Consider the following 42,096-nt stretch of genomic DNA (forward strand, 5'->3'; position numbering starts at 1 on the left):
ATGCATAACTAAAAAAAAAAAAATAAGCCGCATGTTGCATTCGACAAAAAACATAAGCCCGCGCATGAGACAAAAGGTAAATAATCGAGACCTAAAGGACGGCTGAATAAGACGCCAAAGATTATGGCTAATGGCAGTCGCGCGTTTGTCTGGTATCTACTGTAACTGGTCGTGGTTATCCTTGATCAATGGACAAAATGGCTGGCTGAAACCAAGCTGACCTTTCATGAGCCAGTGCCTGTCATCGAACCTTTCCTTAATTGGACATTGGCATATAACTACGGCGCTGCCTTTAGCTTTTTGGCAGATGCTGGCGGTTGGCAGAAGTGGTTTTTTTCTGGTCTCGCATTGGTGATGTCATTATTCTTAATCGGTTATCTCATCAAAGCGCCACGCCAAGCTAAGCTGTTATCTATCGGTTTGGCATTAGTACTTGGCGGTGCAATAGGTAACTTGATTGACCGCTTGCTACATGGTCACGTCATCGACTTTATCCATGTACATTACGCGGACGTTTGGCATTATCCTATTTTTAATATTGCTGATATTGGCATTTCTATTGGTGTCGCACTGATTGTGATTGATATGCTATTTTTGGAAAAGAAACGTGAAATGCCACGGTCATAATTTAAAGCAGTATTATTGATACTTCGGTTTATCAATAAAAAAGGTGGGTTACGCATTCGTAACCCACCTTTTTTTGGCTTTTATTTTTACTATCTAAAGCCTTTAGGTTATAAAAACCCTTCCAAAACCTCCAAGCCACCACCCGCCAATATAAACAACAACCCCGCCATATTAATCACTACGGTTAAATAATACGCCACTCGAAACTCAGCCTTTTGTGACTTGTGCCGAAGATACGTCTGCGCAACCATTGCCCCAACCCAACCACCTAGCGCACTTAACAGATGCAAAGTTGACTCAGGCGTGCGCCAATCACCACTTTGAGCAGCGGCTTTATCTTTGGCATACATCGTATAGGTTATGATTCCTAAAGCTATATACCAACCAATAACTAGCCAGCTCAGCTTATTCATGACTGCCAATAATATTAATACCCCATAAAACCCAACACCGAGAAATAAGCGTTTCTTTTGTCCTGCTTCAAACTCTGCTTGTGCACTACGTTTATGATTACGTTGGCGGATTTGCTTATTTTTTTGTGCCATTTTTTGTTGTACAAAGCTCAGTTCTTGTACGTCTTTTGCCTGCATGCGCCCTTGATTGTCTTGCCCAGACGTAAAGACGACCTGCTCACCGACATTAGGTCGACGGCGGGCTTTAAACTCATTGATATGAAAAAACACTGAGTCACCATTCTCAGTTTCAATAAAGCCAAAGCCCTTATCGTCTTGCCATTTTTTAATCTGACCTTGTTGTTTATTTGCCATCGATATGCTCGCCCTCTTTTAGATTCGCCAAACATATTACACTATTTGCGTTACACTATTTACGCTTACATGCTTTCGCAGATGGCTTATCATTTCTTACAGTACTCTCAACCCGACTCCCTATTCTAACAAGAGGTAGCTTTTACTATGTCCGACTCACAATTTATCACTCCCAATGAAGACACACGTATCACGTTTGGCAGCCTCGTTAAGCTACATTTTGAAGTATCATTAGAAAATGGTACGGTGATTGACTCAACCTTTAGCCGTGACACGCCTGTCACCTTGACCATAGGCGATGAAAGCTTGTTACCCGGTTTTGAGCAAGTTCTAATGAACCTGCGTGCTGGTGATACGCGCTCCGCTCACCTTGAGCCAGAGCAAGCGTTTGGTGAGTGGAATTCTAACAATATCCAACGCTTTAGCCCTACCCAGTTTGCGCTCATCGCTGAAAATCCTGAGATTGGCATGCTGATAGAGTTTGAAGACAAAGGTAAAAATACCCTGCCCGGTACGATTAGCGCTATCAATGATGACGAAATCGAAGTGGATTTTAACCACCCTCTTGCTGGACAATCCGTGCTATTTAAAATCAAAATCTTTCAAGTAACGCCACCGGGTGTTACTGGTATCAAGCTAATTTAGAATGAAAAATCGATTTATATTAGAATGAAAAAGGATAAACAGATGCAATATCAAACACTGCCACAAATCGATGAAAAAGTTTCCAAAATCTGCTTAGGGACGATGACTTGGGGCCAGCAAAATAGCGAAGATGACGCACATGCGCAAATGGATGTGGCGCTCAGCGAAGGCGTGAACTTTTGGGACACCGCCGAGATGTATCCGTCACCGCCGGATAAAGACAAGCAAGGTGATACCGAACGCTTTATGGGTACTTGGTTTCATAAAACCAAACAGCGCGACAAAGTCATTCTCGCCAGCAAGATGTCACCGATGGATTTCTTACGTGATGGGCAGACGCGTTTTAATGCTGAACACATTAGTAGCGCCATCGATGGCAATCTTGAGCGTTTGCAAACTGATTATATCGACATCTATCAACTGCATTGGCCTGAACGTCAAGCAAACTTTTTTAGCCAACGCGGTTATACTGAAGCAATGGCAGCGCAATCATTAGATGATTTAACGCCCTTTTTAGAGACCATTCAAGCGTTAAATGATGAGATTAAAAAAGGTCGTATCCGTGCTTACGGGCTGTCGAACGATACTGCTTGGGGACTGATGCGTTATTTATGGGAAGCGGATAAAAATGGCTTAATTGCGCCTATTACCGTACAAAATCCTTATAGTTTATTAAATCGCTTATATGAAGTTGCTATGGCAGAGATTGCGCATCGTGAGAATGTTGGTTTACTCGCTTACTCACCGCTTGGCTTTGGCGTATTGTCTGGCAAATATCTTGATGGCAAACGCCCAACTGGCGCGCGGCTCACTATGTATGATCGCTTTGCGCGTTATACCAATGAGCAAGCACTGTCAGCCACTGCTCAATATGCCAAAATCGCGGCGGATGCCGGTTTAGATATGGCACAGATGGCATTAGCTTTTGTTAATTCGCGCTCGTTTGTCACCAGCAACATCATTGGTGCCACTACTATTGAGCAGCTAAAATCTAATATTGATAGTATCCATGTAACGTTAAGCTTAGATGTATTAGAGGCTATCGAAGCGGTACATACGCAGCAACCCAATCCATCACCTTAGTTTAATACAGCTTAGTTTAATACAACTTAAACGCTCATAAACTGAGGATTAAATCAGTCATAATGCAAAGAAAAAGGCGCAAATCGCTAGGTTTATCACTGCGATTTGGGCCTTTCTCTTGCTCTTTTACCAGTCTTAAAAAAATCTTATGCTTTTACTACTTTCGTTAATACTCGCGAATGTAGTTCGGCTAGGCCTTCTTGCATACGTGACTGTAATAAATTCGTCAGCTGGCTTTTATTCAACCCTTTGGGATCTATTGGCTCAAGTGGCAATACATAAGCGGTAACATCCTTAGTATCGAGCACCTTTTTTATGCTCTCTTTCATCGTAAGCTTACCGAAATAAGGTAATGCTTCACTCAAGGTACCATCTTTATTGACATAAGCAATCACCAGCGGGCGCACAGGTACGTCAGCATCTATCGCCGCTTGTAGCAAGGTGCCATGAATACGCTTAATTTTTTTGCCGTCTGTCGTGGTTGCCTCAGGAAAAAACATTACTGAGAAGCCCTTGGTTAAAAAACTGGCAATTTGCGCTGCAACCGAGCCTGCATCACCAGAACCACGCTCAATAAAAACCGTGCCTGCCGCCTGCGCCAACTTACCGAATATAGGCCAATCACCAATTTCAGCTTTGGATAAAAAGAAGGCAGGGCTTACCGTACCGACCACAGGGATGTCCATCCATGACACGTGATTAGACACCCATAGCCCATGATGTTGCTCTACCCGCTCAACGGCAATGACCTTTACGCCAAAAGAGCCTGCCATTTTGCGGCAAAAAGTTTGGATATAGCGTGGCAGTGTTTCGCGTGGTGGCTGTTTAAAAGCCCCGATACGTTGGGCGGCGCGCAGTCCGCCAGCGATAGTCGTGGTCATGCCAGCAATTTGTTTGCCGCGACCCAATTGCTGTTTGAGTGAAAAGCCTGACTTAGATTGGCTCATCTGTGTCCCTCGTGGTTGAAAACTTATGATTATATATCGTAAACAAGCGCAATGAGTATAACAAAGTTTATTCAGTCAGTGACGATTTGTTCACTGAGTTATGAATGGTTTTTGTTAGCGCTTTGATTCAGTTTCCTATCGCTCAATTTGTATTTTATCATCATTAAAAAAGCTAATAATGGTAGTAGCAACTATGACGACAGAACATTTAATAATTAACCTTGTAACATAAAACCATCGCTAATTGTGCTAGTACGCTTTAATATTAAGTGATGAGACCACATATATATGGTCATATGAACGCTATATCGACGTTTACTGAATTGATAATAGCGATATATCTACTTTATTGAATAGGTGATACTCTTTGGATTATTTTGAAAGACACGAAGGTGGCGAACGCGCCATTATAGTACATTTAGACATCCGCCAAATCCAAGATCCTGATGATCTAGGTGAATTTGAGCTATTAGCAGACTCAGCAGGGGCTGATCGTTTGGCGCTGGTCACAGGCTCACGCCAAAGACCAGATGCTAGATACTTCGTTGGTAGCGGTAAAGCAGAAGAAATAGCAGAATTGGTACGCGAACATGATGCCGACATTGTCCTTTTTAACCACAGCTTATCGCCATCACAAGAGCGTAATATTGAAGCGCTGGTAAAATGTCGCGTACTTGATCGTACTGGGTTGATTTTGGATATTTTCGCTCAGCGTGCACGTACTTATGAAGGTAAGCTACAAGTAGAGCTGGCACAGCTTAACCATTTGTCGACGCGTTTGGTGCGTGGTTGGACACATTTGGAACGTCAAAAAGGTGGTATTGGTCTGCGTGGACCCGGTGAAACCCAACTTGAGACCGATCGTCGCTTACTACAAGTGCGAGTAACCCAGCTTAAATCTAGAATTGAGAAGGTCAGACAAACACGTGCACAAGGTCGAGCCAGACGGCAAAAGTCAGACGTGCCAACCATTTCGCTCGTTGGTTATACTAACGCTGGCAAGTCTACTTTATTCAATCGCTTAGTCGATGAAAATATCTATGCTGCCGATAAACTTTTTGCAACGCTCGACCCCACTTTACGCCGCTTAGATTGGCAAGGTGTTGGTCGTGTGGTATTGGTCGATACCGTTGGTTTCGTTCGTCATTTACCACATGAGTTAGTCGAATCTTTCCATGCAACATTAGAAGAGACGCTAGAAGCAGACTTATTGCTACATGTGATCGATTCCTCCAGTGAAGATATGCATGAGCAAATTCAAGCGGTCAAAGACGTGTTGTCTAAAATCGATAACGATGTACCCGTGCTCAACGTTTATAATAAAATCGACTTAACCGATGAGCCTGCACATATCGGTTATGCTAGCGAAGGTCAACCTAACCGTGTGTATGTTTCTTCTAGAGAAAATCTAGGTATGGAAGAGTTGTCATTAGCCGTCCAGCAGCTACTTACTGGCACATTGACCACGTTTGATTTGACGCTACCTTATAATGCGGGTCAGTTAAAAAACGCCTTGTATGAGCTGGGCGTTATTCAAGAAGAGAGCTACGATGACAGCGGTCATGAGTGCTTAACGATTCGCTTGCCAAGCGATAGGCTCAGACAGCTACTTGGTCAAGCAAATTTAGAGCCTTCGGATGTATTGCCATTAGCACAAGCGACGTTACTGATGCCGATACTTGAAGAGTTTGAAAAGCCTGACGAGGATGAAGAGCAGACGATGACCGAAGCAGAAGAAAAAGCGTTTGATGAATTTGATGCCTTAAATTCTGAAGCATTATCGTCAGAAGTTCTAACTGAAAATAATCTAGGGTCTGAAGTGGAAACAACGCAAACTCTTGATTCACAGCGCTAAATGACCAGTGTTCTAAAATAGCTGGCTGCTTAAAATGGTGTGGTTAACTATAGATGGACGGTATCAATTGATATCGTCCATTTTTTATAGGGTATATATAGTCAGCTCTAAATAAAAAAAGATACAAGTCAAACAGTGCGTTGCTGGTATAAACTTTCCTCGCTTGCTGTGCGCTTTGCACTCCAGAGGCTTCGAAAAACTCATTCCAGCAACGCTATATTCTTTTTAAAGTGTATTAACTATAGTACTAAATTTCACAGTCCGTCCAAAGTGATAGAAAGCGCTATTATCCTATAAACTTTATTAGTTGAGTCACTCTCTATATAATCGCTTTTTATACCTTTAAAATAAGAAACAATACGCTTAGTATAAATAACTCGATTTTTTATACCCTATTTATAAGACCATGCTCACCTTTCAACTCTCTCTCATCTATCTATGACTTGGCCGAAATTGCTTATGAAGTCTACCCATTCTTCAAAAATGCCCTTATGGATGGCATTGCTGTTGACACTAACGATGATCATCATTGTTCGTGAGTCAGCAGTGATTGTCTGTCAGTGGGCAGGAATCGAAAAAGCTGCCAATATCGTCGGTATGCTAACGATGTTTTCTATCCTGATCGTTTGGCGGTTTATTAAAGGTCTACCTAGCTGGCTCACCCGAGCTAGTAATACTTTATTGGTTGATAGTGGCTTTGCTTTTTTACCGGTATCTGCGGGTGCAGGTTTGCTGTTATTCGCCTTAGGTGATGAGCTATGGGGCGTAATGCTAACGATGATTATTAGTACGCTTATACCACTTTGGGGACTGGCGATACTTGCCAACCGCTGGCTAAATCGCGATGCTAATAGCAATAGCACCACTACCAATGAGCAGAAGGAACAGCTTTAAGCTGTATGAACAAAGGAATCTTATGAATTTTGATAGTGTGTTTTTGGCGACCTTTGCTGCGATATTATTAACTTTGACAGCACATGTAATCGCTCGCGTACTGGCACGCAAACTATCATGGTTGCCAATGGTGATTACAGCACTGGCATTGGTGGTGTTGTTTTTGTTCATTCTACAATGGGATTATAATCATTATTATAGCGCGGCCAAACCTGTATTTGATCATCTGTTAGGCTACGTCACAGTATTATTAGCCGTGCCACTGGCAGCCATGAACTTTAAAGGCTTGCCAGTCAAAAAACTTACCATGATTGTCGCGATGGCTAGTCTGTTTGGGGCGTTGTTACCGATGTCATTGGCCTATCTATTTTCACTCAGCAACGATACGATATTGGCTTTTGCCACCCGTTCAGTGACCACACCGATTGGTTTGAGTATCGCAGATTTGATCAAAGCGCCTCTAGCGATGGCGAATCTGATTATTATAGTCTCAGGGATCATTGGCGGTACGTTAGCGCGCTTCTTGTTTCTTGGCATCGATGACGACCGCGCCAAAGGCTTAGCGCTTGGCCTGGCCGCTCATGCGTTTGGTACGGTAGAAGCCTGGCAGATCAGTCATACAGCTGGACGTTATGCGGCATTTGGCTTGGCAGTCAATGGTTTGGTCACCGCTGTTTGGGTACCTATTTTTATTACTGCCCTATCTGCTTAAGCTCACTTTATGACTGCACTATGCGCTTACGTTCGTTAATCTGCTTTTAATACTCTTTACCTATTTAAATAGAATAACTGTAAAGTCCAAAATATCTATGATTGTTTAGATAATTAGTATTTTTATAGAATCGATTTACTTGAAAAACAAAAAAAGTATTGCTGAAATTACTTTTTTCTATTAAACCAAGATTATAAACAGTAAGCCAGAAGATTTTTTTCAGTAGCACATAGCTAGCAAGGTATTTATTTTATCTTATACTGACAACAGCAATGATATAGCTATACATCGATCCTTAATCAAGTACCTTGTAATAGCATATTGATTTCATTAAAAATTTTTACAATTTAAATATCTGTTTCGGCAGTTTATAGCGGCAATCAGATATAGTCATAAGTTATTTTATGTTATAGTAAGCAACTATTATTTTTTGTATCTATTGCAATTGGTTTTGTTAGCCGTGGTTTTGCGTTGTAGCACTTAAGGTTGGTGACTACAAATCTTGCAGACAGGATAACCGCTTTGTTGCGCAAACCGATGCGTCCATGAGCAAGGCAATTTGCTACTACTCGATAAAAAGTGATAACCTTATGATAAATATTGCACCTCTAGTCACCCGCTGCTTGTCACCTATTTTACTCACCACCGTCGTCCTATCTAGCCTACCGATTGCCGCTCAAGCAGGCAATATGTATATCTACAAAGATAAGGGTGGACAAGTACTTCTCACCAACGTCAATCCCAGTGGTAATTTTGATAAATTCACCAAAAAAGTAAAAGTCACTTATTATAAAGACTCTAATCTATATGATAGTGGAAGCAGCAGCGCTAGCAGCAATAACTATGGCAGTAGCTCTGCAAGCAGCAGCGGTACTCGCAACTCTTATGATAGCTATATTCTTGCCTCAGCCCAGCGCCACGGTGTCGATCCAGCACTTATGAAAGCCATGATGCATACTGAATCTGCCTTTAATCCTAACGCTCGCTCACCAGTCGGTGCACAAGGTTTGATGCAGCTGATGCCAGCAACAGCACGTCGATTCAAGGTGAGTAATCCTTGGAGCCCTGCTGATAATATTGAAGGCTCAGCCAAATATATCGCTTGGCTAATGAAGCGTTTTAATAACAATGTAGAATTTGCGGTTGCCGGCTATAATGCGGGTGAAGGTAACGTTGATAAATATAACGGCATTCCACCTTTTAAAGAAACGCGTAATTATGTCAAAAGTGTGATGAGCCGTTATCATAGTTTATATAAAAACGACTCAGGGCTATCTGGCAATACGATGAACGCTAATAACAGCAATTCTACTAATAGCAATAACGCTAGTGGCATGCAAAACGTCAGTTACGGTACCAGTAGTAATAGTAATAGCGCCAGTTATGCCAATTCTGCTTATTTGGCATTACGTTAGTATTGATACTTGGCATGATATTAAGTAGCTTAAAAATGAAGCATAAAAAAAAGCCCGTTAAATAAATAACGGGCTTTTTTGTGCGTGGCTGTTTCATAGTTATTAAATTAATATACGTGAAACAACTATAAAACAAACCTATAAGTACTGAGCAAAAATACCATCAGTACTCACAGCAAAATGTATAAATTACTTGTTAGCTAATGCTTGAGTAGCAGCAACTTCAGCCGCGAAGTCTTCTTGTTTTTTCTCGATGCCTTCGCCGACTTCTAAGCGTTTAAAGCCAAGTACTTTTACGCCTTCAGCTTTTAGTACGTCACCAACTTTTTTCTCATTGTCCATGACGTATGGCTGACGTAGTAAAGTTACTTCGTCTAGGTACTTACGTAAGCCACCTTCGATCATTTTTTCAACGATATTGTCAGGCTTGCCAGATTCACGAGCTTTTGCGTCGATGATGTCTTTTTCGCGTGCTAATACATCAGCATCTACGCTTTCATCATCTACTGCAACAGGATTGAATGCAGCGATATGCATGGCAAGATTTTTACCAGTATCTGCATTGCCACCTTCATAAGAAACGACTACACCGATACGTAAGCCGTGACGGTATGATGCAATGTTAGCGCCTTCTAGGGTTTCAACACGGCGAATCTGAATGTTCTCACCGATTTTTTGTACTAAAGATACGCGAGCTTCTTCAACGGTTAAACCATCGCCATAAGGCAGCTCAGCAATAGCAGCAACGTCAGTGACGTTGTTTTCTAACGCAAGGTTAGCTACTTTTTCTGCAAATTTAGTGAAGTTTTCGTCTTTAGCTACGAAGTCAGTTTGGCAATTCACTTCTAACAAGAATGCTTTATTGTCGCCTTGAGCGATGATGATAGCACCGTCAGCTGCAATGTTACCGGCTTTTTTAGCGGCTTTCGCTTGACCAGATTTACGTAGGTTATCAATGGCAGTTTCAACATCGCCGTTTGATTCTTCTAACGCTTTTTTACATTCCATCATGCCAAGACCAGTACGGTCACGCAATTCTTTTACCATTTTGGCAGATACTTTTACTTCTGACATAAGAGTTACCTTTTATTATGTATGTGAGTATTGTTATGTATGGGAGTGCACGATATCTAAATACATTACACATTTAAATTCTGTTTGGCGGGTTAATAATAAGGCATGACGAGTAAAACTACATCATGCCTATTATAAACTTCCATGCTGTTAGTAACGTTATATGGCTGCCAATAGATAAACTATCAAGGCATCCTTACAAAGTTAAACCATATCGGTCAGCGATTTATTCTGCTGGAGTAGCCGCTTCTTCAGTTTTAGCTTCAGCTGGTGCTTCTTCAGTAGCAGGCGCTTCTTGCTCAGCTTTACCACCGGCTTGAGTTTGTGCGTATTCTTTACCAGCGATGATTGCATCAGCCATAGAAGTTACATACAAAGTCACGGCGCGGATAGCATCATCGTTTGCTGGGATGATGTAATCAACGTTATCTGGGTTAGAGTTGGTATCAACGATACCGATAACTGGGATACCTAGATTTTTAGCTTCTTTGATAGCAATCGCTTCGTGATCTACGTCTACAACGAAGATAGCGTCAGGTAGGCCTCCCATGTCTTTAATACCGCCTAGTGAACGCTCAAGTTTTTCCATATCACGAGTACGCTCTAGCGCTTCACGTTTGGTTAGCTTTGCGAAAGTACCGTCTTCTGCTTGTTTCTCAAGCTCTTTTAGACGATTGATTGACTGGCGTAGTGTTTTCCAGTTAGTCAACATACCACCTAACCAGCGATGGTCAACGTAAGGCATGCCAGCGCGTGCTGCTTGCTCACGGATAACACCGCTTGCAGCGCGTTTAGTACCAACAAACAATACTTTGTTTTTCTTAGCAGCTAAGCCGTTTACGTAAGTCAATGCTTCGTTAAACGCTTTTACAGTGTGCTCTAGGTTGATGATGTGAATCTTGTTACGGGCACCAAAGATGTATGGACCCATTTTTGGATTCCAAAAACGTGTTTGGTGACCAAAGTGAGCGCCGGCTTGTAATAGGTCGCGCATTTCGATTTTGGTTGGATTCTTTGTAGCCATGTTAAATGTCCTATTGGTTGGGTTATGCCTCCACATCACAAAAACTGCCTATCTAGCGACACGCATCTGCTAATGATCAAGTGTATAAATAAAACACTTGCCCTTTATGCAAATTAATCAAGTCGCCAAACACCCAGCAATTTTTTGCCATGATGTGTGTGTCATTGGTTGATGGGTTGGTTTAAAAAATTGAGCTATGATTTGAACGTACAGAATACTGTAGGATAAAAATAGCTGGGCTGTATTTTATCATATAACGCTTAGCGACTGCTAGCGCTATTATAAGGTTTAAGGTGATGATAATGCATAAAAAAACGACGTCTCAACGTCGTTTTTATTCAGAAAAAAAAGAAGCAGCTCGCAGCTTTAGATTAAGCGATGCAGATACCTATGACGGCCTTGTAGCCACGCCATGTAAATGGCGTCACATAGCTTTGACGATCTTTTGGTAAATAAGGAATACTGGGTATCCCCTCAATAATCTTGGGCGGTGAGATAATAAAATCTGCGCCAAACTCAGCACGGGCGTTACCTGAAATGGTATTTGCCATTTCACCCAATAAGTCTTTCATCATCGTAATTGATGAATCAGGCTCGCCCATGACTTTGATCACTTCGCGCAACAAGTTGCTAGGGGCGCTGACATAAACACAGCCTTCAAGCGGGCCGGATATCTTAATCATGCCGCTATAATCGTAACCCACGGCATTTTTATTGCTATGCAAATAAGGCGTATCAATCACCACTGGCTCATCGTCAATCTGCGCAAAGAATGCGCTGATTGAGCTTAAAAAGACGCCTAACTTTTCTACATTAACCATAATAGTTCATCGTCCATATTTACATATTTATCGTCACGAGGTATTGTATTTAGTCCTGCAAACAAACCACAATCTCCCCGATTTGACCGCGCCAACTCACTGGAATGATAAAAGAGCGTCCACTTTTAGGCAAAATAATACTTTGCGGTGAGCCTTTGCATACGAAGGGTACAGAAATATGGAATTCTGAGCCAAACTCATTACGAGCATTACCCGAAATGGTATTAGCAACCTCGCCTACTAGGTCTACTAAATTATCCTCACTTTTATCTGTCTCGCCCATGCTATCTAGGATGTTATCCAATAGCGCGCTGGTGGCAGAAAAATAAACTACCCCTTTTTGAACCCCTGATATGCCGATGACGCCGGTATAATCGTGAACTTTAGGTTGTTGATTTTCTAGCAAATACGGCGTATCTACAATAAGCTCTTCATTACCAAACTGATTAAAATAGTTGGTGATAATACTCACAAAAATCTGTAACTTTTGCTCTTTCATAATGTGTATTCTTTAATAAGGTATTTACTTAAATTATTGGACAATATCAGTCTTGTACCAACTCATACAAAGACTCTACCAGCTCTTCTTCTGAAAAAGGCTTGCATAAAAATCCGCTAGCACCCAATGATAAGGCTTCAATCCCAGTGGATTTGTCAGACAATGCTGATACCACTAAAATGCGGACATTAGGGTCAATCGCAATGATTTTTTCAATACACTCAAGCCCATCCATTTGCGGCATGGTTAAGTCCATCGTAACCACATCAGGACGATGTATATTGAATTTCTCAATGGCTTGGACACCGCTGGTTGCCGTAGCAACCAACATAAACTGACCAGAATCATAAGCGCGCTGAATACGGTTGCGAATAATATTGGAATCATCAACAATCATTAATTTGTACATAGCTTATCTATTTTCCTTAATTAAGCAGCAGGTAGCGTAATGACAAAGCGTGTCATCTGACCAAGCTCACTATTAACATTGAGCTTACCGTTATATTCTTTAACTAACGCCTTGATGACATCTAAGCCCACACCGCGTCCACCATCTTCATCGGCATGCTCTTTAGTAGAGAAGCCAGAAGCAAATAATGTTTTGAGTAATTCACCCTGAGTCAACTGACTGGCAGCATCTTGCTCAAAGCGACCATCTGCAACTAGCTTATGACGGATACCTTCATAGTCGATACCTTGACCATCATCTTGTAGCGCAATAATCAAGTTTTGACTGTCACGTTGCATCTCTAAATCAATACTACCAATCGCAGATTTACCTGCTGACTGACGCGCTTCAGGTGACTCGATACCATGTACCACTGCATTACGTAATAACTGAATGCTAATCTCTTTAATCGGCTGCTTAAGGTGTGCAGGTATGTTTACGTGCGCCAAATTATGACCGTTAAGCTGTATTTGCTTACCTTGTCTTACTGCGATGTCTTGGGCAAAATCTTGATAATAAGCCAAATGCTTACCATCTGACTCATCACTCAAATCAATCTCATTACCGCCTTCAACATTTATACTATTAGGAGAGAAATCAGCTACTTTATTGTTGCCAACGCTTGATTGAGGCGTGGTAGTTTTTAACGGCTCAGTTATCGGTGCAGCTTTCACAGCTGCTGCAGTTGATACAACAGGTTTTGCATTAGCTTTTGGCGCGGCTTGATTGATACGCTCACCCAACGTTTCAATGGTGTTCGAAAGGCTGAGCAAGTCATCTAAATGTACCGCCAATTGTAAGAAGTTATTGCCTGATAATTTGCCTTGATTCTGTAGCGCATCAAGTTTGTCTTCAGCGTCTGACGCGATTTTAGTAAAGCTATGCAGTTTAAGCGCAGAAGCCTCACCTTTTAAGCTGTGCATTTCACGATAGATAGCCTTTAGCTTACCTTCGAGCTCAAATTGCGAGCTACCAGGGTTTTTCAAAATATTGTTCATCTTTTCAATATGAGCTTTGGTATTGCTAATAAACTCGTTAATAATTTTTGGATTAACGTTTAAGATAGTGGTCAACATCTCAATCTGCATGTCGTTTTGCGAGCGCTCTTTTTCTAGGCGCTGCTCTAAATAAACAGCATCTGAGACGTCATTGACGTTGACCAAAATACGCGCAATGTCTTTATTTTCATAGACTCGTGAAAACTTAAAGTCTAAGAAGCGGCTGGTCGCACTGTCTTCGCCAGACGTATTGTGTAGCATCACTTTATGCAATGGATTTAAAGAATCAACCAATTTTTCTTTCACACGTGGGTTATATAATTGCTCGATAAACTGACGGGTAGTTTTCAAATCTTTATCTGAAATACGACCGCGCAGTACATCGGCAAAGTTTTCTCCTGACAATCTGTCCGCACCAATAATGCCATTTAGTGCGCGAGAATGTTGTTGACCAATATTCAAATCTTTATCTAGCAGAAATAGACCCGTATTTACCGTTTCCATGATTTCTTGTGTTTCGCGGCGCGCAGTTATCAGTTCTTCATCAGAGGATTTCAAGCGACGGACAAAATATAATACGAAGATGATAAAATATAAAATTGCGAAAGAAATACCAAAAATCTGTAGGTTTCGTAGAAACGCTGCACGTTGACCATTTTCAGCACTCAAACTGTTACTAAGACCAGTAGCATTATCATAAATACCTTGCGTGCTCTCTCCAAACTTACTCTCTAAAGCGCTAGCCGCTAAAGCAGACTGTGCACCAACAAAGCTAGTTGCTTCTCGTTGATAAGATTTCCACAGCTCTGAAGTGCTTTCAACATATTTAATCTGATCAGGTTGTGTTGAAGGCTTATAAATGTCTTCATCGTCACGAATAGCGACACTACCGCCTTCATTAAGCGTAATAACTTCTCTATCAATCTCTGCCATTAATTTAGTTATTTCTGCTGCTTGTGACTGCAGTGCCGATGCAGGTTGTTGCTGCTGACGCATGATATTAAGTAGATATATCTCTTGGGTTAGCTTTGGAATATCACTACGGAGATTCGAACTTAACGCAGAGCCGGCTCGCAAATCACGAATCTTCAGTGAGTTATAAATACTAGTAACCAAAACACCTGAAGTTAGTAATAAGAAAATAACGACAGAAACGACAATTGATGTATAACGGTTTTTTGGGATTTCTAAATTTGGACGTGAAGATGATGCATCCACAATTAACTTCCTTGTTTAAATAGAGCATAAAATGAGATTAAAAACTTGAATTATTGATAACTTAAATAACGCCATAATCTTCTTAGAATAAGACAGGTGGCATTTAGCTCACTCTTTTAGCAATCCTAGTCCTTGGTGCCGTATAAGTTCGCTGACTGTATAACTTATTAAGAGCCTATACATTGAAGAAAAACAGAGTTCTTAAAAATTATGGCATAACAATAGCTTTGCTATTTTGCTGCAGGCACACAAATATAGGCACATAAAGGCATACATTGAAATGCTCAGATAAAGTCAGATAAGATTTTTATAGAGTCATAGATAAGCAGACTCTTGAATAAAATGATTAAGAACGAATAACTTATTCGCTGATTGTAATGGGGTTACAATCTGGTAAGGTTTCACGATATATTTGTAGGTCTTTTATTACACAAAATTACATTTTTTATCATACTTAAATGAACTTGTGAATGCAATGTTTTTGTTTGACTTTTATTAAAGCTTAATATCTACTTTTATATATAGTAATAAATATGAATACATTTTTGTAAAATTATTTTTTTTATAATACTAAATTTCTTACAAGCACAAAAAAGCATTCAGACGTTTGATACGTGCTGAATGCTTTTTTAATAATAAATGTCAATCAATAGAATCTACCAGCTAATTAATCCGCATTATCAAGGTTCAGGTTACGGTCTATCTGCCAAATCAAATAGCAACCAAGACTCATGAGCGCAAACATCGCAATACCGATTTTCAGTACCGGATTCACTGGGAATAAGTTTAATATTAAACCACCGAAAATACCCACTGAAAACATTAAGGAGCCTTGCAAGGCACTGGCCATACCAGCACGGCGCTTCTGAAAGGCCAGCGCAATTGCTGACGAGTTGGGCTGAGTCAAACCTAAACCGGCAATACAGAAGAAAATACAGGCCAATACCAGTGGCAACCAAGCATCTGTACCAAACATAATACCGAGCGTAAATAGTGCTCCTGCTGAAATGACCTGCATCATCGCACCAAAGCGCAGAATACTCAAAATACGAAAACGGTTGGTCAGCCATTGGTTCAGCTGCGTCAATCCCACAAACCCTGCCGCATTCATACCAAAAAGCCAGCCAAAATGCGTGGCTGATATGCCATAAGTATCCATGATTAATTCAGAAGCAGAGCTGATATAGACAAACATCGCCCCCATCAATAACCCGCCGCCAATCGCTGGGTAGTTAAAGGTAGGATCCTTTAATAAGTCCCAGTATTGACTGAGTATTTCTTTGGCTGGACGCACGTTACGGTTTTCTTCACTGAGCGTCTCAAAAAAGAAGAACTTAGTCAGCAATAAATTGAGCGTACCAAAAGCGGCTAGGAACCAAAAGATAGAGTGCCAACTAAAAAACTGTAAAAACACAGCGCCGAGTGACGGTGCTAATATCGGTGCCAAACCCATCACCAATATCATGATAGAAAAAGCTTTGGCAGTTTGCTTGGCAGTCAGGCGATCACGAATCGCCGCACGGGTGACAACCGCGCCTACACAAGCACCGAGCGCCTGTAAGGTACGCCCCGCAAACAGCACATATTCGTTGCTAGTCGTCGCGCAAACAATAGAGGCAATGACATACAGGGTCATACCAAAATATAACGGTTTAACACGGCCAATACGATCACTCAATGGACCATAAAATAGCTGCCCAAATACCAAACCTATGAAATAGGCGGGTACCGAGTTGGCCATAAATGCGGTCGATACGCCAAAGTCATCTGCCATTGACGGTAACGCTGGCAGATACATATCAATCGATAATGGCCCTACCGCGACGATAAGACCAAGCATCATAATCCATGCGACAGGCAAATCAGCAGAGCGCACTCGGTCAGCAGCAATAGGTTTATTGGGAAGTGGAGATTTTGGAGCAGACATATTTAAACCATTTGATATAGTGATTATTATTTTATAATGAATGCTTTGATCGTTTTGTATAGTCAGCTCAAAACAAAAAAACCACGCTTATATTAGCGTGCTACTGCTATCAGTTTTTCAAAACAATCAGGCATATCGATGTACCGCTACGCAAGCAGACAGTCTTATATCGCACTGTCTGCTTATAATTCAATAGAGGTATAACGTTAATAAAAAAAACTTTCACAACTAAAATCATTAGTCAATATATGTCGAATTTTTCCTAACGGAATTGGCGCTTGCCAAATACGGTGCTGGCTTGCTTTGCTTTTCTAAGCGCAAGCTTACGGTTACGACCAAACATCATTTTTAATTGCCATACTTTTTCTTTATACAAGGTCGTCGCTGACTGCTGGAACATGGCATTGACGACACGCTTACTTGCCAGCACCGCATCAGGTGAGCGCTCAGCAAACTCAGCAGCGAGCTGTTGTGCCTGCTCTAACGGCGTCTCGCTACAATGACTGACTAGCCCCAACGCTTTACCCTGCTCTGCATCGATAGTACGCGCACTCATTGCCAGCTCTTTTAAGATATCAGCTCGTACCACGCCAAAACCAGATTGCGTCAAGCCCATATCAGGCACTAAACCCCATTTAGCCTCCATAATAGACAATTTACACTCAGGATGGCTGATACGTACATCACAAGCCAGCGCCAGTTGTAAGCCTGCACCAATGCAATATCCTTCCAACACGGCAATGACTGGCACTGGAACATCACGCCAAACCAAGCAAACGCGCTGGAATAGACTCTGCCAAGGTTTGACAAGCTCCCATAGAGCAAATGCTTGATTTTTTGGGTGGTTTAAATCGCCTAAATCAATACCGGCACAAAACGTCCCCTCTGCACCATTAAGAATAACCGCACGTATCGTTTTATCTTTACTGATGCGACCTGCTACCGCAATCAACTCATCGACCACCTTAAAGCTCATGGCATTTTTTTTCTCTGGTCGATTGATGGTCACGGTTAATATATTGTCGGTCGCGCTGACTTGTAATGTTTCATACTGGTAGGTGGCGATAGTATGCATAATCATCCTTAATAATAAAATAAATATAATAGTTCGTGAACAGACTGATATTAACAGCCTTGCACCTACGCTACCTTATCAATAACTGACTGCTACGATACGGTTAATCATTAATATCATAAAAACGCCTGCTTTAAATCATTTTCCAAGTCATGTCATTTTCGCTCAGACGATGATAGTTCAGCTGCGGATAAGAGGACAAATCAAGCGTTTGCAAATTATTTAACGCTAATAACAAGGCCTCATAATAAGGCTCAAGCATCGCAAACTGCGCAGGCGTGATATGTTGGATGTTTAGTAAGCACTTATCCTCTAGATCTTGGCTGGCTTGGCGTAACTGCGGCACTCCAGTATAACGACTGCCGCCCAATATACGGTGAGCAATTTGCCCAAGCATACTACGATTGCGCGTTTCCCATGCTTGCGTCAATGCCTGCTTTTCATCATTAATGGTATCGAGCATCATAATAATCAGCTTGGCAGCAAGATCCGGTTTATTGGCTGAGCGAGTCAGTGCATCTTGCCAGTTTAGAATATCTAAGCTATCAAACACGCGGGCGTTTAAGTCTGTATTTTCTAGTATTTCATCTTTAATACTGTCGACCGTTTGGAAAGCGTGCGTCTTCAATGGTGCTTGCCCCTGCTCTTGATAGCGCAGATTTTCATAGCGTGGCTGATTTTCACGCAAGGTTTCACGCCTATAATCTTCACGCGGCTGACTGTCACGCAAATAGTCATCACGAATTTTCTTCAGTGATAAAGGGCGAGTAATCTTTTGCCGACTGCGTATCTTGGCAGCATTATCACTATTTGCCTCATTCCTTTTAATCATTTGATAAATAGGCGTTGTAGCGCCTGAATATACAGCTGAAGAAGGTTGCGTCATCGCATTTTGCAAATCAGTACCTTTGGAATCAGTACTCTGCAAACCAGCATTTTGAGAATGGTTGGTTTTCGATTCCAAAGCTTGTAAATTACTGCTTTGTTGGCCATGATTTTTTGAAGGGTCTTCGTTTACTGCCGTCAATGGTGCAGGTGATGCAGTGCGCCCAAGCCATTTTTGCAGCACTTGTAGCAACTGTGGCTGGCTAATAGGCTTACCCACATAGTCATTAATGCCACTGGCGATTAATTTATCACGCTCATCAGCTAGTCCATGTGCGGTCAATGCAATAATAGGAATATGGCTGTCAGCCGCTTCAATATTGCGAATTTGCCGCGCCGCTTCGTGTCCTGACATACGCGGCATTTGAATATCCATAAAGATAAGATCAATACTGTCTTTATGCTGCACAGCGCCTTTCTCTTCTGTAGTGGCGTCTTCAAGATGTAGCGAGCCAGCCGCTGTTTTATTAACATCATCGCGCGTTTCAGCTTTAGATATCTGGGTCTTTTTTGACAGACTTTGTTTTTCAGTTTTGGCGGTTTTAATATTCTTGGTTTGCTGCTTGCTAATAAGTTCTATCGCGTCAAAACCACTGCTTACTGTAATCACATGAATGCCAAGCTCACTCAGCAGGGCATCTAGCACCAGTAGGTTTGGCAAATGATCATCGACTGCCAATACGGTAACGCCTTTCCAACGTGGTTCTGGGATACCTGTCGGTGCGCTACGCTTTTGCGTATCAAGCATGGCATATAGCTGTCTTTTATCTAACGGTTCATACAATATATTGGCATGGTAGCGATTGAGCAGTGCTTGGTCAGCGGCAACTTGATAACCAAATACCGCCAGCTTACCTTGATAATGCAGGCGAATTTGTTTAAGCAGCGCCATCATATCGTCTTGCGTGTCATCATCAACGATAACCCAATCCCAATAATTGCCCTGCTCTTTTAGCGACTCAAGCACGCCCGGCAATGAGTTTGCTTGGGTCAGTTTAATCGGCAAGTGCTGCAAGCTGGCTTTGAGCACTTGTATAGAGGCAGTATGATTGATCCAGATTAAGACATTAAACTCATCGGTCGCGCTCGCCAGTGGTGCTAGAACCGGCAGCTCAATGGTTTGACCAGTAGCAGCCTCTAACACATCGACATGCGCTGGCATGCGAAACCAAAACGTCGCCCCTTGATTAGAGATATTTTCTTGCACATTATCATAAAAACCAATATCGCCGCCCATCAGTCGTGTCAATTGCTTGGAGATGACCAGACCCAATCCTGTCCCACCATATTGACGCGTGATTGAAGGATCTCCTTGGCTAAAGCTTTGAAAGAGCATTTTTTGATCAGACAGTGAAATACCTTTGCCACTATCTTGCACGCTAATCATCAAATAATTGTCTTGATGGTCATCTAAGCTGACGCGCACCACCACATCACCACTGTCAGTGAATTTAATCGCATTACCGACGATATTGGTCAGTACTTGCTTGAGTCGTAAGGCATCACCATTGATACGCATCGGTACATCGTTATAAAACAGTACCGCCATGCGCAGACCTTTTTCTGCAGATACCGGTGACAGCATATCGACCACATCATAGATGGTTTCATAAAGATCAAATTCATGGCGATCAAGTACTAATTTACCTGCTTCAATCTTGGAAAAATCCAACACATCATTCACTAACGCCAGTAAGTGTGCGGACGATTTGCGTATGGTTTGCACATACAAGTCTTGTTCAGGATTGAGCTCGCCGTGACGCGCAAGCAAATTAATAAAACCATCAATACTATTCAATGGCGTACGCAGCTCATGGCTGATATTGGCTAAAAATGCTGATTTGGCTTGGCTGGTTGAGATTGCCGCATCACGCGCATTGCGAATAGAGATGTTTTGCATTTCCATTTCATCAAAAGCCAAACGTAAATCATCTTCCGTTTGCTCCGCATGGTCTTTAAGCTCTTGAAAGCTCCCATGTAAACGGCGTAATGTTCTAACCAAATCTTGTTGTAACAAATTCAGCTCACCATTCGATTCAACCGGAATGGGTTGGTATAGATTGTCGACATGGGTACGTTGCAGCTGCAAACGTAGCTCATAGATTGGCGCTATCCAACGTTTTGAATAGATATTCAAGCTCAGCAGCAAGATTAAAATAGTGAATAAGCCAGTAATTACCAATGCCATCGCGATACGATAGCGGGCGATATAAAGCGGCTCATTATCCATATCAATCAATAGCCACAACTGCTGACCGTCAAACTCGCCCAATACGCTGCCGTAAGCGGTACCGATGGGCGTTGGTTTTTGTGATAAAAAACGCTCTGATGGGTCTATTTCTGGCCACGCCTCATCAGTACCATAGCCTACCGTTGCCAGTACTTGATTGTTCTGATTAATAATGGCGATACGCTGCACATGCTGCTCCGACTGCAGGCGCCCTAATCTATCTTGAATACTTTTTAGCGCCGCCATCGCGGCTGGCGAAGTACTATCTGTATTACCATTGCCTCTTTCCGATTCTGCCTTTTCACGCTCTTGCTCCAATAGTTCCGGAATAAGCTCCACAATCGTTGGTGTATAACGGATGAGTACCGCCTCGGCCAATACTTCTTGCTCTGAATCACTGGCCCGCATGGTTTCATGAAACACCAAAATACCACCTACTGCCGCCAGTAAACAAATTGGCAAAAACACCAATATAATCAGCTGACCATAGGCACTACTGGTATCAAAACGTTTTTTGTAAGCCATGCTAGATTCAATCTCCACTGATATTTTTGCGACAGATATTTTATGAGGCGCTTATTAACGAGCTATTCATGATTTATTAATCAATTATTTAGATAAGTGCTTAATAAGCAAAAACCATTAAATATCGTTTGAGATTATCTTAACAGGATTCTATAAGCGGCTGTTAAACAATCATTGATAAAGCTTTATGCGCTAAGCGCAGCTGAAAACAAAATGATATAATGGCGCAAATTTTCATTTGCCACAATAAACACCTGACAGTCGTAATCTATTCACTTATTATTGTTGGCACATTATTAATAAATGGTGATTGACCATGGTGGTATGACCCTATTGTCAAATAATAAAAACGCATTTTGATCATAAAACCGCCGTTTAAAAGGCGAATGAATGCCCTACTATCATTTAAGAGATTGTTCTTTTAACAGACAGTTCTTTTAAGAGAACATTCTTTAAAAAATTAATAAGGATACCTTATGTCCGCTACGGCCAAGTCAAACGCCAACTTTATTACTCAAATCACTAAGCTTGCTGATTGTGTCGGTCAAACGCCATTGGTCAAATTGCAGCGTTTGCCTGAGCAAGAGCAGATTGCCAATGGTGCGGTATTGCTAGCCAAGCTCGAAGGTAACAATCCTGCTGGTTCTGTAAAAGACCGTCCTGCATTTAACATGATCTATCAAGCTGAGCAGCGTGGCGATATCAAGCCTGGTGATATGTTGATTGAAGCGACCAGCGGCAATACCGGCATTGCTTTAGCCATGGTCGCGGCGATGCGTGGCTATCCGATCACTTTATTTATGCCGACCAACTCAACCCAAGAACGTAAAGACGCTATGATTGCTTATGGCGCCACGTTAATTGAAGTGGATGATGGTATAGAGGCAGCGCGCGATTTGGCATTACAGATGCAGACCGAGGGTAAAGGCATTGTGCTCGATCAATTTAATAACCCTGATAATAAACAGGCGCATTATCTGACCACAGGTCCCGAGCTATGGGCGCAAACTGACGGTAAAATCACTCACTTTATCAGCTCTATGGGTACCACTGGCACCATCACCGGTGTCGCACAATATCTAAAAGAGCAAAATCCTGCGGTGAAAATTATCGGTTTACAGCCTGATGAAGAAGCATCTATCGCTGGTATTCGCCGTTGGCCTGCCGCTTATATGCCGGGTATTTTTGAAGCGGACTTGGTTGATGACATCATGGATATTGATCAACGCGTCGCTGAAGTTTATATGCGTAAGCTTGCCAAAACCGAAGGGATTTTTGCTGGGGTATCTTCAGGTGCGGCAGCATGGGCAGCTATACAAGTGGCTAAAGAGAACCCTGACGCTGTCATAGCCTTTATCGTCTGTGATCGCGGTGATCGTTATTTGTCCACTGGACTATATAATATCGATGACAGCATAGAAAATGCTGACAACGCAGCTCTATAAGTCAACCACTAGGTAGAATTATCTATGTCACAAGCCTTCTCGTCCAATCCTATACTGGTCTTTGATATTGAGACCGTCGCGGATACCGATGCTGCCCGCCGTATTTATCCGCAATTGGCTGAGCTAAACGATGCGGACGCATTGAGCGCATTAACGGCTATTCGAATACAAGAAGCGGGACACGACTTTATGCGTTTGCCGTTGCAGCGCATTGTTTGTATTTCTGCGCTCTATATTAAAGACGGTACGTTTTCTTTATTTTCTTTAACCGCAGATAAGTTTAGTGAAAAGGAAATTCTTGCCAAGTTTTTTCGGGCGTTTAGTGATCTTGAAAAACTGCCTAAACTGATTAGCTGGAATGGCTCGGGCTTTGATATTCCGGTGCTGATATATCGTGCCATGCAATATGATTTGTCAGCGCCATGGTTATTTGAAGAAGGCGAGCGCATCAAAAACATGCGTTTTGATAATTATGTGAATCGCTTTCACACGCGCCACCTTGATTTGATGGACAGATTTAGCCAATACGGTGCCAGTCGCCGCGAGGCCATGGATGTTGTCGCAAGCTTATACGGCTTGCCTGGTAAGACGGATGTCGATGGTAGCATGGTTGGCGACCTCGTCAGCAATAATGACTGGCAGACGCTATCGATATATTGTGAGTCTGATGTGATGAATACTTGGTTGATATATTTGCGCTGGCTGCGTCTAACTGGACAACTCTCCTTACCCGATTTCGATGCTTGGCAAAAGCAAAGCCATGACTATTTAGCCAAATTTACCCAAGCGGACGGCAGTCTACGTCACCAAGAATTTATTGCTGATTGGTCATCTGCGCCCAGATCATAGAAAATACGGTTATAAGCAATTTATTCTATCCTCATTTTTTTAGCTATTTTTATTTATCATTTATTATTAAGGCAGGTTTATGCAACCCACCGATTCAAACACTCCTACAGCACCTAATACCACACAGCAAACTAACGAGACTCAGACCATTACTATCCCGCCTAATAAGAAAAAATCTAAGCCATCATCGAAGACACGCCGTCGTCTAAAAGATGCTGAGCCACTACCCTTTACTATTGATGGCTTATCGCATGATGGGCGCGGCGTTGCCGTATACGGTAATGGCTTTGGAGAAGCCGAAGGACACATCACAGATAAGCATGGCAAAAAAATCTTTGTCAGCTTTGCATTACCGGGTGAAAGCGCCTTGGTCAAAATTACTAATAGTCGTACCAGCTTTGAAGAAGGCGATGCCATTAGCATCACTGCCAATCCAAATCCTGAACGCGCTGTACCGCCCTGCCCACACTTTGGGGTTTGTGGTGGTTGTAACTTGCAGCATTGGCAACCGGATGCGCAGATTAATTTTAAGCAGTCTGTCCTTGCTGAAATGTTACAACACCAAGCCCACGTTCAGCCTGATCATTGGCTAACACCCATAGTCGGAGATCAACTCGGCTATCGTACCAAGGCGCGACTTGGCGTACGTTATGTTGCCAAAAAAGAAACCGCGCTGGTAGGCTTTCGTGAGCGTTCAAGTAACTTCTTGGCTGAGTTAAATGAGTGTCATATCTTAGATCCGCGTATCGGCTTTGAGATTGAAAACTTAAAAACCCTTATCAGCACGTTAGAAAGCCGTGACAAGATTGCCCAGCTTGAATTGGCTATGGGTGAGTATTTGCCAGAGCTACCTGACGGTGATCAACCAGTGGCACTGATTGTGCGCAACCTAGCGCCATTATCAGAAGCTGATATAGATAAACTAAAAGGCTTCTTTGCTGCTCGCAATTGGCAGTTATATTTGCAATCAAAAGGTGTCGATAGCATTCAACGTATTGCCTTGACGGATGCTGATGATTTAAGTGAACAATTTGGACGCTTATATTATCAATTACCCGAATATGACCTTACTTTTGAATTTATCCCGACAGATTTTACCCAAGTCAATCTGTCAGTAAATCGTCAGATGACCAAACTTGCTTGTGATTTGTTGGATTTAAAAGCAGGTGAGCGGGTGCTGGATTTATTTAGCGGCTTGGGTAATTTTAGCTTACCACTTGCGCGTTTGGTTGGTGAAACTGGCTCAGTTGTTGGTGTTGAAGGTAGTGAAGCTATGACTGCTCGCGCCGCTGATAATGCGCGTCGCAATGGCATTAATAATACTGAATTTTATAGCCAAGACTTAACTCAGGACTGTACGGATAAACCTTGGGCCAATCAAGGGTTTGATGCGCTGCTTATTGATCCACCACGTTCTGGCGCATGGGAAATCATGCAGTATCTGCCAAAGTTTAATGCAGAGCGTATCGTCTATGTTTCATGTAATCCTGCTACCCTCGCTCGTGATACCAAAGCGTTGCTAGAACAAGGCTATCGTTTGACTCATGCTGGCGTGATGGATATGTTTTGCCATACCGGTCATGTTGAGTCAATCGCTCGCTTTGAGAAAGTGTCAGCTTAGCGTCCGTTTTTTCGCGTTTATTTTTTGATACATAAAAGCGTTAAGGTGTTTTTTTAAAATAAATTAGCCATATTGTGCTTAAAGAAAATCGACGATATGCGCGTAAATAAGCCGCTATGTTATTGAGCCTGAAATTATCATTACAGAGGCTCGCTTGATTTGTCATCGCAACATGCGATAATAATAGTCAGTGCTTTCATTTTTTAATAAAAATGTAGCAAGTATACGTACTCATAATTGTACGTATTATTCATATGTTTAATTTTATAGCTGCTAAAAAAGGATTTTTTAGCGGCTGTATTGATTTATAACTGACTATTCACAAATAGCAAGCTCACCACATGCATTGTAGATGGGGTTATCGTCAATTTAGAATAGCTAAGAGGAGTGGGCTATGGTAAAAATTCGTGAAGGATTACCGCTGGTGGATGGACAGACCACGCAAGCTGACAGTGCCACCCTAGCGGCGCAACTGGTCGCGAGTCAACGCTCTCATCAGTCTGCAAACAGTTATGCCCAAATTCCCCTCGATATCAAACATCAGCTGTCCACTCATAAACTACATACTACCTTTGATCGCTCCGCACAGTATGCTTATCATAGTCATGACCCGAACCTTAAAAACGAGTATTTAGACAATAAACTTCTCAATGAATCCTCGACGCTTTCAGAAAAAGAGCTTGAAGCGATTGATTTGGATCAGATAAATATTGACGTACCTACTTGGCTAGACAATGTAGCTAAGCGTATCGGTCAAGAATCTGTACCCAATCTCAGCGTTGCCTGTGAGTTTATTCGTAGTCATATGAATACCAGTGAATCTGAGCGTTCAGGCGCTTACGTGACAGGTATTGCTATGACGGACATCTTGACTTACCTTTACCAAGATGAAGATGCCCTTGTTGCTGCTATGCTTTATCGCAGTGCGCGTAAGGAAATCATTAGCCTCGCTGATATTGAAAAAAACTTCGGTGCTGATATATCAACCTTAGTCAAAGATACCTTGGCGATGGGTAAGCTGTCTGAGATTATCGAGAGCAATAAGCGCTTAGAAGATCACTTTGTTAATAACCAGCGTGACCAGCTATCAAACATTTATAGCATGCTTATCTCTGTTACCAATGATGTGCGCGTGGTACTCATCAAGCTGGCTGAACGTACTTTTGCCATGCGTGAATTGACCTTTTCTAATGCAGAGCGGCAAAATCGTGTCGCACGTGAGGTCATGACAATTTATGCCCCATTATCGCACCGCTTGGGTATCGCCCAGCTTAAATGGGAGCTTGAAGACTTAGCGTTTCGCTACCTTGCGCCAGATCGCTATAAAGAAATTGCCAAGCTATTATCGGAAAAACGTAGTGAACGTGAGTCCTATATTCAGCGCGTGCAAGACAAGCTCAATGAATCCTTGGCAGAAGCTAGTATTGAAGGTGAAGTTTCAGGACGCGTTAAGCACATCTACTCTATTTATCGAAAAATGAAGTTAAAAGGTTTATCATTTGATCAGCTTTATGACATTCGCGCCTTGCGGGTATTGGTCACCAACCCTTCAGATTGCTATCATGTTTTAGGACTGGTACATGGCTTGTGGCGTTATATTCCTGAACAGTTCGATGATTATATTACCAATCCAAAGTCTAATGGTTATCGCTCATTGCATACGGCAGTGATTGCTGAAAATAAATCGCTTGAAGTACAAATTCGCACTCATGAAATGCACTTTGAAGCCGAGCTTGGCATGTGTGCTCATGTCAATTACAAAGAAGGCCTCAAAAATAAGAAAGACAACTATCTCAATCAAAGGATCAGCTCATTACGCCAACTGCTCTCTATTAATAATGAAACGCGCAATCAGCCACGCTCGTCATTATTGACAGGCGAAGAGCTAGAAGAAATCGAGTTTGATGAAGAGGAACAACTCGTTGATTTCGATGAGCTCGAACGTATTTATATCTTTAGTCGTGATGGTGATATTACTGAGCTACCAAAAGGCGCGACTGTGCTGGACTTTGCCTATTATGTGCACACGCAAGTTGGTAATCGTGCTCAAGCGGCGCGAGTCAATCAGCGCTATGTACCGCTGACCTATCAGCTCAAGACTGGCGAACAGGTTGAGATCATCACCAAAGCGTCACGTGAGCCTAACCGTGATTGGCTGGTTGCTTCACTGGGCTATATTCATACAAACCGCGCACGCTCAAAACTACGCCAGTGGTTCAATAAACAAGACCGCGATAAAAATATCGAGATTGGTCGGCACATGCTGAGCAAAGAGCTTGAGCGTTTATCAGTGCATCCTAATAGCATTGATTTAAATGACTATATCCAGCATTTTCATGTCAACAATACCGATGATATCGTCGTCGGTCTAGTGACAGGTGAGATTGGACTCAACCAACTCACCAGCCATATTTCTCGTCAGTTGCATCTAGAGCCTGAAAAACCTGAAGAAGATTTCTCACCTCATATCGATACAAGAGACTCAGGGCAACGTGATGCCTATAGAATCCATATCGATGGCTTGGACAATATCGAGATTAGCTTGGCAGGCTGTTGCCATCCCGTACATGGTGAACCAATCGCTGGTTATATTACTTTATCGCGCGGTGTTAGCGTGCATAATCGGGGCTGCCCCGAGTATCTACGTATGATTGAGCGTGACCCTGAGCGCGAAATCGAAGCGGCTTGGAAAGTTAAATCGGGTCGCTATCAGCCGGTAGATATTCATGTAGAGGCGTATGATAGGCGTGGACTTTTACGCGATTTGACCCAAATTATTGATAAAGAAAACGTCAATATTCGCCAAGTTGAAACGCTGAGTAATGATGACAATATTGCCTTTTTAAAATTTCATATTGAAGTTTCAGGGCTGGCGCATCTATCAAAGCTACTTGCTAAGCTCGAACAACAGCACGGTATCTTACATGCTCGACGTGCCGTTGCTTGATGATAAAGTGATCAAAATTTTCCAAAAACACCTTCAATTAACAATAGAGTTTTCATAAAAAATACTATGCCTGAGTTGCCCGAAGTAGAAACGACAAAAACCAGCCTTACTCCGCTATTAGGTCGAAAAGTCACCAATGTAGAAGTCTTTCAACCTAAACTGCGTTGGTCGATGCCCGATGATTTAAACCAATTAGTTGACTACACTTTGGATAGCGTTGAGCGACGAGCAAAGTATTTAATCCTCAATTTTATACCGTTAGTTGCTGCTCATACTACTAGCGCTATCCAGTCTGGCACGTTCCAGACTGACATTTTAAAGCCACGACAACTTTTAATTCACCTTGGCATGTCAGGCAGCTTACAACAACACAGTCATGCTAGCGATAAACGCAAACACGACCATTTGATTATGACCTTTATTGGCGCTGATAACACGCAAATCCAGTTACACTATTATGATCCTAGACGCTTTGGATCCGTCTTATGGCTTGAGGATTATGGTCATAAACTATTAGATCATTTAGGCCCTGAGCCATTATCAGAAACCTTTACTGCTGACTATTTATATTATCTAATTCAGCGTACTGATAATCCTAATCAAACCTCTAATGACACTTTAACAAATGAAACCATAGTCAGTAAGGCAATCATCAGTAAAACTACTAGCACTAAACAACCGATCAAACGCGCTATCAAATCAGTGATTATGGAGCAACAAGTCGTGGTCGGTGTTGGCAATATTTATGCAACTGAAAGTTTATATCTTTCAGGTATTCATCCAGCAACACCTGCCCATGAGCTATCATTCGAACGGATTACGGTACTGGTTGATCATATTAAAGTTATCCTACAAAAGGCGATAGCGCTTGGTGGTTCAACATTACGTGATTTCACAGTTGCCAGTGGACAAACAGGATATTTTCAACAGACCTTGAATGTCTACGGTAGACAAGGTGAGGCTTGCCCGCACTGTGACACTGTATTAGAAAATATTAAGCTCAATGGGCGCGCCAGTGTTTATTGCCCGCACTGTCAGCCAAGCCGTTAAATTGAAACATATTGACTAATAACACTGCTTTAGAAAAAAATCTTGCGCATTTTTGTTGCTTATTAACGTACATATTGCTTTAATAGTGCCAGCACTTACATAAATAGTGCAAACCGTTTATTGATCTGTAATATATCATCTATTTATTGTTGCCGTGATATTTCTATGGGGAAATAGCAGCAGCTATTCATCATACTATTTATGAGTTTTAGGACATCATTATGACGGCTCAAGCTAAAATCAAAAGCACCGCTAAATATAAGCTACTAACGATGATTGCAAGTGCCAGCTTAGTTTTTGCAAGCATGCAGCCCGCTTTGGCAGCGATAGAAATTGATGAAACTGATTTTGGTCCTTCTTATGAGACTATGGCCGTTGATACCATTGTTGGGAAGCCATTACAACTAGTAGCAGCAGTGGCGGGTACAGCAGCTTATCTCGTTAGCCTTCCCTTCTCTCTTATCGGTGGTAATGCAGACCAAGCACAGCAGAAGTTGTTCGTTGAGCCATGGAATGCAATGGGTCGCTGCTTAGGCTGTACCGTTGCTGAGGATAATTATTACAAATCACAAATTATTGACAATAACATTGTACGTATCATTGTTGATCAACCATCAGAGATTCTTATTAATACCAACGACTATGTCATAATCACGCCTTAGACTACAATTTCTACTACCAATTTATCTAATAAATTATTGATAGTAGCTGTCTTATCAATCGATGATTTTTAAACTAACAGCTTATCAATATGCAATAAAAAAAAGGCTAACATTACGTTGGCCTTTTTGCATTTTATTATCCTATTTTAGATAAAATTGCTTTATTTGGTAAGATTGCTATTACCAAGCTTGGCACTAATCTCACGCAGCAACTGCACTTCTTCTGAAGGTCCTGCTACTTCCTCTACCACCTCATCTGCACGGCGCAATCTATTGACCATTTTTATCATCATAAAGATAATAAACGCTAAAATCAGGAAGTTAATAAGTACGGTGATAAAACTACCATAAGCCAATACCGGGACACCCGCTGCTTTAAGTGCATCATAGGTTTTAGCAACACCTTCAGGCGCATCCCCTAATATGAAAAACATATTCTTAAAGTTGATTTCGCCGCCCGCAATAAAAGCAACGATAGGCATAATGATATCCTCTACTAAAGATGTCGTAATAGTAGCGAACGCTCCACCAATAATGACACCGACAGCTAAGTCCATGACATTACCTTTTAAGGCAAATTCTTTAAATTCAGATACCATACTCATAATCTCTTTCCTCAAAAATCTTATCTACAATAAGATAAGTATATAAATGGTTAATCCGACATTGGACTTTAGGGACAATTATTGAATATTTCGTTGTTTGAAAAACCCTATCAAACTATTGTGTTTTTATTTCATGAAAAATGCAACAAAAAAAACAGCATAGAATGAGTGATGTTCTACTCATTCTATGCTGTTCATTAGATATCTTACTTAATAATAATAAAAAAATATATTAATTAGTATTAAGGATATCTCTTAATTACCAAACAAATAAATGATGACTATCATTTATTTATCGATATTAAGCACCTTTCTTACGTCCAAAACGCTTACGCTCACTTTCAGTCAAGTAACGCTTACGCAGACGGATAGATTTTGGTGTAACTTCTACTAGCTCATCATCTTGAATAAATTCAAGCGCTTGCTCAAGAGTAAACTTGATTGCAGGCGTTAAGGTCAACGCTTCATCAGTACCACTAGCACGAACGTTGGTTAACTGCTTGGCTGTTGTTGGGTTAACGGCCATATCATCGTTACGTGAGTTTAAACCAACAATCATACCTTCGTAAACTTCAAGCTGTGGCTCAGCAAACATCTTGCCACGCTTTTGTAGGTTGAATAGTGCGAAGCCTAAGCAAACACCTTTAGTCATAGAAACGAGTACGCCGTTAGAGCGAGCACCGACATCACCAATTTTTTGTGGACCATAATGCGAGAAGCTTGAAGTTAGGATACCTGTTCCTGAAGTCAACGTTAAAAACTCAGAACGGAAACCAATCAAACCACGAGCTGGCATTGTCGCTTCGATACGCATACGACCTTTACCATCAAGCTCCATGTTGGTCATCTCGCCTTTGCGTAGACCAACTTGCTCCATGATTGGACCTTGATGCTGATCTTCAACATCAAAGACTACATTCTCGTACGGCTCTTGTAGCTTACCATCAATCTCTTTAACGATAACTTCTGGACGCGATACACCAAGCTCATAGCCTTCACGGCGCATGTTTTCAATCAATACAGACAGATGTAGCTCGCCACGACCTGATACTTTAAATTTATCAGGAGATTCTGTGTCTTCTACACGCAATGCCACATTATGAATCAGTTCACGCTCAAGACGCTCACGAATGTTGCGTGAAGTGACAAATTTACCTTCACGACCAGCAAACGGAGAGTTATTAACTTGGAACGTCATAGATACTGTTGGCTCATCAACCGTTAATGCTGGCAAAGCTTCAACATGATTAGGATCACATATAGTATCCGAGATGTTAAGTGCATCAACACCAGTAATACAGACAATGTCACCTGCTTGCGCATCATCTACTTCAATACGATCAAGACCATGATAACCCATAATCTTCAATATACGACCGTTACGTGTTTCGCCATCTTTATCGATGACAGTTACTTGCGTATTAGTAGATACACGGCCACGTTGAATACGACCGATACCAATGACACCAACGAAGCTATTATAATCAATACTTGAGATTTGCATACGGAACGGAGCATCAGCATCTACTTGCGGAGGCTGCACAACATCAACAATAGTTTTGAAAAGTGGTGTCATGTCATCAGCTAAATTATCAGCTTCTAAACCAGCAATACCATTTAATGCTGAGGCATAAACAACTGGAAAGTCTAATTGCTCATCTGTCGCACCAAGGTTATCAAACAAATCAAAAATTTGATCCATTACCCAATCAGGGCGTGAGCCTGGACGGTCAATTTTATTAATAACAACAATAGGCTTTAGACCTTGCTCGAACGCTTTCTGAGTCACAAAACGGGTCTGAGGCATTGGACCATCGACACCGTCCACAACTAGAAGTACACAGTCGACCATTGACATCACACGCTCAACTTCGCCACCAAAGTCGGCGTGACCAGGGGTGTCCACGATATTGATACGGTATTCAGTACCATCAGTATCGTCAGTCCAACGGATGGCTGTATTTTTAGCCAAAATAGTAATACCACGTTCTTGCTCAATATCACCTGAATCCATTGCACGTTCAGCAATGTTTGCACGGTCGCCAAAAGTACCAGACTGATGTAATAACTTATCAACCAAAGTTGTTTTACCGTGGTCAACGTGGGCAATAATTGCAATGTTACGCAGGTGTTTGATATCGTTCGCCATATAAAATGCTCGTTTCGTCTTAAAAAAATGCAGTAGCAGTAAGCACCGCTGGATAAACTTTTGCCATTAACCAGATAGTCCTAATTACACTAGTATCAAACGACCATACAATGGGCACGGTGGATTAATTAATATGCGTAAAATCAAGTATCTATGCTGATAAATCCATCGTACAGATAGCTATGCTAATGTACACTTTGTCAATCTACAAAGTGTTTGGGTAGCTAGTATAACATTATTGCATCATAGATTTATGTAATAACTCACTTTTCTCGATACATAAATAAAAAAAAGCCACCCAATGGGTGGCTTTTTTTGTAACTAATTAGTTTGTAACATAACTAGTAGCTATTACTTATTGAACAACCATATCTTTAGTTTGTTCAACAGTCATGGTTTTGTCACCAGTGATGATGGCATATACACGACGGTTCATAGCGCGACCTTCTTCAGTGTTGTTATCAGCGATTGGTTGGTCATAACCATAACCAACTGTTGATAGACGGTTTGGTGCGATACCAAATTCGTTAGTCAGCATAGATTTCACAGCAACGGCACGGGCTTCAGACAGACGTTGGTTATAACGTGCTGATGGACCTGTTTTAGAAGCATGACCTTCAACACGAGCGGTAGAGTTAGGATACTCACGCATCTTCTCTGCTACTTTAGCGATTTCAGGTTGGTACTGAGCTTTGATAGCTGATTTATCGTTGTCAAAGAATACACGAAGTTCCATTTTCAGCTCATCAGTAATATCTACTGGTACTGGGCAACCGCGCTCATCAACAACCACGTTCATTGGAGTGCCTGGGCAAGCATCGATGCTATCAGGTACGCCATCGCCATCAGAATCAAGATCAGATTCAATAACAACGATTGGTGGAGTCTGAACGTTAGGCTCTACCATTGGTGGAACAGCTACTGTAGGTGCTAAATGGCCACCAAGTACAACTTCTAGACCGGCCAAGGCCATGCCTTCCCACCAGTTTTCGTCAAAGTTATGAATCGCACGAGCTTCACCACGTAGGCTTAGAGCGTTGTTGATACGATACATAGCACCTAAACCTAGGTTACCAATGGTATCTTTAGAACCAGTAACAAAGTTGCCAGCTGCATCTTCAACTTCGATTTTAGACTGACCAGCACCAACCAATACATATGGCTTAAATGCGTTATCAGTGTAACCACTAAACTCTTCAAAACCGATCAAGAAGTTACCAGAAATCATTTCTTGTTCAGCATCTAAAGATATAGTACCAGCGTCGTTTACAGCATCAGTGTTTGATACGCCGTATTCTACTTGGAACTGAGTAGAAGGAGTAAGCTCAATACCTAGCGCTGCACCAGTATATAAACCATTCTCTTTATAAACCCCACCTGCGCCCATAGTTTCAGCTTGCTCATCAGAAGCGCCTTCACTGTAATGATAACCAAGTAGCAATGGGCTGATAGTAACGCCAGCGTTAGCTGCTAGTGGCGCCGCTGTGATGGCAAACAAAGCCAAAGCAATTTTATTTAATTTCATGAACTTCCTCCAAAGGATAATTTTAGTAATGCATTAAGCAAAACCGCTGCTCAAGATGGCCAAAAATAGACATCATTTACGAATTAAAATTACAAAGCAAAACCAATTAAGAAGTAGCTTAGCGATTATCAATTCAGTTTACAACTTTTTTCGTTAATCAGCTACACATTATTACACGATAATGTCATAACTAAAACACATTAGCCGGCTTAACTTACTGAGCTCTAACACACTTTACACTTTTTATCTTTTGTATGTTAGGTCGCAATAGATTATGAAACCAATCATATCTATTGATTAAGACTATTTTAATACAAATGGCTTAGTTTCTCTATTGCTAAAACTCTCCATTCACGAATTGAAACATTCTTTGACAGTAGACATATATTTAGTTTATATTCATGACTGCAAACATAGTTTCACTATTTAAATAAATATGTGGTCTTTGACACCAGTTTCTACATCATGAGCAATTCAAAACTTAGGGTAAAAAGTTAAGTAAATTATAAAATTAACCAGTTATATTGAAACAAAAACTCAATTTCATCAGACAATTTTAAAAATTTTATTCTATCCATACCTTTTATGCAGGTAACAATCCTCAATGATTGCATCATATAGAGTATCTTTCAATAGGTTAAAAAATCAAAACCCCTATCATGATAAGGGTTTTAATTTGGTGGAGCTGATCGTTACCGTCGCAGTCTTGTCTATATTAGCAATGATTGCTGCTCCTTCTATTATGGAGCAACTCGCTCGCATGGAAGCAAAGCGTATTGAAGGTCAAATAGAAAATACGCTGACATTAGCCAAAGCTGAAAGTTATATCAGAAGGCAAGATTTACTTGTTTGTTTATCGAACAGTGCTGGACGTTGTCATCGAGACAGTTATAAAACACTGTTGTTATTTTCAGATAAAAATAATAATAAAAATTTTGATATTGGTATTGATGATTTGCTAGCAGAACAGATCCTAAACCCGAAATATAGTACTTTATATCTACGCGTAGGTAATAATCGTCATTACACTAAGTTCTGGGGCGATAGCGGTAGTCCGCGCGGACATTTTGGTCATATTAAATACTGTCCGACCTCAACCTACAGTCAAACCATGTATCAAATCTCATTTAACCAAGTCGGTCGCATTACTTATAAACCCAACGAAAGCTACCCTACTGATTGTGGGCAATAAAAATGATGAGATTAGATGCTTAAATACTTTGGTGCATGGCAGACTTCATCATAATAACCGCCTGCTCTAATCCAACAAAAACGGCATCGGCAATAAGAGCATGACCAATATTCAGCTCATATATACCATCAATCTGGGCAATAGCATTGACGTTATCACGTGTGAGACCGTGGCCTGCATTGACTAGAAGTTTATCATCGATAAGTCTAGCAGTAATTACTGCATTTTTGATTCGATTCAGTTCTACGTTCATCCTATCGATATCATCTGCTAAACCTGCCTCCGCATAGGCGCCTGTATGTAATTCAATAGCATCAGTGCCACAATTGACTGCAGCAGTAATCTGCTTATCTTCTGGATCAATAAATAAAGACACTTTGATATCTGCCGCCTGTAACTGACCGATATAATCTGTCAACCAAGTGAGCTGTCCTGCGACATCAAGACCGCCTTCTGTGGTCAACTCGGCACGCTTTTCTGGTACCAAGCATACCCAAAATGGTTTGACCTGACAGGCAATCTCTAGCATTTCAGTCGTTGCTGCCATCTCTAAATTCATTCTAGTGGTCAGTTGTCCCGCCATTTCATAAACATCTGCATCTTGAATATGACGGCGATCTTCACGCAAATGAATCGTTATCCCATCTGCACCCGCTTGTTCACATAGAAGGGCTGCTGCTAATGGGCTTGGATAGCTAACGCCACGTGCTTGACGTAAGGTCGCTACGTGATCAACATTGACCCCTAATAGCGGTTTTTTTGAAGTATTTTCTGAAGTTTGCTCTAATTTGGAGGCTGTTATGTGCGCGGCGTCAGTCATAAAAAATCCTTTTAATAATATTTAGATGATTTACTAAAAAATAGCTTATAAAGCCTTTGTCAAAACTATGATTGATAACGCTGTTGCTGCTGCCAAAGTAAACGACTTTGTAGCGGCTGATAATCAAGCAAATGATCAATCAGCTGCCGATGCAAGCGCGACCATGCGTTTAGCGTAGTACTAGATATTCCTTGCTCCAGCATCATCAATATCTCACTGCCACTGAAAACCGTATGAGTGATAGCCCTATCATTATCTTCAGTATGGATAATAGGCACTAAACCTACATCAGCTAAAAAGCGATAAGCACAGTGAGGCTCAATAGGTTTCTCAAGGCTATCATGTTTTAACGTTAGCGAAAAACCTAACTCGTTAAATAAATACGTCTCAAAATGGCGCAAGCATAAACGTAATTCGTCAGCAGTTAAGGGCTGCTTAAGCTGACGTAGACTGTCTTGATAATGGTGCCATAATACTGGCATAGGATCTTCAGTAGGTAGTAGTCGCCACAGTATTTCATTCAAATACAGGGCAGCATACTGATGTTGGCCAGTGATACTGTCGTGATGCAACGCCTCTGACATTATCGCGTTGCTATCTTTTATAGCATCATTATTTTCTCTAGCGTTACTATCTTCTTGTTCTATGGGTTTCTGTACGACGCTTAAGGAGGCGATATTAATCTGACTGAATGTCTTAAGATCACGTTTGCCAGTAGCAAAGAGCTGTAAGGGCATAAATAGTGGCGCGCCTTTTTTACCAATACCATGTATCACCCCGTGTTGCTGAGAAAACAAATAATATAAGGCGCGCTTTTCTTGATAAGGGCGCTGGTGTAATAAATAACCGATTAACGCTTCGTTACGCATTGATTATTACCTCAGCTTTAATAATAGAAATCTATTATCGACATGCTATTTTTGGTCGCTATTAATATCCCAAGCTGGTTAAAGCACGCTCATCATCGGACCAGCCGCGCTTCACTTTCACCCATAGCGTTAACATAATTTTTTTATCGAACAGTTGTTCCATATCCTTACGCGCGTCCATACCGACTTGTTTGATACGTTGACCTTTGTCACCAATAACAATCGCCTTTTGCCCGCTACGTTCAACATAGATAGTGGCATCAATAAAAGTACAGGCTTTGCGTGGGCGACCTGTTTTTGGATCAGTATGCGCCGCTTCGTCCTTAAATCCGTCAATCTGTACGGTTAAATCGTACGGTACTTCATCACCAGAGCTACGCATGATTTTTTCGCGGATAATTTCACTGGCTAAAAATCGCTCTGAACGATCGGTGATTTGCTCCGTATCATAGATAGGCTCAGCGATTGGGAGATGTGAAGCAATCACTTCTTGTAGACGATTAAGATTTTGATTTTTTAATGCAGAAACAGGTACGATATCGGCAAAGTCAAAGCTATCACTAAAGGTTTCGATAAGTGGCAAAATACTGCCTTTATCTTTCAGAGTGTCTGCTTTATTAATGACCAATACAACGGTCAGCTCCGTATTACCAAGTTTTTGTAAAACCAATAGATCATCATCACGCCACTGGTCTGAATCAACGACAAACAATACCAAGTCAACATCGACTAAGGCTGATACAGCAGCTTTATTCATACGCTCATTAATAGCCCGTACTTCATTACGATGAATACCAGGGGTGTCGACGAATACGGCTTGCATTTCATCATTAGATAAAATACCGTGAATACGATGACGAGTCGTCTGCGGTTTACGTGAGGTGATAGACAGTTTTTGACCCAATAAATGATTCATCAAGGTCGATTTACCCACATTTGGGCGACCAACAATCGCTACATAGCCGGTTTTAAAACCTTCAGCAGTACGAGCACTATTGCTTGGTGAAAAAAACTCTTCGATTGCTAAATCGTTTTCTAGGTCATTGTTTTCTATTGCGTTTTCTTCTAGCGTATTATCTTCTAACGAGTTGTCTTCTAGTACATTGTTTTCTAATGCATTGTTTTTTAAATTATCAGCATTGAGCTGAGTATCATTCGATTCAGTATTTTTTTGGCTTAGATTCAGGTCGGTATTTTCGGTCATATTTTTGGCATTATCTTCATTATTTAATGGCAAGTCAGGGTGATTGCTCATAGGTTAATCCTGTGGAGGTTGTATCAGTCAAAATGCTGTAAAATTAAATTAAACAGCAGAGCTGTTATCAAGTTAAGAATATTGGGTATTTCAACACTTAGTGCTTCAAAAAGTTGATTTTCAAAGCCACAAGTATTTGAATAAAATAGTAGAAATTAAAGGTTATGTTTATAATCGAACTTTAAAATAGGCTTCACAAACTTTAAAATCAATTATGCGCGCTTTTTGGGCACACCTGGCAACTTATGTAGCTGATTAATCATAAGCTCTGCTGCTTTTTGCTCAGCGATACGGCGACTCTCGCCAGATTCGGTAATATCAGGACAATTGCTGATATTTACCTGACAGCGAACCACAAAAACTTGATGCGGTGCATTGCCTTGTGTTTCCATAAGCTCGTAATGCGGCAGATCAAATTGCTTAGACTGTAACCATTCCTGTAAGCGGCTCTTGGCATCTTTTAGGGCTTTTTGATCATTGACATTATCAATGAGGTCGCCGTACCAAGAAAGCACGCAAGCTCGCGTAATATTCATATCTTGGCTATCCAAATAGATAGCACCAATCAATGATTCTACAGCATCGGCCAATATAGAAGCGCGATTGCGACCGCCGCCTTTACGCTCACCCACACCCAATATTAACTGATTAGACAGCTCTAAGTTTTGGGCAATGATGACCAAAGATTCTTGCCGTACTAAAGTGGCACGCATACGGGTCAGACGACCTTCGTTTTGGCTAGGATAACGATGATATAGCGCCTCACCGACAATCATACCTAATAACGCATCACCCAAAAACTCTAAACGCTCGTAGTTTTTTTTGCTATCGAACGAGCGATGAGTGAGTGCCAGCTTTGGTAGGCTTAAATCATTAAACACATAACCCAATTTGCGCGTTAATATTGCTAAGCGTTGAATAAATTCTGAGCTAATAATAAGTGTGTCATCAGACAGACTGTTTTGTTGGGGATTAGGAACCGCCTGAGGGTACTGCGAAGTTGGTTTCATGCGTGGCTTATGATTATCCCGTTTGTATTTCATTGTTTAATTTTATTAAATGATAATATTTTTCAAAAAACATTAACTTCAAAAAACCAGCTTTTAGATAGCTGTTTTTAGATTACTAGTTTTTAAATAGCTATTTTTAAATGACTATTGTACAAATATACAAAAAGCCAGTTACTCGGCTGTTGTACCATCAATATCGCCTTCGAAGCGATTAACAATATCTACATTACCGAAGAGTTTATTGGTTATGTCATATTTCTTATGAATAGCTAACTGACCTGTTTTTTTATCCGTAAAGGTAAATACCTCTGCTGCCTTAGTATCATAATCAGCATTAATAGACAGTTGCTTGTCAACACGCTCAACAAACTGCTTAGCCGTCTCTTTATTATTATTGGATTCTTTAAGCTGAGCGTTTAAGGTTTTGCTCAGCTGATAATCGCCAATTTGTGCTGGTACAATAGCAACGATCAATTTGATAGCCACGCCTAAAGCGATGATAATAAAGACGATGCTAGTGACACTAGCGCCGCGCTGTGTAGACAAACCAGATAACTGTTGCACCATAATATCTCTCAACGGGAAAGTTGCTATATTGATAATTTACCATGCTTATAAATTACCATGTTTTAGTCCCTATCTATAATCTAGATAGTAGTGCCTTAAATAGCTATGATATTATCACAAAACTATTATCGATAATTTAATCCGTCGAGTATTGATAATATTAATCGATAGCACCGTTACGTTTAAAGGTCGGTAAGTTGAGACCAGGCGGTTTATGCATCCAGATGTAAACGGCTTTGCCCGCTAAATTATCATCAGGGACGAATCCCCAAAAACGGCCGTCCGCACTACGATCGCGGTTATCACCCATCACAAAGTATTGACCTTCTGGTACCTTAATACGCCACTCATTGCCTTCTGAGCTAACCACTTCTGGCGACTGTTGCTGCAAAAATGGTGCATATTGCGAGCTGTTCATGCCATTCAAATAACGAACGATATATTCATGCTTCCCTTGGGTTTCTTTGAAATACTGCGCTTCGCCTTCTTCTTGTTGACCCATTGCAGCGGCATTCTCTTCTGTGAGCATTTGACCTGGTGCCACTTGACCTGCCGAATACAGCTGTGATGTCAGCTCAGCATTAGCGTCAAAATCAACCGCGACAGTATTCACAGGGACGTCGTTAATCGCAAGCGTCCCTTGATTATAACTGACGGTATCACCCGGCAGACCAATGACCCGCTTGATATAATAAATACTCGGGTTCTCTGGATAGCGAAAAACTGCCACGTCGCCATGTTCAGGCGCGCCAGTATCGATTACTTTATTATAAGTTAATGGCAAACGCACACCATAAGCGTATTTATTAACGGCAATAAAATCGCCAGTATATAAGGTCGGCACCATAGAAGACGAAGGAATATTAAACGGCTCAATTAAGAACGAGCGTACAATAAGCACCACCGCTAACACGGGGAAAAAGTCATACGCCCAGCGTACCAACAAACTCTCTTTACCGCGACCACGGGTTTTACGTTGTTTAAGCGTCAACTTATCTAATAGCCAAATAATACCCAAGCCGATGGTTAATGGCACTAAAATCAAATTAAAATCAAAATCCATACTTAATTGCCTATTAGCGAGCTACTTATCTGACTATTTTAATTTATAAGACTAGCGATGATTATACGTATATCAATATCTTAATCTACTTGCAGTACTGCTAAGAAGGCTTCTTGTGGAATCTCCACATTACCGACTTGCTTCATGCGTTTTTTACCGGCTTTTTGCTTAGACAATAGCTTTTTCTTACGCGAGACATCACCGCCATAACATTTGGCTAAGACGTCTTTACGCATAGCTTTAACCGTACTGCGACCAATAATCTGGCTACCGATCGCCGCTTGAATCGCCACATCAAACATCTGACGTGGAATCAACTCTTTCATTTTAGTGACTAAGGCATTACCACGATAGCGCGATTGGGTTTCATGCACAATCATGGCAAGTGCATCCACTTTATCGCCATTAATTAATACGTCTACCTTAACCAATTTATCGACTTGATAACGCTCAAAATTATAATCAAGCGATGCAAAGCCGCGTGAGACTGATTTTAGACGGTCAAAGAAATCCATGACCACTTCACCCATCGGAATATCAAATATCAGCTGTACTTGACGACCCATAAAGCGCATATCCACCTGTACACCGCGGCGCTCAATACAAAGTGTCATGACGTTACCCAAGTAATCTTGCGGTACTAAAATCTGACAACGGGCAATTGGCTCACGGAACTCTTCGATATTATTCGGTTCAGGCAATCTTGATGGGTTATCAACATAGATAATCTCGCCATCTTTTTTCACAATCTCGTAAATCACCGAAGGCGCAGTGGTAATCAAATCCAAGTCATATTCA

General features: G+C 41.4%; 34 protein-coding genes and 1 pseudogene. 14 read left to right on the forward strand and 21 right to left on the reverse strand.

Annotation, left to right across the window (positions count from 1 at the left end; genetic code table 11):
• Window positions 1-165 precede the first annotated feature (165 nt).
• On the forward strand, window positions 166-627 hold the full coding sequence (gene lspA / locus CAN34_RS07490; protein WP_254423130.1) for a signal peptidase II: 462 nt from the start codon (window positions 166-168) through the stop codon (window positions 625-627).
• A 107-nt stretch (window positions 628-734) separates the two neighbouring features.
• Here the strand turns inward: lspA and CAN34_RS07495 are convergent, their stop codons facing one another.
• Complete coding sequence (locus CAN34_RS07495; RefSeq protein WP_089555120.1) at window positions 735-1,394, reverse strand: DUF1294 domain-containing protein; 660 nt, start codon at window positions 1,392-1,394, stop codon at window positions 735-737.
• 147 nt (window positions 1,395-1,541) lie between these two features.
• On the opposite strand from CAN34_RS07495, the gene CAN34_RS07500 reads away from it, so the two are divergent.
• Both CAN34_RS07500 and CAN34_RS07505 read left to right on the forward strand, forming a co-directional pair.
• Entirely contained in the window at window positions 1,542-2,039 is a 498-nt protein-coding gene (locus CAN34_RS07500) for a peptidylprolyl isomerase (protein WP_089555121.1), read from the forward strand.
• Between the two features lie 42 nt (window positions 2,040-2,081).
• Window positions 2,082-3,122, forward strand: coding sequence for an aldo/keto reductase (locus CAN34_RS07505; RefSeq protein WP_089555122.1), 1,041 nt, complete (start codon window positions 2,082-2,084; stop codon window positions 3,120-3,122).
• Between the two features lie 146 nt (window positions 3,123-3,268).
• On the opposite strand, the gene CAN34_RS07510 is transcribed toward CAN34_RS07505, so the two are convergent.
• Window positions 3,269-4,069 carry a 1-acyl-sn-glycerol-3-phosphate acyltransferase gene (locus tag CAN34_RS07510; RefSeq protein WP_079690892.1) on the reverse strand — a complete coding sequence of 267 codons (801 nt, stop codon included), beginning with the start codon at window positions 4,067-4,069 and terminating at the stop codon, window positions 3,269-3,271.
• Window positions 4,070-4,436: 367 nt separating this feature from the next.
• On the opposite strand from CAN34_RS07510, the gene hflX reads away from it, so the two are divergent.
• The 4 genes from hflX (at window position 4,437) to CAN34_RS07530 (ending at window position 8,945) form a co-directional block, all read left to right on the forward strand.
• Complete coding sequence (hflX, locus tag CAN34_RS07515) at window positions 4,437-5,924, forward strand: ribosome rescue GTPase HflX (protein WP_089555123.1); 1,488 nt, start codon at window positions 4,437-4,439, stop codon at window positions 5,922-5,924.
• A gap of 459 nt (window positions 5,925-6,383) precedes the next feature.
• Window positions 6,384-6,818 carry a CidA/LrgA family protein gene (locus tag CAN34_RS07520; RefSeq protein WP_089555147.1) on the forward strand — a complete coding sequence of 145 codons (435 nt, stop codon included), beginning with the start codon at window positions 6,384-6,386 and terminating at the stop codon, window positions 6,816-6,818.
• Between the two features lie 22 nt (window positions 6,819-6,840).
• Window positions 6,841-7,530 (forward strand): LrgB family protein, encoded by a 690-nt coding sequence (locus CAN34_RS07525; protein ID WP_089555124.1) that lies wholly within the window; start codon window positions 6,841-6,843, stop codon window positions 7,528-7,530.
• 590 nt (window positions 7,531-8,120) lie between these two features.
• Window positions 8,121-8,945, forward strand: coding sequence for a lytic transglycosylase domain-containing protein (locus CAN34_RS07530; RefSeq protein WP_089555125.1), 825 nt, complete (start codon window positions 8,121-8,123; stop codon window positions 8,943-8,945).
• A gap of 189 nt (window positions 8,946-9,134) precedes the next feature.
• Here CAN34_RS07530 and tsf read toward each other — a convergent pair whose 3' ends face one another.
• From tsf to CAN34_RS07575, 9 genes are all read right to left on the reverse strand, one after another.
• Window positions 9,135-10,019, reverse strand: coding sequence for a translation elongation factor Ts (gene tsf, locus CAN34_RS07535; RefSeq protein WP_089555126.1), 885 nt, complete (start codon window positions 10,017-10,019; stop codon window positions 9,135-9,137).
• Window positions 10,020-10,245: 226 nt separating this feature from the next.
• Window positions 10,246-11,043 (reverse strand): 30S ribosomal protein S2, encoded by a 798-nt coding sequence (gene rpsB, locus CAN34_RS07540; RefSeq protein WP_089555127.1) that lies wholly within the window; start codon window positions 11,041-11,043, stop codon window positions 10,246-10,248.
• 371 nt (window positions 11,044-11,414) lie between these two features.
• The gene (locus tag CAN34_RS07545) at window positions 11,415-11,864 is read right to left on the reverse strand and encodes a chemotaxis protein CheX (RefSeq protein ID WP_089555128.1); all 450 of its coding nucleotides are present in this window, start codon (window positions 11,862-11,864) and stop codon (window positions 11,415-11,417) included.
• A 49-nt stretch (window positions 11,865-11,913) separates the two neighbouring features.
• Window positions 11,914-12,363, reverse strand: a complete 450-nt coding sequence (locus CAN34_RS07550) for a chemotaxis protein CheX (protein WP_089555129.1) — start codon at window positions 12,361-12,363, stop codon at window positions 11,914-11,916.
• 46 nt (window positions 12,364-12,409) lie between these two features.
• Complete coding sequence (locus tag CAN34_RS07555; protein ID WP_079690884.1) at window positions 12,410-12,772, reverse strand: response regulator; 363 nt, start codon at window positions 12,770-12,772, stop codon at window positions 12,410-12,412.
• 20 nt (window positions 12,773-12,792) lie between these two features.
• Window positions 12,793-15,027, reverse strand: coding sequence for an ATP-binding protein (locus CAN34_RS07560; RefSeq protein ID WP_254423129.1), 2,235 nt, complete (start codon window positions 15,025-15,027; stop codon window positions 12,793-12,795).
• Window positions 15,028-15,694: 667 nt separating this feature from the next.
• On the reverse strand, window positions 15,695-16,954 hold the full coding sequence (locus CAN34_RS07565) for a multidrug effflux MFS transporter (protein ID WP_089555130.1): 1,260 nt from the start codon (window positions 16,952-16,954) through the stop codon (window positions 15,695-15,697).
• A gap of 262 nt (window positions 16,955-17,216) precedes the next feature.
• Entirely contained in the window at window positions 17,217-18,029 is an 813-nt protein-coding gene (locus tag CAN34_RS07570) for a crotonase/enoyl-CoA hydratase family protein (protein ID WP_089555131.1), read from the reverse strand.
• Window positions 18,030-18,162: 133 nt separating this feature from the next.
• Window positions 18,163-21,669: an ATP-binding protein gene (locus tag CAN34_RS07575; protein ID WP_089555132.1), complete on the reverse strand. Its 3,507-nt coding sequence runs from the start codon at window positions 21,667-21,669 to the stop codon at window positions 18,163-18,165.
• Between the two features lie 476 nt (window positions 21,670-22,145).
• On the opposite strand from CAN34_RS07575, the gene cysM reads away from it, so the two are divergent.
• The 6 genes from cysM (at window position 22,146) to CAN34_RS07605 (ending at window position 30,243) form a co-directional block, all read left to right on the forward strand.
• A complete protein-coding gene (gene cysM, locus CAN34_RS07580) occupies window positions 22,146-23,114 on the forward strand; it encodes a cysteine synthase CysM (protein WP_089555133.1) in 969 nt (322 codons plus the stop codon).
• A 24-nt stretch (window positions 23,115-23,138) separates the two neighbouring features.
• Entirely contained in the window at window positions 23,139-23,963 is an 825-nt protein-coding gene (locus CAN34_RS07585) for a 3'-5' exonuclease (protein WP_089555134.1), read from the forward strand.
• A 79-nt stretch (window positions 23,964-24,042) separates the two neighbouring features.
• Window positions 24,043-25,584, forward strand: a complete 1,542-nt coding sequence (gene rlmD, locus CAN34_RS07590) for a 23S rRNA (uracil(1939)-C(5))-methyltransferase RlmD (RefSeq protein WP_089555135.1) — start codon at window positions 24,043-24,045, stop codon at window positions 25,582-25,584.
• A 394-nt stretch (window positions 25,585-25,978) separates the two neighbouring features.
• Window positions 25,979-28,531, forward strand: coding sequence for a bifunctional (p)ppGpp synthetase/guanosine-3',5'-bis(diphosphate) 3'-pyrophosphohydrolase (locus CAN34_RS07595; RefSeq protein ID WP_089555136.1), 2,553 nt, complete (start codon window positions 25,979-25,981; stop codon window positions 28,529-28,531).
• 66 nt (window positions 28,532-28,597) lie between these two features.
• Complete coding sequence (mutM, locus tag CAN34_RS07600) at window positions 28,598-29,581, forward strand: bifunctional DNA-formamidopyrimidine glycosylase/DNA-(apurinic or apyrimidinic site) lyase (RefSeq protein WP_089555137.1); 984 nt, start codon at window positions 28,598-28,600, stop codon at window positions 29,579-29,581.
• A 221-nt stretch (window positions 29,582-29,802) separates the two neighbouring features.
• On the forward strand, window positions 29,803-30,243 hold the full coding sequence (locus tag CAN34_RS07605) for a hypothetical protein (protein WP_089555138.1): 441 nt from the start codon (window positions 29,803-29,805) through the stop codon (window positions 30,241-30,243).
• Between the two features lie 161 nt (window positions 30,244-30,404).
• On the opposite strand, the gene mscL is transcribed toward CAN34_RS07605, so the two are convergent.
• The 3 genes from mscL to CAN34_RS07620 form a co-directional block, all read right to left on the reverse strand.
• Window positions 30,405-30,848 (reverse strand): large conductance mechanosensitive channel protein MscL, encoded by a 444-nt coding sequence (mscL, locus tag CAN34_RS07610; protein WP_079690872.1) that lies wholly within the window; start codon window positions 30,846-30,848, stop codon window positions 30,405-30,407.
• Between the two features lie 301 nt (window positions 30,849-31,149).
• The gene (gene typA / locus CAN34_RS07615) at window positions 31,150-32,997 is read right to left on the reverse strand and encodes a translational GTPase TypA (protein ID WP_079690871.1); all 1,848 of its coding nucleotides are present in this window, start codon (window positions 32,995-32,997) and stop codon (window positions 31,150-31,152) included.
• A gap of 355 nt (window positions 32,998-33,352) precedes the next feature.
• Window positions 33,353-34,522 (reverse strand): OmpA family protein, encoded by a 1,170-nt coding sequence (locus tag CAN34_RS07620; protein ID WP_089555139.1) that lies wholly within the window; start codon window positions 34,520-34,522, stop codon window positions 33,353-33,355.
• A gap of 604 nt (window positions 34,523-35,126) precedes the next feature.
• On the opposite strand from CAN34_RS07620, the gene CAN34_RS07625 reads away from it, so the two are divergent.
• Window positions 35,127-35,714: a Tfp pilus assembly protein FimT/FimU gene (locus CAN34_RS07625; RefSeq protein ID WP_089555140.1), complete on the forward strand. Its 588-nt coding sequence runs from the start codon at window positions 35,127-35,129 to the stop codon at window positions 35,712-35,714.
• Between the two features lie 19 nt (window positions 35,715-35,733).
• Here CAN34_RS07625 and CAN34_RS07630 read toward each other — a convergent pair whose 3' ends face one another.
• The 7 genes and pseudogenes from CAN34_RS07630 to CAN34_RS07660 all read right to left on the reverse strand — a co-directional run.
• Window positions 35,734-36,534: a pyridoxine 5'-phosphate synthase gene (locus CAN34_RS07630; RefSeq protein WP_089555141.1), complete on the reverse strand. Its 801-nt coding sequence runs from the start codon at window positions 36,532-36,534 to the stop codon at window positions 35,734-35,736.
• A gap of 65 nt (window positions 36,535-36,599) precedes the next feature.
• Window positions 36,600-37,403, reverse strand: coding sequence for a DNA repair protein RecO (locus CAN34_RS07635; protein ID WP_089555142.1), 804 nt, complete (start codon window positions 37,401-37,403; stop codon window positions 36,600-36,602).
• A 61-nt stretch (window positions 37,404-37,464) separates the two neighbouring features.
• Window positions 37,465-38,658, reverse strand: a complete 1,194-nt coding sequence (gene era / locus CAN34_RS07640) for a GTPase Era (RefSeq protein ID WP_089555143.1) — start codon at window positions 38,656-38,658, stop codon at window positions 37,465-37,467.
• 212 nt (window positions 38,659-38,870) lie between these two features.
• On the reverse strand, window positions 38,871-39,668 hold the full coding sequence (rnc, locus tag CAN34_RS07645) for a ribonuclease III (RefSeq protein ID WP_089555144.1): 798 nt from the start codon (window positions 39,666-39,668) through the stop codon (window positions 38,871-38,873).
• A gap of 171 nt (window positions 39,669-39,839) precedes the next feature.
• Window positions 39,840-40,235 carry a DUF4845 domain-containing protein gene (locus tag CAN34_RS07650; protein ID WP_089555145.1) on the reverse strand — a complete coding sequence of 132 codons (396 nt, stop codon included), beginning with the start codon at window positions 40,233-40,235 and terminating at the stop codon, window positions 39,840-39,842.
• Window positions 40,236-40,395: 160 nt separating this feature from the next.
• Window positions 40,396-41,298, reverse strand: coding sequence for a signal peptidase I (lepB, locus tag CAN34_RS07655; protein ID WP_089555146.1), 903 nt, complete (start codon window positions 41,296-41,298; stop codon window positions 40,396-40,398).
• A gap of 80 nt (window positions 41,299-41,378) precedes the next feature.
• Window positions 41,379-42,096: pseudogene (locus tag CAN34_RS07660) on the reverse strand (elongation factor 4); the annotation flags it as partial.

Origin of the sequence: Psychrobacter sp. DAB_AL32B (assembly GCF_002224105.1) — a bacterium.
Taxonomy (GTDB): domain Bacteria; phylum Pseudomonadota; class Gammaproteobacteria; order Pseudomonadales; family Moraxellaceae; genus Psychrobacter.

Bases quoted from the DNA above. Each gene is read 5' to 3' on its own strand.
- CAN34_RS07495 (WP_089555120.1), bottom strand. From the start codon at position 1,394: ATGGCAAATAAACAACAAGGTCAGATTAAAAAATGGCAAGACGATAAG.
- CAN34_RS07500 (WP_089555121.1), top strand. From the start codon at position 1,542: ATGTCCGACTCACAATTTATCACTCCCAATGAAGACACACGTATCACG.
- CAN34_RS07505 (WP_089555122.1), top strand. From the start codon at position 2,082: ATGCAATATCAAACACTGCCACAAATCGATGAAAAAGTTTCCAAAATC.
- CAN34_RS07510 (WP_079690892.1), bottom strand. From the start codon at position 4,069: ATGAGCCAATCTAAGTCAGGCTTTTCACTCAAACAGCAATTGGGTCGC.
- CAN34_RS07520 (WP_089555147.1), top strand. From the start codon at position 6,384: ATGAAGTCTACCCATTCTTCAAAAATGCCCTTATGGATGGCATTGCTG.
- CAN34_RS07525 (WP_089555124.1), top strand. From the start codon at position 6,841: ATGAATTTTGATAGTGTGTTTTTGGCGACCTTTGCTGCGATATTATTA.
- CAN34_RS07530 (WP_089555125.1), top strand. From the start codon at position 8,121: ATGATAAATATTGCACCTCTAGTCACCCGCTGCTTGTCACCTATTTTA.
- tsf (WP_089555126.1), bottom strand. From the start codon at position 10,019: ATGTCAGAAGTAAAAGTATCTGCCAAAATGGTAAAAGAATTGCGTGAC.
- rpsB (WP_089555127.1), bottom strand. From the start codon at position 11,043: ATGGCTACAAAGAATCCAACCAAAATCGAAATGCGCGACCTATTACAA.
- CAN34_RS07545 (WP_089555128.1), bottom strand. From the start codon at position 11,864: ATGGTTAATGTAGAAAAGTTAGGCGTCTTTTTAAGCTCAATCAGCGCA.
- CAN34_RS07550 (WP_089555129.1), bottom strand. From the start codon at position 12,363: ATGAAAGAGCAAAAGTTACAGATTTTTGTGAGTATTATCACCAACTAT.
- CAN34_RS07555 (WP_079690884.1), bottom strand. From the start codon at position 12,772: ATGTACAAATTAATGATTGTTGATGATTCCAATATTATTCGCAACCGT.
- CAN34_RS07565 (WP_089555130.1), bottom strand. From the start codon at position 16,954: ATGTCTGCTCCAAAATCTCCACTTCCCAATAAACCTATTGCTGCTGAC.
- CAN34_RS07570 (WP_089555131.1), bottom strand. From the start codon at position 18,029: ATGCATACTATCGCCACCTACCAGTATGAAACATTACAAGTCAGCGCG.
- CAN34_RS07575 (WP_089555132.1), bottom strand. From the start codon at position 21,669: ATGGCTTACAAAAAACGTTTTGATACCAGTAGTGCCTATGGTCAGCTG.
- cysM (WP_089555133.1), top strand. From the start codon at position 22,146: ATGTCCGCTACGGCCAAGTCAAACGCCAACTTTATTACTCAAATCACT.
- CAN34_RS07585 (WP_089555134.1), top strand. From the start codon at position 23,139: ATGTCACAAGCCTTCTCGTCCAATCCTATACTGGTCTTTGATATTGAG.
- rlmD (WP_089555135.1), top strand. From the start codon at position 24,043: ATGCAACCCACCGATTCAAACACTCCTACAGCACCTAATACCACACAG.
- CAN34_RS07595 (WP_089555136.1), top strand. From the start codon at position 25,979: ATGGTAAAAATTCGTGAAGGATTACCGCTGGTGGATGGACAGACCACG.
- mutM (WP_089555137.1), top strand. From the start codon at position 28,598: ATGCCTGAGTTGCCCGAAGTAGAAACGACAAAAACCAGCCTTACTCCG.
- CAN34_RS07605 (WP_089555138.1), top strand. From the start codon at position 29,803: ATGACGGCTCAAGCTAAAATCAAAAGCACCGCTAAATATAAGCTACTA.
- mscL (WP_079690872.1), bottom strand. From the start codon at position 30,848: ATGAGTATGGTATCTGAATTTAAAGAATTTGCCTTAAAAGGTAATGTC.
- typA (WP_079690871.1), bottom strand. From the start codon at position 32,997: ATGGCGAACGATATCAAACACCTGCGTAACATTGCAATTATTGCCCAC.
- CAN34_RS07620 (WP_089555139.1), bottom strand. From the start codon at position 34,522: ATGAAATTAAATAAAATTGCTTTGGCTTTGTTTGCCATCACAGCGGCG.
- CAN34_RS07625 (WP_089555140.1), top strand. From the start codon at position 35,127: ATGATTGCATCATATAGAGTATCTTTCAATAGGTTAAAAAATCAAAAC.
- CAN34_RS07630 (WP_089555141.1), bottom strand. From the start codon at position 36,534: ATGACTGACGCCGCGCACATAACAGCCTCCAAATTAGAGCAAACTTCA.
- CAN34_RS07635 (WP_089555142.1), bottom strand. From the start codon at position 37,403: ATGCGTAACGAAGCGTTAATCGGTTATTTATTACACCAGCGCCCTTAT.
- era (WP_089555143.1), bottom strand. From the start codon at position 38,658: ATGAGCAATCACCCTGACTTGCCATTAAATAATGAAGATAATGCCAAA.
- rnc (WP_089555144.1), bottom strand. From the start codon at position 39,668: ATGAAACCAACTTCGCAGTACCCTCAGGCGGTTCCTAATCCCCAACAA.
- CAN34_RS07650 (WP_089555145.1), bottom strand. From the start codon at position 40,235: ATGGTGCAACAGTTATCTGGTTTGTCTACACAGCGCGGCGCTAGTGTC.
- lepB (WP_089555146.1), bottom strand. From the start codon at position 41,298: ATGGATTTTGATTTTAATTTGATTTTAGTGCCATTAACCATCGGCTTG.